Below are 57,671 nucleotides of genomic sequence, written 5' to 3'. Positions count from 1 at the left end.
ACCGGCACGGCGCCACCGCCCCTGGCGAGGAGCGACGCCGGGCCGTCCGGGGCGCGCGCCGTCTCCATGGCCGGTTCGCGCTCCCTGGTCGCGGCCTTCGTGGGCATCGGCGCGTACCTCGGCTCGATCGAGATCCTCCTGGTCGCGCTCGCCGACGCCGACGGCGCGCCGCACTGGGCGGGTTACACACTGGCGGCATGGGCCCTCGGCAGTGCGTCGGCCGCCCTGTTCGCCGGGCCGCACCTCGGCCGGCTGACGCCCGAGCGGGTCTTCGTACCCGCCATGGCCTGGATGACCGGCAGCGGGCTGCTCCTCCCCCTGGCCGGTTCCCGGCTGCCGCTGGCGGGCGCCTGCTTCCTGGCCGGCATCGGGGCGGCTCCCGCGCTCAGCTCCGGCTTCTCCCTCATCGGCCGCCGGACCGCCGGAGCCGCCGAAGGCATGAGCTGGGCCTCCTCCGGCATGGGTGCGGGCACGACGATCGGAGCGTTCAGCGGTGGCTGGCTGGCGGACCGGACCGGCAGCGGTACGGCGTTCTGGCTGTGCGTGGGCTTCGGCGTGGCCGCCCTGGCGCTCGCCTGGCGGGCCACGTCGGGTGGTGAGACCGGCAGCACGGCCCGCTCGTCGGCCTGACGCGCGGACGCCCGTTCCGGCCGCCCGGTCGGCGGCCTGGTGCGCCGCCGCGGAACCGGCAGGGCGGCCTGGTGCGCCGCCGCGGAACCGGCGGGACGGCCTGGTGCGCCGCCGCGGAACGGGCGGGTCAGCCGCCCTGACCGGCGCTGCCGATCGGACCGACCTTCACCGGGGTGCCGCCGTCCTCGGTGACGGGCAGCGTGCCGGCACCCGGCCAAGCGAGGGTGACCGACTTCGTCTCGTTCGGCGGGGTCACCACGAGTCCGGTGACGCGGACGCCGGAACCACCCGAATCGTTGACCGGGTAGCTGATGCCGAAGGCCACCGACTTCCCGTTCCTGAGGACCATGGAACCGGCCTGCTCACCGGTGCGCTTCGCGGACAGCGGCCCCGCGTTGGTCTTCAGGTCGACACCCGCGTACCCGGAGAGCACGCAGTCCCGGCCGCCGCCGTTCTTCAGCTGGACGGCGACGGTGCCGTCGGGGTCGCCGTCGATGGTGCTGTCCAGTGCGGTGATCTCCAGCTCGTCGGTACGGCACTTGCCGGCCGTGCCCGCACCGCTGCCGGAGCCGGAACCGGAGCCGGAGCCGGAGCCGCTGCCGGAACCGGAGTCGGAGCCGGTGGTGGTGCCCCGTCCGCCGGGGCTCTCCCCCGCGGACTCCTTCCCGCCACCCTGGTCCGAGCCGCCGCCCGAACTCGAACCGCCCGAGCCCGAACCGCCGCCCGTGGAAGCCGCGGTGGACACGGACGACGGTTCGCTCCGTCCCGTGTCGTCACCGTCGTCCTGGCAGGCCGTGAGCGAGAGACCGGCGACGACGGCGAGAGCCGCGAAGGTGAGCCTGTGAACGCGCATCGATTCTTCCTCGGTGTCGGTGGGGATGCCGGCCCGTCGGTACGAGTCGGTGTGGGCGAGCGTTTCCGAACCCCAAGAGCCATCCGACCCGACCGGCCGTTCCGGCCAACCCCCGCCTGGTACACGCCTGTTACACGCACGCGCCGACCCTTCCGCCGTAGGGTGCCGGGCTGTGACGGTTTCTTCGACGGGTGTGCCGTTGTGGCACGAACGGCAGTTCGTCCTGCTGCTCGGCGCGAGGGTCGTCTCCGTGCTGGGCAACGGCTTCGCGCGGGTGGCACTGGCGTTCGCGGTGCTCGCCCTGCCGGGGGCCAGCGCGGGACGGCTGTCGCTGGTGCTGGCCTGCCAGGCGTTTCCGCAGTTGGTGTTCGTCCTGGCGGGCGGGGTGATCGCGGACCGTGTGTCACGGTCCGGATTGATGGTGCTGGCCGACGTACTGGGCGCCGGGGCGTACACGGGGCTGGCCGCCATGGTGCTGACCGGCCATGCCCCCCTGGCGGCGATGTGCCTCCTGGCGGTGGCCGCGGGAACGGCGACGGCCCTGTTCGCCCCGGCGATGGACGGCCTCGTACCGCTGGTCGTACCCGCGGATCGCTTGCAGCAGGCCAACGGGCTGTTGCGGGTGGGCACCAACAGTGCGCTGCTGCTGGGCCTGGCGCTGTCCGGGCTGACCGTGGCGCTGACGGGAGCGGGCTGGGCGCTCGTACTCGACGCGGCGTCCTTCGTCGTCAGTGCGGCACTGACCGCCCGGCTGCGGGTGGCCCCGCGCGTGCGCGTGAAGACCTCGGGCTGGGCCGATCTGAGGGAGGGGTGGCGCGAGTTCGTTTCCCGGCAGTGGCTGTGGGTCGTCGTGACCCAGTACGCGGTCGTCGTCGCCGCGCTCAACGCCAACGTGGGGGTGCTCGGCCCCCTGACGGCCGAGCAGCACCTGGGCGGGGCGCGGGCGTGGTCGGTCATCGTGGCGGCGCAGGCGGCCGGCACCATCGCCGGGGCGGGGCTCGCCGCCCGGGTGCGGGTGGACCGGCCCGTGCTGGTGGCCGTGCTGTGCACGTTCCCGGCCGCCGTACCGCTCGTCCTGCTCAGCGCCGAGGCCCCCGTATGGCTGACCGCCACGGCCATGTTCGGCGCCGGGGTCGCGAGTGATGTCTTCGGCGTGCTGTGGGCCACCACCATCCATCGGGAGATCCCGGAGCAGGCCCTGTCCCGCGTGAGCTCCTACGACTGGTTCGGCTCCCTGGCCTTCGCCCCGCTCGGTCTGCTCAGCGCCGGACCCGTCGCCGCCGCCGTGGGCACCGGCCGGGCCCTGGCCGGCTGTGCGGTCCTGGTCGTGCTGGCCACCTCGGCGGCCCTGCTCTCGCCCCAGGTGCGCACGCTGCGCACGGCGGACGGGGCGGCTTCCCCGGAGGGTGCGGGGCGGCAGGCGGGCGAGGAAGCGGCGGGCTGAGTCACCGCACCCGTACGACGACACGGTCTGGCTTTCCCCTCGCGGACGATCACGCTCGACCCCGGTGACCGCGCCTACCCCAAGGCCGCCGTCCGCCACAAGTTCCGCTCCCTGGGGACCCGGCGCGCCGCCGACCTCCTCCTGGTCTCCGGCGGCCACGACACCCAGGACCACGCCCGCGCCGCGCACTCGCCGCCGCACTGAGGCAGACGGGCGGCCGACGCCCGTAGGCCGGTCAGTCGACGCAGAACTCGTTGCCCTCGACGTCCTGCATCACGATGCACGAATCGTGGCCGTCGTACAGGAGACGCACGCGGACCGCGCCGAGCGGGATCAGCCGTGCGCACTCGGCCTCGAGCGCGGCGAGGCGCTCCTCACCCACGAGCCCGGTGCCGACCCGCACGTCGAGGTGCACCCGGTTCTTGACGACCTTGCCCTCGGGCACCCGCTGGAAGAACAGGCGCGGGCCCACCCCGGTGGGATCGACGCAGGCGAACGCCGAACCCTGGCGTTCGGGCGGCAGCGAGCGATCGAAGTCGTCCCACGTGGCGAACCCCTCCGGCGGCGGCGGTACGACGTACCCCAGCACCTCGCACCAGAACCGGGCGACGCGCTCGGGTTCCGCGCAGTCGAAGGTGACCTGGAACTGCTTGACCGATGTCATCGGCGCACCATAGCAGGAGCGTTCGGGACCCATCGGGCGTAGCCGCTCTGCGGCAGGTACCGGAGGGTGAACGTTCCGGTGGGCGGAGGCACGCAGACACCTTGTCACCGGGAGACGGGCATCTCTACTCTGCGGTAGGTGACCGGCGAGTAACCACCCCCCTCCCGCCGACCCGAATTGGCATGCGCATGCCATACCACATCGACACGTAGAACTCGACACGTCAACGGCCCCACCTCCCCGTCAAGGAACCGCTCACGCCCTCTCGGCCGGCGTGCCCCGCCCAGCGGCACCCCGACGCCGTACGCGGGACTCCTCGAACCGGTGGACGCCGTCATCGACCAGGACGTCGACACGACCGGCCGGCCTGACCGACCCCGGCCCCGGCCCCGGCCCCGGCCCCCGACGAACGAGGAGCACGCCTTGAGCCGCAGAACCTTCCCCTCCCGCACCGTCTCCGCCACCGCCGCGCCTTCGGCGAAGCCGCCCGCGCGGCGCACCGTCCCGGCCGGTCCGCGCCTGCTCGCGGGCGCGGTCGCGACCGCCGTGTGCGTGTGCCTGTCGGCGGTCCCGGCCGCCGCGGCCGACCCGGAGCCCGTCGTCTCCCGGGGGGTCACCATCCCCGCGTTCTACGACCCGCCGACCGAACTGCCTGCCACGAACGGCGCGTTGATCCGTACCGAGCCGATGTCCCTCGGGCTGGGCATCCCGGGCCTCGACGGCCGTCCGATGCCAGGCACGGCGACCCGCCTGATGTACAAGTCCACCGACTCCGCGGGGCAGCCCGTCGCCGTGACCGGCACCTACATCGAGCCGTGGGCCGCCTGGCGGGAGCCCGGACCGCGCCCGCTGGTGGCGGTGGCGTCGGGCACCATGGGCCAGGGCGACCAGTGCGCGCCCTCGTTCGCGCTGGAACACCCGCTGACCCTCACCGGTGACACCGTCTCCGTGGGCTACGAGGACCTGTCGGTCTACCGCATCCTGGCCACCGGGGCGGCGGTCGTCGTCACCGACTACGTCGGCCTCGGCACCACCGACCGCCTGCACACCTACGTCAACCGGCTCGACCAGGGGCACGCCCTGCTGGACGCGGCCCGCGCCGCCCGCGCCGTGCCCGGAGCCTCCGTCACCTCCGCCTCTCCCACCGGCCTGTACGGCTACAGCCAGGGCGGCGGTGCCAGCGCGGCGGCCGCCGAACTCCAGTCCTCCTACGCCCCCGACGTCCCGCTCGCCGGCACCTACTCCGGCGCACCGCCCGCCGACCTCACCTCGACCATGAAGGGCATCGACGGCAGTGCCCTCGCCGGTGCGCTGGCCTGGTCGATCAACGGCTTCACCCAGTCCGACCCCGCTCTGCGCGCGGTCGTCGAGGCGAACATCGACGACACCGGCAAGGCGGCGCTCAAGGACGCGTCGACCATGTGCGTCGGCGACGCGCTCTTCGCCTACGGCTTCATCAAGAGCACCAAATGGACCAGGAACGGCAAGTCCATCGCGGACGTCATCGCCGGCGACCCCCGCGCACAGGCCGCCCTGGACACCCAGCGCATCGGCACGCTCAAGCCCACCGGCCCGGTCCGGGTGGCCACCGGGGTGCACGACGACATCGTCCCCCACGGCCAGGCCCGGCAACTCGCCGTGGACTGGTGCCGCAAGAACGGCGACGTCACCTACGCGGCCCTGAGACTGCCGAACCTCGGTGACAAGATCCTCACCAACCACCTCGTGCCGCTCCTCACCGACCAGGGCGACGCCATCTCCTGGCTGACCGATCGCCTCGCCGGCAAGCCCGCCACCTCCAACTGCCGGACCCTGCCGTTCCAGCCCTGACCCGCGCCGGCCGCTCCCCGCCGGGTCCTGGAGAAAAGTCGTGGGCCGCTGTCGATCCGGCCGTGTCCCGTTCGACGTCCTGATGTGCGGCGTCTCCCGCCACACGGTGACGCGACAGGACTGACGAGGAAACACGTGGGTCAACTGCTGAGAGTCCAGAACTTCAACGTCTCGAGTGACGGGATCGGCGCCGGTGAGCACCAGAGCTTCGACAATCCGTTCGGCCACGTCGATCCCGGGAGGCTGTTCGCCTGGGCCGGGGCCACGGCGAGCTGGCCCATGCGCACCGATCCCGGAGGGAGCCGCGGCCTCGACGACCACTTCACACGGGACTACGCCCGCAACATCGGTGCCGAGATCATGGGCCGCAACAAGTTCGGGCCCCAGCGCGGCCCCTGGCAGGACCACGAGTGGCAGGGCTGGTGGGGGGACGAACCGCCGTTCCGTACCCCGGTGTTCGTCATGACGCACCACAAGCGTCCTTCGTTCACGCTCTCCGACACCACGTTCCACTTCGTCGACGGCGACCCGGCCGGCGTCCTGGAGCAGGCCCGCGAGGCGGCACGCGGCAAGGACGTCCGGCTCGGCGGCGGGGTCACCACCATCCGGCGGTTCCTCGAAGCCGACCTCGTCGACACCCTGCACGTGGCGGTCTCGCCGGTGGAGCTGGGCTCCGGACTGCGGCTGTGGGAGTCACCCGACGAGTTGCTCGACCGGTTCCACCTGGATGTCGTACCGAGCCCGAGCGGTGTGACGCACCACCTGTTCTGGCGGAAGTGACCGGTCCCCGAGGCCGGTCCCGGCCGACTGTCCCGCCGTCCGGGGCCGGTCCGAGCCGGGCCGTGGAAGCGCGCCCCGGGCGGTCGACCGGCCCTCGCGAATGCCCCGGCGCCCGCTTGGCACCGGCCCGGCTCGCGCGTACCGTCCCGTGCGGGGAATGACAGGCATGACAGTCATGACGGGCCGTGACGGGGCATGACGCCGACAGCACCGGCGGCAGAGTCGTCCGCCGGCCGGTGAGGGGGGCGACATGGTGCGACGGGGTGACGTCCTGGACGGACGGTACCGGCTCGACGAGGAGCTGGGGCGTGGCGGGTTCGGCACGGCGTGGCGAGCCCACGATCTGCGCATCGGGCGACCCGTCGCCGTCAAGATCGGTGCGGCCGAGACGCGCGAGGCCGCCCGACGCCTCTTCCAGGAAGCGGAGTTGGCGGGGAACCTGGCGCACCCGAACATCGCCGTGATCCACGACGTGGGCACCTTGGAGCGGGACGGCGGGCCGGCCGTCTACATCGTCATGGAACTCGTCCCGGGCGAGGACCTGAGCACGGTGCTGGCCCGCGGCCTGCCGCCCTTCGACCGGGCCGTCGACTGGGCCCGGCAGATCTGCGCCGCCCTGGCCGCCGCGCACGACGCCGGCATCGTCCACCGGGACATCAAGCCGGCCAACCTCATCCTGACCGGCACCGGGACCGTGAAGGTCCTCGACTTCGGCATCGCCAGACGGCACAACGCCCACGCCAGGCTGACCGCCGACGGGCTCGTCATCGGCACGGTCGCCTACACGGCGCCGGAACGGCTGCTCGGCGGACCGGTCGACGGGCGCTCCGACCTGTACGCCCTGGGCTGCGTCCTCAGCGAACTCTGGACGGGTCACGGCCCGTTCTCCGCCGTCACCCCTGATGAGCTGATCGACCAGCACAGGTTCGCACCACCGCGGCGGCCGAGCGCGCTGCGCCCGGGTCTGCCGCCGGGCGCGGACCGGCTCGTCCTGGGCCTGCTGGCCAAGGACCCCGCCCAGCGCCCGCCCGACGCCCGCGAGGTCGGCCGCCAACTCCGGCTGCTCACCGCCGGGACCACGACACCGGCCGCCACGGTCACCGCGCCGCTCCCCGCACCGCCGTACGAACCGACGGCGACCGCCGCACCGCCCCCCGCACCGCCGTACGAACCGGTGGCCGGCGCCGTGACCGACCCGGTTCGCGGCACCCTGCGTCGCCGGCTCGGCCAGATCGTGGCGCTGCCGCCGGATGCGGACCGGGAGGAGTACCTCGGCCTGCTGGACGCGCTGATTCCCGAGGCGCAGCGCGAGCTGGGCCCGGACGGCCCGCTGACCACCGAGGCGATGCTGGCCCGGGCCCTCCGCGCGGACGGCCCCGCGCTGTCCCGGATCGTGCCGAAGCTGATCCGGGTCTTCGGGCCGGAGGACCGCCGCACGATCCTGGCCCGGGCGAGGGACGTCGGCAGGTCCGTGTACGACGGGGAGCGGCAGCTCTTCGCCGAGCTGGAGGAGATCATCGCACTGGCGACCCGTGTCCTCGGCCCCCACGACCCGGTGACCCTGCTCGCCCGCCTCGACCTGGCCGAGGGCAGCCTGGTCACCCGTGCCCCGGCGGGCCCCGTACACCTCCCCCTCATGCCGTACAGCCGCGGGCACGCGATGCGCAGGCGCGCCGCGTACGAGCCGCTGCTGCCGGATCTCGCCCGGGGGCTGCCCGCCGACAGCATGCGCTACGAGGCGTTGCTGCGCGTGGCGATCGACGCCCACGTCATGGAGGATCACGAGGTCTCCGCACGCCACTACGACGAGTTGGCCGCCTTGGCGCGGACCCTGCGGCTTCCCCCGCTCGGGACGAGGTGGGGACTTCAGCACGCCCGGAGCGTCGGCGAGGCGGGTGATCCGGAACGTGCCATGACCATGCTGGACGAACTCCTCACCCGGCACCCGGACCCCGACTTCCAGTACCGGGTCAGACGCCTGCGCTCGCGGTTCCGGCGCCGGGCGCGCAGACAGGCGAACGGCGCGGGAGGCGGGCGCGGCTGGTTCGGCTTGTTCGGCTGACGAGTCGTGCACGCGCTCCGCCGGGCCGCCGGGCACGACAGGACGGTGGACGCGTCACCCTTCTCCTGGAGTGGACGCATGAGCGAAGCACCCCGCTGGCTGAACCCCGTCGAGGAACGGGCATGGCGCGGCATGCTGCGGATGCACGACCTGCTGGTCAACCAGGTCGGCCGGCCCCCTCCGGAGCGAGTTCGGCCTCTCCGCGACCGACTACGCCGTGCCGGCCGAGCCGACCCGCGCCCGCTGCGACCGACTGCGCATCGCCGGCCGCAGCGCCATGGAGGCCGCCGCGCAGCAGCACGTCGAGGACGTCCGGCGCCTCTTCCTCGACCACCTCTCCCCCGGCCGGATCACGCTGCTGGCGGAGGTCACCGACACGGTCCTGGCGAAGATCGGCACCGACCGGTGAGGCGACGGCCGCCCTCGCCCCGGGGCGCCCCGGAATGAATACGGCCCCCGATTGTTGAAAGCGGTATGAAGAAGATCGGGTTCCTGTCCTTCGGGCACTGGACGCCGTCACCGCACTCGCGGACGCGTTCCGCGTCGGACTCGCTGCTCCAGGCGATCGACCTCGCGGTCGCCGCGGAGGAACTGGGGGCGGACGGCGCCTACTTCCGGGTCCACCACTTCGCCCAACAGCACGCCTCCCCCTTCCCGCTGCTCGCCGCCATCGGCGCGCGTACCAGCCGGATCGAGATCGGCACGGGCGTGATCGACATGCGCTACGAGAACCCGCTGTACATGGCCGAGGACGCGGGCGCGGCCGACCTGATCTCGGGCGGCCGGCTCCAGCTCGGCCTCAGCCGGGGCTCACCGGAGCAGGTGATCGACGGCTGGCGGCACTTCGGGCACCGGCCGCCGGAGGGCGGGACCGACGCAGACATGGCACGCGCGCACACAGAGAGGCTGCTGGAGGTGCTCGGCGGCGAGGGTTTCGCGGAGCCCGAGCCCAACCCGATGTTCGCCAACCCGCCGGGGCTGCTACGGATCGAGCCGCACTCCGAGGGGCTGCGGGACCGGATCTGGTGGGGGTCCGGCTCGAACGCCACCGGCGTCTGGGCCGCCCGGCTCGGGATGAACCTCCAGAGTTCGACGCTCAAGGACGACGAGAGCGGCGAGCCGCTCCACGTCCAGCAGCGCAAGCAGATCGAGGCCTACCACGAGGCATGGCGTGCCGCGGGCCACACACGCCGGCCGCGGGTGTCGGTCAGCCGCAGCGTCTTCCCGCTCGTCGACGACCGGGACTGCGCCTACTTCGGCCGTGACCAGGACTCGAAGGACCAGATCGGTTACATCGACGCCAACACCCGCAGCATCTTCGGCCGGTCCTACGCCGCCGAGCCGGACGTGCTCGTCAAGCAGCTGGCCGAGGACGAGGCCGTCGCCGCCGCCGACACCGTGCTGCTCACCGTGCCCAACCAGCTCGGTGTCGAGTACAACGCCCATGTACTCGAGAGCGTCCTGACCCACGTCGCCCCGGCGCTGGGCTGGCGCTGACCGACCGCCACACCGCAGGACGCGCCCGGAGGCCCCCGGCGCGTCCTTCAGGTCGTTGACATGTCATCTCCTTGAGGGGCCCTCCGTGTCGCGGCATTCTTCCGTTCTGCCGGGCGACTTCCGGGACTTGGTGCGCACCGTCCGCCCGGGCGCGGGCACAGCGCCGTAGCGGGCGCCGGGGAGCTGACAGGCTTGTGCCGTCTGCCCCGTCCTCCATACCTTGGCCCTCATGGGTCTCTTCGACAAGCTGACCGGCACCCGGCACCCGGCACAGGGGGCGTCGCCGGTCCCCGGGGAGGAGCTGCGGGCGGCGCTGCTCGGTCTCGACCGGCCGGAAGTTCCGTACACGATTCGTTACGGCGGCGGTGAGCAGTGCGACCTGCTGGCGGAGTGGCGGCTCACAGAGCCCGCCTGGCAGCAGGTCTTCATGCGGTCCCGGATCAGTCACGCGGTGCGGATCCGGATGCGGCTGGACCACAAGGCTCACGAGGTCCGCGCCATCGAGGAGCAGTGGGAGCTAAGCCGGGTCGGAACCCCGACGAGGCTCGAGGCGACCTGGGAGTACTCGCGCGGGCCGAGTCGGACCGTCAGCCGCCAGTGGACCTTCGGACGCGGGGCAGGCGGTGGCCTCGAGGCGACGGAGACCTTCCGTTTCGACAGCGCGCAGATGCGCGAGCCGCTGCGCGACACCGTCCTCAGGTCCGGCTGGACGTGGCGGGGAGTCGTCTTCGGCCAACTGTGAGGTATTCGGTGCCCTCCCTGGAGGTCAGCGAGAAGGTCCGGAAGAAGCGGCCCGGACGTCCCGTGGCCGCACCGCCATCCGGGTCCCGTCCCGTTCCCACAGCACGAACCGCTCCACGGGTGTGACCTCGTGTCCCGGCGCGGGCCGGAAGCGCGGGCGTCTGAGGAGGGCGGCGAGGACGAGTTGGGCCTCGACCGCGGCCAGGGCGGCGCCCTCGCAGCCCGGCGCCCCCTGTCGTCGGGTGGCTCGGTCAGTCGAACAGGCGGGAGCCGAGCGGGTGTCGCCGGTCGAAGCCGGGGAGGATCAGGAACGTCGCGCTGGCGGTCGTGGTGGTGAACCGCAGCAGCGCGTCGGAGGTGTCCATGTGGGTGAGGGTCGCGGTGAAGGTCCGCAGGTCGTTCTGGAAGCTGATGAAGAGCAGGCCGGGGGCGGGCTCGTCGATGCTGTAGGAGCGGCGGAGCATGAGGCCGGTGCCGACCACGGTGGGGTTCGCCCGGCGGGCGTGGGCGTCCACGGGGACGAGGTAGCGTCCGTCGGGTGTCTTGGCGCCGAGGTCCGGGACGGAGCCGACGGTGCCGCCGGAGAGGGGGGCGCCGCCGGCCCGGCGCCGCCCGAAGACCGCTTCCTGCTCGGCGACGGACAGGGCGGCGAACCGGGGCAGGTCGAGTTCCATGCGCCGGAGTACGGCGAGGGTGCCGCCGGCCACCGAGGGGGGTCCGGACAGCCACAGGTCGCGTCGTTGTTCGGCGGCCGTGTGCGGTCCCACGATGCCGTCGATGAAGCCGAGCGGGTTCCGTGGCGCGGTGAGGCCGTTGCCGATGGGCACGTTCGCACCGCGGCGCGCGGACTGCCGCCAGCGTTCGCGGACGCGGACCCCGGCCTGGTCCAGGAGCGCGGCGGCGACGACCGGGGGGAGCAGCGCGTCGCCGGCGCAGATCTGCAGCAGCAGGTCACCGCCGCGGGCCCGCGGGGCGATCCGTTCGCGGGAGAAGCGCGGGAGGTCGGTCGCGCCGGGCAGCGAGGCACCGGCCGCGCGCACCAGCCGGGGGCCCACGCCGACGGTCACGGTGAGGTCGCCCGGCGGCAGGCCCAGCAGCCGCCGGTCGTCGCCCGCGACGAGTGCGCCGATGGTCCGGCCGAGTTCGGCCAGGAGCGGGCCGGCGGCCACGGTGGCACCGAGGTCGGCCACCACGGCCAGCAGGTTGCGCTGGGCCGGCTGGGGAACCGTGATGCCCGCCTGGTGCCGGCCGGTCACCGGCACCGGCATCGGGGTGGCCGCAGCGGAAGGGCCGGCCTGGCCCGGCCGGGCGGAGTCCGAGGCGCAGCCGGTGATCAGACCGGCGGCCACCATGGCGCCGGTGACTTCGAGGAACGCGCGGCGCGACGGGTGGCGAACGGCTCGGTGCATGGTGTGCAGGGTGCCACACCGGGTTCCCGCGTGCCGGTCAACCTGTCGATTCTGGCGTGGAATTGGGCGTCGTGCCAGACTGGGGATCATGCCTCGATTAGCTCTTCGCGTGATGGCGGCGGTAGTGACCACGCTGACCCTGGTGGCCGGCTGCGGCGGCGGCGACGGCGGATCGGGCGAAGGCCGGCGGCCGAGCGGCGCGCGGGTGACGATCCGCGTGCCCGGCGACGCCCCGACGATCTCGGCCGCGGTGTCCCTGGCCCGGCCCGGTGACCTCGTGCTGGTCGCTCCCGGCGTGTACCACGAATCGGTGCGGATCAGGACGGCCCGCATCACCCTCCGCGGCGAGTCCCGGGACAAGGTCGTCATCGACGGGCGGTTGCGGCAGCCGAACGGTGTCGTCGTCGCGGCGCCCGGGGTGGCCGTGCAGAACCTGACGGTGCGGAACAACACGCAGAACGGGGTGCTGGTCACGGGTTCGGCGGCGGCCGCCGCCGGGCTGCCGGGGCAGAGCGGCGGCTACGACACCGGCGACGAGCCCGTGACCTTCCTGAAGTCGTTCCTGGTCTCGTACGTGACCGCGACCCGCAACGGGCTGTACGGCATCTACGCGTTCTCCGCGCAGAACGGTGTCATCGAGCACTCGTACGCGTCGGGCGGGGCCGACTCGGGGATCTACGTCGGGCAGTGCAAGCCGTGTCACATCGTGGTGCGGGACAACGTCGCCGAACTCAACGCGGTCGGTTACGAGGGCACCAACGCGAGCGGCGACATGTACGTGGTCGGCAACCGCCTCGTCGGCAACCGGGTCGGCCTGACCACCAACTCCGACCACCAGGAGAAGCTGCTCCCGCAGCGGGGGGCGGTCATCGCGGGCAACCTGATCGCCGCCAACCAGCAGACGGCCACCCCGGAGCAGGCCGACGGCGGGTGGGGCACCGGCATCGGTGTCGACGGCGGCAGCGCCAACCGGTTCCTCCGCAACCGGGTCGCCGACAACGGCAACGCCGGGCTGGTGATCACCGCGACCGCGGACCTGCCGCCGCTCGACAACCAGATCGTGGAGAACACGTTCACCGGCAACGGCGTCGACGTCGGCTGGACGTTCCCCACTGCCACACGCGGACGGGGCAACTGCCTGCGCGGCAACAAGCTGCGCAGCACCGTGCCCGCCCGGCTCGCGACCACCGCGTCCTGCCCGCTGCCGGCCGGGGCGGCTTCGCCGGGCGGCCGGTGGACGGCGCCGAAGGCGCCCGGTGGCATCCCGTTCACCGAGGTCGCGGCGCCCGCGCCGCAGCCTCAGTTCCCCCACGCCGGGACGACGGGCGCCACCGTCGTCCCGGCCGTTCCCGCCATGCCGGACACGGCGGACGTCCCGCTGCCGTCGGCGTCCCTGCTCGCCGCGGGCGCGCGGGTGCGGACGTCGTGAACGACGGTCACGGTGACGGCGTCGGGTTCGGGGTCGGGGTGACTCCGGGCACCGCCTTGACCGGGACGTAGGTCTGGGTGTCGAAGTCGATGAACACCGGCTGCGGCGCGGAACGCACGTCTACTCGGACCCGGTACATGGTGCCGTCCGAGCCGATCCAGTAGCGCACGCTGCCGGCCGTACCGGCGCGGTCACGGGAGGACGGCCCGGTCATGACGTCCACCCGGTGCCCGCGCACCCGGTCCGATCCCACCCAGGCGGCGCCGTTCTGCGGCAGCAGTTCGGCGTTGTCCGGCCGGTCGGCGCCGAGGTTGAGCGCGATGGCCAGCGAGCTGTCCAGTGAGCTGCCGGACGACCGCAGCGGACGGCCGTACCAGCCCGAGCGGGGCGGCGACGCCGGGGCGTGCGCCGGGGCGTGCGCCATCGGGTGGACCGACACCGAGGTGGCCGTCCACGCGATCAGCCCGTCGCTGGACGTGTCGCGCCCGGTGCCGCGCACCACGCCGTAGCCGAGCCTGCCCCGGTAGTCGACGGACGCGGTGACGGTCAGCCCGCCGGCGGTGCCGGGCACGGTGAGGGTGACCGCGCGACCCCGCGCCTCGTAGTTGCGGAACCGGGTGAGCGCCAGCCGGTTGGCCTCGTCGGACGTCAGTGCGCGCGGTCCGTCGGAGCCGGAGTCGGCGCCGCCGAGCAGGAACGCGGTCACCGCGACGGCGGCGACGGCCGCGACGCCGACGACGGCCGCCACCCAGCGTGGTCGCGGCCATCGGCGCCGGTCAGCCGGACGGTCCGGTGGAGCTTGCCGGATTCTCCTGCTCCGCACGCGGCTCGACGCTGCCACTTCCCCGCTTCACCCTCTCCGTCACCGCGACTCCCGGCCCGGACGTGATCTGCCTGCCCGCGCCGTACGGGCCGCGGGCAGGCAGATCACTGTCATCCGGTTCGTCGTGTTCGTACCGCTGGTTCGGTTCGTGCCGTTGTTCAGTGCTGCTGGACGCGGCGCTTACGGCTCAGGTACGCGAGGGCCAGGCCCACGCCCACCAGCAGCGCCACGAGGCCGATCATCCCTGGCAGCCCGGTCATACCGGTGTTCGCCATGGATCCGCCCCCACCACCCGGGGCCGGGCCCGCGGGCGGCGCGGGAGGCGGCGTGGCCCCCGGCGGCGAGGACGGCACCGGCGTCGGGCTCGAGGAAGGCGTCGAACTCGGTGTCGAACTCGGCGTCGAACTCGGAGTCGGCGTCGGTGTCGGCGACTCCTTCGGGATGTAGACCCCGGCGTCGATCGTGTGGTCGACCCCGCCCGGCTTGGCCGGCGCCGTGACGGGCGCGAAGCCGTTGCACAGCTCCCCGGTGGTCGGCGGCGTCACATTGGAGTCGTGCGCACGGTCGGCACCGGCGCGCGGGAGCGTGAACCGCAGCGCGCTCGCCGGGGGCTGCCCGGGTACCTGGCTGGTGTCCGCGGTGCACACGTCGAACTGCACCGTGTACTTCGCGCCCGGCGTGAGCTCGTACGCGGCGCCGACACCGCCGAAGTAGTACTCGCCGGCCTCGTTGGTCGTGGTCGTGGCGACCTGCTTGCCGTCCGCGTCCAGCAGGTTGATCGTCGCCCCCGGCAGCAGCACGTGCCCCGGGTCCTGGATGCCGTTGTGGTCGCCGTCGAACCACACGACGTTGCCGATCTGGATCGGCGCGTTCGCCGCCGCGTACGCGATGTCACCGAGTCCGCCGGCCTTACCGAACCCGCCCTGGGCCTGGCTGACGAACTGGAACCCGTTGGCGGTCGGGTTGTTGCCCGGGCCCTGACCGGTGGTGATGTCGTGGTAGCCGGTCCCCGAGGTCGCGACGTTCACGACCGGGTCGAACTCCGTGCTGACGACCCACTGCTGCTGCGGGATGTAGGCCACCGAGCCGAGCGCGGTCTCCTGGTGCGCGTTGGCGTAGAAGTCGCCGGGGAAGTACTCGACGACGTCGGCGGGCTCGCCGCCGTTGTTGGCGGGGGTGGCGTGGTTGGGGCAGCTCCCGGTGCCTTCCCACTGGTACTCACCGGAGGGAGTGGCGCAGACCATGGTGATGTCACCACCGGACATGCCGTTCTCCGCCGTGTCGTTGCCCGGGCGGGGGTCCAGCCCTCCCCAGCTGACCGCGTCCATGAACCGGTCGCGGAAACCGAGGATCATGGAGCCGTCGCGGCCGAAGGCGAGGGAGCTCAGCTCCGGCTGCGGGTCGATGAAGACCCCGCCCGCCCTCCGGTCGTCCCACGTGTCCAGGCCGGTGTTCCACGGGTTCCAGTGGGTGGCCTTGTCACCGGCGCCGAAGACGGTGCCGCGTTCGAAGTCGAGCCCGTGGCTCAGCACCGTGCTGAACCGCTTGCCGTCGTAGGTGGAGACGACAGCCTTCAGGTCCGCGCGCCGCTGGGTGCTCTCCGCGCTGCACACGCCGCCGACGTACAGCTTGTTGTCGTGGAACTGGAGGCCGAACGGCCGCCAGTCCTCAGGGCTCGCGCACCCCGGGTCCGGGATCGGGACCGTCGACTTGGGCGCCGAGGCGGTGGCGCCGGTCGCGTCGAAGCTCACCAGGCTGCGGGTCCGCAGGTTCACCGCGTACAGCGTGGAGCCGTCCTCGGACAGGGTCAGGCCGCCGATACTCTCCTTGCCCGGCGCGTCGGTGAACCCGGCGTCCTTGATCAGGTTGGCCGTGTCGTGCCGCGTCACCGTGGCGTCCGGCACCCGCGCGAACAGCTTGGGCGCACCCGAGCCGCTGACCGGCACCGTGTAGATCGCGCCCCCGCCCTGCGGCCCGTACGGGGCGTACCGGCGGGCGAACGCGCTCTGGAACAGGCGGGTCCGGTCCGTGTCGTACGCCAGTCCGAACGTCGTGCCCACCTGGTCCTGCGTGGCCAGCGTGGCCGGGCACGCCACATCGGTGGGACAGGTGCCCCGGGCCTTCGTCCCGAACGCCACCAGGGCCCGGGTGTCGGTCCCGTTGGCGCCGTTGTGGACCGGTACGAAGTACCGGGTGTCCGGCAGCGTGTACTCGGCCGGGTTCCACACCGCCGTCACCACGGAGGCGTCCTTGCCCTCCGACACGTCCACGAACGACGTGAAGCTGTCGAAGTGGTTCTCCGCCGTCGACGCGGGCGCCGCCCGCAGATAGCCGCTGTACGGTGCCGGGATGCTGACGTCGACGCGGTACCGGCCGCCGCTGAGCTGCGCCGACTGCGACACCACGACCTTGCCCGTGGTGTCCGTGACGCCGGTGACCTCGTGCCCGGCGGGGTCGGTGACCCGCACCTTCATGCCCCGCTGCGGCACGTCCATCGTCGTGTTGATCACGCCGGTGCCGAAGAAGTCGCGCAGCACCTCGACCGTCAGCGTGCCGTCGGCGGCCGAAGCGGCGGCCTGTCCGGCCGAGGCCCCCACGGCGCCGCCCGCCACTAAGAGGCCGGACACCCCTATGCGCGCCAGCGGCTCCACGAGCCTTCTGGCCGGCCGGCGCGAATCTCTGCCGACTCGATTCATGGCATCACACTCCACACTTCTCTGGTCATGAGAACGAAGCCCCCGATTCCCGCTGCACGTCTTCTTCGTGGCTCAGCCGCGAACACCGGCCGCGCACGCCACGGAAAAGAAAAAGGGCCCACTGCTGTCACACGGGCCGCTTTGCGATGATCCTTCGAAGGTGTCGTGGACGAGGTGTAAGCACAGCATGCCGGTGCAGGCGAACGCGCGTTCAGAACCTCGGGCAGGACCACCCTGTGCTGTGTTTTCCCGCAGCTCAATCACGGTATGCCCGCCCCCACCGCCGACCTCGCCGACCGCCATCGCGAGCAGCGCGCGACATCCTATCCGCTGGGGTATCGCCGTCACCACCGGAACCTGTGACATCCCTCGGAATTCGTGACGGTCTCCGAGCGCCCCGGAAATGGCGCCCGGAAGAACGTGCGAAAAAGCGTCGTGGCGGCCGGTCGTGCCGGGCTCAGACGCGTACGTCGGCCCAGGCCGGCGGGTACTCGATGCGGACCATGGCACAGGTGACGGAGACACCCGCCCCGTGGGCCACGAGGAGCACGTGGTCCCCGGCGCCCACCTCCCCGGTCTCGACGAGGTGGTTGAGGCCCACGATCTGGTCGTTGACCGTCATGTGCCCCAACCGCCGTCCGAAGTCCAGCAGTCCCTGCTCGGGGCTGAGGCCCATGGGGGCGAGGATGCTCTTGAGGTGGCTCTCCCGGCCGGTGAAGATGTGGGCCACGCGCGTGACGTCGCCGACGTCGAGGTCGGCCTCGGCGATCGTGCGCAGGGCCAGTTCGGTCCGCAACTCCCCTTGCCGGTCCACGACTTCCGCGTCCGGCTCCGCGAGGCGCGGCCGGACCGCCGGGCGCCGGTCGCCGGGGACCACGCCCTCGCCGTCGGTCACCGGGGGGAACTCCTCGGTGCGGAACCGCTCCTCGACCTCCGCGGTGGACCCGCTGTTGACCGACAGGAGACGGGCGAAACCCGGCCGTTTGCCGAGCAGGACCGCGCTCGCCCCGTCTGCGACGACACCGTTCTCCAGACGGGCCCAGCGGTTGAAGCGGGGCGTGCCCACGTTGTCGGCGCCGGTGATGAGCGCCGCCGTGCGCTCGGGCACGGCCATGAGGTGGCAGGCGGCGAGTTCGAGCGAGCCGATCAGCCCGTTGCAGCCCTGTCCGACGAGGTAGGAGGGGATGTCCCGGTCGGTGAGGTGGCGCAGGATGTAGTGCTGCGCCGACCAGGCGCCGGGCCCCTGCCGGTACAGGCAGGCGTGGAGGTGCAGGGCGAGGTCGTGCGGGTGGCTCCCGGCCCGCCGGGCGGCCTGGCGGGCCGCGCGCACGGCCATGTCCGGTGCCGACAGGTCACCGGCGACGGCCGCGCCGGTCCACCCCTGGTAGGCGTGGTCCTCGGCGTCGTACAGGCCGAGTTCGACGGCCCGCCCGGCGTCGAGGACGTCGGGGATGTGGACGCCGAGGCCGGTGATGTACAGGTCGGGGGTCTTCATTTCGAGGCTGCTCCTTCGGCCGCGGTGCCGGTCACCACGGTGGTTCTCACGGCGGCGATCGCCCGCGCGACGGACTGGACGGAGCTGTCCCGGAGGATCGTGACCATGGGCAGCCTGACCTGGAACCGCCGGTCGATGACGTTCCTCAGCTGGACCGCCGTCATCGAGTCCATGCCCATCCTGTTCAGCGGGCGGCTCACGTGCACACGCCCCGGTTCCAGCCCGAGGACCTCCGCGGCCGCCTTCCTCACTTCCTCGACGACCTCCGCGTCCTCCTCCAATCGCGGTGCGGTGGTGGGGAGTCGGGCTGCCGTCCGGCCGGGGAGGACCGGCCGGGAGGTACGGGGCTCCGGACCCGCCGGGTGCGCCACGGCGGTGTGCGGGGCGGAGGTGTCCGGGGTTGAAGTGTGCGGGGCGGGAGTGTGCGGGGTGTGCGGGGCGGAGGTGTGTGGGGTGGAGGGGCCGGGCGGGATCAGGCCGCTCAGCAGCGGGACGCGTGCGGCCTCCGTGTGCGCCCTCGCCCAGGACGCCCAGTCGGCGCGTACGACGACGGCGTGCGAGGTGCCCTCGGCGAGGACGTCGCCCAGGACGGCGAGCCCCTCGTCGGGCGAGAAGCCCGACATTCCGCGCGGTACCGGACTCCGGCCGTCTTCCGCCTCCTTGCGGGCGATCATGCCGGCGCCGCTCCAGTAGCCCCAGTTGACCGAGGTGGCCGGGCGGCCCTCGGCGAGACGGTGGTGGGCCAGCGCGTCGAGGAACGCGTTGCCCGCCGCGTACCCGCCCAGGAGGGGTGAGGCGAGGACGGAGGACGCGGAGGAGAACAGGACGAACGCGCCCAGGGGCATGTCGTACGTCAGCCGGTGGAGGTTCCAGGCTCCCGCGACCTTGGCCCTGAGCAGGGAGGCGAGGTGCGCGGCCGTCATGTCCTGCACCGGGACGGGGTCGAAGGTGCCGGCCGCGTGGAAGACGCCGCGCAGCGGTGGTTCGCCGTCCCGCAGCCGCTGTTCCAGGAGCGCGCGCATGGCCTGGTGGTCGGCCACGTCGACGGCCGCGTACCGGACGTCGACGCCTCGCCGGGCGAGATCGCGCAGCACGGCGAGCCGCGCGTCCGGCGGGTGGCCGGAAGGGGCGGTCGCCGGGTCGGGCAGCGGGGTGCGTCCGGTCAGCAGGAGGCTGCGGGCGCCCTGGTCCGCGAGCCAGGACGCCAGCCGCAGTCCGATGCCGCCGGTTCCACCGGTGACGAGGTAGGTGCCCACCGGGCTCACGGGCGCGGGGGCGGTCGTCCTCACGGGCGCGGTCGTCCTCACGGGCGCGGTCGTCCTCGCGGGCGCCGGGGCAGTCGTCCTCACGGGCGCCGGGGGAAGCAGGTCGTCGGTGAGGGCGAGGACCACCGCGCCGACGCGTTCCGGCAGGCTCCTCGCCGTCGGCAGCGGTCCGGCCGCCGTGGCCCGCAGCTCGTGGTGGGGCAGGGCCGCGAGCGCTCCGGTGGCGACGAGGCCGACGACGGCCCGCAGCACGGCGCCCGCCCGGGCCGGCTGGTGGCGGACCATGTGGGCTACGTCGATCGCGTGGTACGACAGGTTGGGTACGGGCGGGCACCGGTCGAAGGAGGCGTCACCGCCCGGGCGGGTCAGCTCCAGGTAGTGGCCGAACGGCGCCGTCGACGCGAGGGCGGCGCGGGCGGCGTCACCGGTGAGCGTGTTCACGACGGCGTCGAACCCCGCCTCGTCGGCGGCCTCCCGGAACACCGGGGAGCCGGCGGACGGACGAGGGTCCGCGATCTGCCGGACGCCCTGTCCGGCCGGCCACCGCCGCTCCGGGAGGCTGTCTGCCGTGGCGTGGACGTCGGCGCCCAGCCAGCGGGCCACGTGGACGGCGGCCGTCGCGGTGCCGCCGGTCGCCCCGTGGACGAGCACGCGGTCGTCCCGCCCGACGCGGGCGAGGTCGCGCAGGGCGTGGAAGGCGCCCAGGTAGGCCGCGGGCAGCGCGGCGGCCTCGGCGAACGTGGTTCCGGCGGGCTTCGGCGCCGTCAGGACGGCCTTGGTGACGACGTGTGTGGCCGTCGCGCCGCCCGCGGCCAGGGCGACGACCTCGTCGCCCACGGCCACATCGCGCACGTCGGACCCGACGGCGATCACGGTTCCGGAGCACCCGATGCCGAGCGGCCGGTCGCCGTCGGGCCGCTGCCCAGCGGCGGCGGGGCCGTCCGGCAGGTCGAGGGCGGCGTGCGAGACCCGGAGGGCGACCTCGTCCGCCGCGGGCGGGGCCAGCGTGACCGTCTCCCGGTCCGGGCCGTCCACGGCGCCCCCGGACGAAGGACACAGCCGCACGGCGGTCGTGGTCCCTTCGCGTGCGGAGGCCGTACGGCCGGGCACCAGGCGGGCGACGCGGCGTACGCCGTCCCGCAGCGCGAACTGGTCCTCGTCGTCGGGGGCGAGCAGGTGCGCGACCAGGGCGTCGACGCTCCGGGGACTGCGGTCCAGGTCCACGAGCCGGGTACGCGGCGCGGAGTGCTCGGCGGCGAGCGCGCGTCCCAGTCCCCAGAGCGGCGCCTGGAAGGGCGCGACGAGCCGGTCCGCCGGCGCCACGCGCTGGGCGTGCCGGCTGACCAGCCACAGCTGGGGAGGACCGGCGGCCTCCCGCGTCAGAAGCGCCTGTGCGAGGTGGACGACGCTGCCGCAGGACAGCAGTTGGGCCCGTTCGATCTCCTTGCCCGTCGCGTGGAGTCCCGCGTCCGCGTCCAGGGACCACAGGTGGACGATGCCGTGGAGGCGGCCCCGGCCCGCCAGGTCGTCCAGCACCGCCGTGTAGTGCGCGGGGTCGGCCGGGTCGATCCGGTACCGGTCGACGGCGGCCTGGTAGCTCGCGGCGGCGGTGACGACCACGGTGTCCTGGCCCTCGGCGGCGAGGCGTTCGACCACCGCTCGTCCGCAGGGCCCGCTGTCGGTGAGGACCAGCCAGGTGCCGCGCCCGGACGGCGTGCCCGGGGCGCCGGGGCGTGGCGGGGCCTGCCACTGGAGGGTGTGCAGCCAGCCGCCCCGGTCGCCCGCGGGCTGCGCGCCGGGGGCGGCGGGGCCTGCCTCCGGGGAGGGCGCGGCGGTCGCGGGGGCTGCCTCCGGGGCGGGGGCATGGCCGGCCAGGTATCGCAGGCGTGCCCCGCGCAGTTCGGCCAGGAGGCGGCCGTCGGCGTCGTGTACGCGGATGTCGGCGGCGAAGGAGTCCGGCCGCCCGGACGGTACCAGGCGGGCGTGGCTGAACACCTCGGTGCCGGGCCGGTGGTAGGAGCGGAACTCGTCGATGCCGCCGAAGACGAAGACGCCGTCCTCGCCCGCCACGGTGCGGGGGCGGGCCGCCGCCATCGCGTGGCAGCTCGCGTCCAGGAGCGCCGGGTGGAAGTGGTGGTCCGCGAGGGTGCCGTGGACGGGCTCGGGGCAGGCGACGCGGGCCAGTGCCTCACCGTCGCGCCGCCACAGTTCCACCAGGCCCCGGAAGGCACCGTGCCACTGGTTGCCGCGTGCGGCGTGGTAGGGGTAGAAGACGTCGCCGGTCCCGTGTTCGGGGAGGGTGTCCCGGACGGCGGCCGGGTCGAACGGCGCCGCGCTCCCGGGCCCGGGCAGGGCGTACCCGCTCGCTTCGGCGTGCAGCACCCACGGGTCGTCGTCACCGGATCTGCCGTGCACCTGGAACGCCGGCCGCCGCCCGGTGCGGACGGCGCTCACGCGCAGGGTGGGGGCCGGGCCGTCCTCGTCGAGGTACAGGGCCTGCCGGTAGTGGACGTCGGCCAGCGCCACCGGTCCGTCACCGAGGAGTTGCCGGGCCGCTTCCGTCAACAGCTCGAGGTAGACGGTGCCGGGTACGACGACGGTGCCCTGGACGCGGTGGTCGGCCAGGTAGGCGTGGCGCCGGAGATCGAGGGGGCCGGTCCACACCCGGGTGTCACCGGTGCCGGCAGTCGGCACACCCAGGAGGGGGTGCACGGGCCGGGCACCGGGCGCGGAGTCTCCCGCGTCCACCGGGGCCGTCCCTGTGCCCGGCGGCACGGTCGGGCCGCCGGGCGCGTACGCCCGAGACCCCATGTCCACCGCGGCCTCGTCCGCGCCCAGGGGCACGGGCCCGTTGCCGGGCACGGGCGCGGAGGCCCCCGTGTCCACCAGGGCTGTACCGGTGTCCGGGCACACGGGCCGGGCACCGGGCATGGGCGCGGAACCGTCCGGGGTCGCCGGAACCGTCCTCGCGTCCGGGGGCACGAGTGCGGGCGCGGGAGTCACCGGCACCGTCCCCGCGTCCGGGGATACGGGTACGGGCGCGGCGGTCGTCGTGACCGCCCGGGGGGTCCGGGCGCCGGCGGGGTGGTCGGGGAGCCAGTGCCGGGTGCGCTGCCAGGGGTAGTGGGGCAGCGGGACGTGGCGGCCGCCGTCCAGGATCGCGGCGAGGTCCAGTGGCACCCCGGCGGTGTGCAGGCGGGCCGCCGTGGCCAGCAAGGCGGCCCGCTCGGGTTCGTCGCGGCGCAGCGAGCCCAGGGCGGCGGTGCCGTCCCGGCCGGCCGCGCGGGCGGTCTCCCTGATGCCGCCCAGCAGGACCGGGTGGGGGCTCACCTCCAGGAAGACGGTGTCGCCGGTGCCGATCTGGTGCCGCACCGCGCCGACGAAGTCGACGGCTTCGCGGAGGTTGCGGACCCAGTATCCGGCGTCCATGCCGGGGCCCTCCACGACCTCGCCGAGGAGGGTGGAGTGGAGGGGGACGGCCGCCCGGCGGGGGGCCAGGTCCTTCAGCGCCCGGAGGAGGTCGTCGCGCACCGCGTCCATCTGCGGGGAGTGGGAGGCCAGGGAGACCTTGACGGGCCAGTTGGGTGTCCCCCGGGCGTCGAGTGCCGCGAGGACGCCGGCCAGCGCGTCCGTGTCGCCGGAGAGCAGGGTGGAGGCCGGGCCGTTGGCGGCCGCGACGGCGACGCTGTCCTCGTGTCCGGCGATCGCCCGGGCGGCCTCGGAGGCGGACAGCGCGACCAGGGCCATGCCGCCGCGGCCGGCCAGCCGCCCGGCGATCCGGGCGCGGCGGCAGATGACGGCCGCCGCGTCCTCCAGGCTGAGCACCCCGGCGATGTACGCCGCCGCGGCCTCGCCCATGCTGTGGCCGATGACGACGTCGGGCTCGACGCCCCACGACCGCCACAGCTCCGCCAGGGCGATCTCCACCGCCCACAGCACGGGCTGGATCACCTCGAACTCGGCGAAGCGCTCCTCGGTGCCCTCGCGCAGCAGCTCGATGACCGACCAGCCGTTCTCGGCCCGGACGGCCGCGTCGCACGCCCGCATCGCGCGCGCGAAGACGGGCTCGGCGTCGAGCAGTTCACGCCCCATGCCGACCCATTGGGAGCCCTGGCCGGGGAAGACGAACGCGACCCGGGGACGCCGGGAGGGGTCCGTGAACTCCGCGTAGGACAGCGTGGGTTCGGGGTCGTCCAGGGCGAATCCGGTCAGGGCGAGCGCCGCCTGCGCGTGGGAGACGACCGGCAGGGCCAGCCGGGTGTCGAGGTGGGAACGGCGCAGCGCCGCGCTGTGGCAGATGTCGCGCAGGCGGTGGGAGCGGCCGGGTCCGGCCGTCAGGAACCGTGCGTAGGACAGCGCGAGCGCGGTGAGCGCCTCGGGTGTCGCGGCGGAGAGGGTGAGCAGTTCCGGGCGCTCCGCCGGCTCCTCCGGCTCCCCCGGCTCCTCCGGCGCGGGCGGCGGCTCGGGGACGTACTCCTCCAGTACCACGTGGGCGTTGGTGCCGGAGAGGCTGAAGCTGCTGACCCCGGCCAGGGCCGGCCGGCCCCGGTCGGGCAGCGGTGTGTTCCGGGTCGCGACCGTCAGCGGGAGGGTGTCCCAGGGCACGGCCGGGTTGGGCTGGTCCAGATGCAGGCTCGCGGGGACGACACGCTGTTCCAGGCAGAGCACCGCCTTGATGAGGCCGGCCATCCCGGCGGCCGCCTCGGCGTGCCCGATGTTCGTCTTGACCGAGCCCACGAGGGCGGGGCGGTCGGCGGGCCGGCCCGGGCCCAGGACCCGGGCGAGCGCCTCCAGTTCGACGGGGTCGCCGACCGCGGTCCCCGAGCCGTGCGTCTCCACGTAGTCCACGTCCCCCGGGTCCACCCCGGCGTCCGCGCAGGCGCGGGCGATCACGGCGCGCTGGCCCTCGACACCGGGCGTGACCAGGTAGCCGCTGCTGCGCCCGTCGTTGCCCACGGCGGAGCCGCGCAGCACGGCCCGGACGCGGTCGCCGTCGGCGATCGCGCGGGAGAGGGGTTTGAGGATCACGGCGGCGACGCCCTCGGCGCGTACGAAGCCGTCCCCGGAGGCGTCGGCGAACTTGCAGCGGCCGTCCTCGGCGAGCAGGCCCGCACCGGCGTACGCGAGCCCCTCCTCCGGCCGGAGGACGAGGTTGACCGCACCGGCGACGGCCATCCGGCATTCGCCCAGGCGGAGCGCCTGCACGGCGTGGTGCACCGCGACCAGCGAGGAGGAGCAGGCCGTGTCGACGGTGCTGCTGGGGCCGCGCAGGTCGAAGGCGTAGGACAGCCGGCCGGAGGTGGTCGCGCGCAGGGCGGCGCCCGTCACGGCGTACAGGTCGAACCGGTCGGGCGCGGCCTGCTGGAGGTGCCAGTAGTCGCCGCCCGCCTGCCCGATGTAGACGCCGGTGTCGGATCCGGCGAGGGCGGGCAGCGGGACCCCCGCGTCCTCCAGGGCCTCGTGCGCGACCTCCAGCAGCAGGCGCTGCTGGGGGTCGATCTTGTCGGCCTCCCGGGGGGTGATGCCGAAGAAGCCGGCGTCGAAGTCGGTGACCTGTCCGACGAATCCGCCCAGGTGGCCGCCGGTGCGGCCCGGGGTGCGTGGGGCGGGGTCGGCGTCGGCGTCCGGGCCGGGACCGGGGAGCGGGCCGAGGCCGTGGCGGTCGGCGGGTGTCCGGGTGATCGCGTCGGTGCCGTCGCGCAGCAGCGTCCACATCTCGTCGACGGTGTCGGCGCCGGCGAACCGGCCGGCCATGCCGATGACGGCGACGGGTTCGGACCGCTGCGGCGCGGGGGTGCGGCTGGATCGGTCGTGCACGGGCACGGTGGGTTCCTCTGGGTGGGTCGGTGGCTTCGGACCGGCCGCTGAGTGGGCCGGTGGCGCCGGATGGGCCGGGGGGCCGGGGGGACGCGGCGGCCGTCATCCGGTGGAGAGGGCATGCGTACCGGGCGTCATCCGGTACGACGGGCACACGCATCGGGCGTCATCCGGTACGACGGGCGTACGTGCCCCACGTCATCCCTTGACGTCATCCCGTACCGCGCATGGCCGCGAACCGGCGGTCCGCGCGCTCCTGTACGGCGTCCAGGTCGTCTTCGGTCTCGGCGCCGGGCGTCGCGTCGGGCAGGTCGTCCTCCAGCCGGCGCAGTGGCCGCCTCAGGAGCCCGAAGGCGCCCCAGGCGATGATGCACACCCCGCACACGACCAGCAGCAGTGCCATGCCGCGGCCGGGGCCGGTGCCGATCACGGCGCCCAGTGCGGGGTGCTCGCGCAGCGCCGGGGCGAACACGCCGTCGGCGAGCGGGCCCGCCGTGAGGAAGCCCACGGGCTGGGTGGCGAGCGCGATCATGACGTTGGCGGACAGGACCCGGCCCTGCAACTCCTGCCCCACCTTGACCTGGATGATGGACAGCCAGTGGGCGTTCAGCACGGCCATGGCGCCCGTCCGCAGCGCGAGTCCGGCCGCCACGAAGGGCAGGGACGCGTGCAGGCCCATCAGGACGGTGCCCGCGCCCACCCCGAGGGTGGCGGCGATCATGCCGGTCGCGCGGCGCCGGGTGCCGCCCCACGGCACCATCAGCAGTCCGCCGGCCACGCCGCCCAGTCCGCCGAGGGTCGTCACCAGGCCGAGCCGGGTGACCCCGGCGAAGGACAGGACGAGCGGCTGCACCGCGACGAAGACGACGGAGGCGAACAGGTTCAGCACCGCGGCGAAGCCGGTCAGCAGCAGCAACGGCCTGCGCCGGGCGATGAAGCGCCAGCCTCCGGTGAGCGCCCGGCCGAAGGGCTCGCGCTGCCGGCGGAACAGCCGGTCGGGGAAGCGCACGGCCAGCAGGGAGGCGATGCCCGCGGCGAAGGCGCACACGCCGAGGCCGACGACGCCGGACACGCCCACGACGGCCACGAGCGCGCCGCCGAGGAGCGGTCCGACGACGCCCGCGAAGCCCAGTCCGAGGCCCGCCAGGGCGTTGGCCTGCGGCAGATAGGGCTTGGGCACCAGCTGGGCGGTGGCGGCCAGGTACGCGGGCCGGTGGAAGGCGGTGGCGATCGAGGTGACCGTCACGACGAGGCAGACGGCCGGCAGTGACGGCCCGCCGGTGGCCGACAGGACGGCCAGTGCCGCCATCGCGAGCGCGCTGCTCCCGTCCGCCGCGAGCATGACGCGGCGGCGGTCCACCCGGTCGGCGACCGTTCCGCCGAGCGGTGTCGCCAGCACCGCCGGGAGCATGCCGAGCGTCGTGACGAGGGCCAGGTCCAGGACGCGGCCGCTGCGCTGGTACGCCCACACGCCGAGGGCGAACATGCTCAGGCTGCCGCCCAGCATGGACAGGAACTGACCGGCGGCGACGGTGTAGAACGCGCGCAGGCCACGGGGCCGTACCGGGTCCGTGGCGACGGGCTCGGGCAGGCGCCCCGCGGTCCAGTCCGTGATCCGTTCGCCGAGCAGCGCGGCCAGGGCGGTCGCCTGGTGCCGCAGGAAGTAGTGGCCCGCCTTGGGCAGGGTGGCGAGTTCGACCCGGTCGGCGAAGGCGCCCCACTCGCGGTAGCGCTCCTGGTACAGCTCGGTGGAGTGGTCGGCCTCGCCCACCACGCACAGGATCGGCGCCGTCAGGCTCGCGCGCGGTGCGGCCAGTTCCCGGGCGTACCAGGCGCGGGCCTCGGCCGAGTCGTGGCGCATGGCGCGCAGCGCGGTCTCGGTGGCGGTGTCGTCCATGTCGTCGAGGATTCCGCCGGTCGTGCGCAGGATGTCCCGGTAGTGGCGGTTGGAGGCCCACCGCTCCAGCGGCAGGACGCGCTGGGCCCAGGCGGCCGCCCGTCCCGGCAGCCGCGCGGAGGGGAAGTTGCCCGCCACGACCACGCCGAGCACCGCGCGTCCGCCGGCCTCCAGCCGGCGGGCCAGGGCGACGGCGGCTGCCGATCCCACCGAGTGCCCGTAGACGAGGACGGGTCCGCTCACCGTCGCCTCGATCTCCTCGGCGAGCCGTTCGGTCAGTTCGTCGAGCGGCAGGAAGCGCTCCGCGGGGCGGGCCGGGTCGTGGCCGGGCAACTCGGCGGCGAGGACGGCCGTTCGGTCCGGGAGTGCCGCCGCGAGCGGCTGGTAGACGGCGGCCGATCCGCCGCCGTAGGGCAGGCACACCACGGTCGCCGTGGTCTTCGCCGATCCGCTCAGGCGGTGCAGCAGACGGCTCCGGCCGGTGTCGGACGCGTCGAGGTGCGCGGCGAGTTCGCGGATGGTGGGCCGGGTGAACATGTCGATCACGCGCAGGCCGGGGTCGCAGGCCCGGACGGCGCGGACCGCGGTGAACGAGTCCCCGCCGAGTGCGAAGAAGTCGTCGTCGATCCCGATGCCGGGCAGTTTGAGGAGGTCGGTCCAGACCCGGGCCAGGCGGTGCTCGGTGGGGGTGCGCGGCGCGACCGGCTCCCCGGCGGTGCCCGCCGCGGGGCGGGGCAGGGCGGCCCTGTCGACCTTGCCGTTCGGGGTCAGCGGGAACCGGTCGAGCACCGTGACGGTGGCGGGCACCATGTACTCGGGGAGCCGTTCGCGCAGTCCCGTCCGGGCGTCCCGGGCGGTGAGCCCGTCGCCGGGTTCCGGTACGAGCCAGGCCGCGAGTTCCCGGCGCCGTCCCTCGCCGACGGGCAGTACGACGGCCTCGGCGACGCCCGGCAGCCGCCGCAGGGCCGCCGCGACATCGCCCGGTTCCACCCGGTAGCCCCGCACCTTGACCTGGTCGTCGACGCGGCCGCGGAACTCCACCCAGCCGTCCCGGCGGACCCGCAGCACATCGCCCGACCGGTACAGGCGGTGCCCGTCGACGGTGACGAACCGCTGTGCGGTCGGTCCCGGTGCGCCGAGATACCCGCGGGCGACTCCGGGTCCGCCCACGAGGAACTCCCCCGGTATGCCCGCGGGCAGCGGGCGGCCGGCGCGGTCGGCGAGGAAGCCGGTGGTGTTGGCCACGGGGCGGCGGCCCAGCGGGACGATGCCGGTGCGCAGTCCCTCGGGCACGTCGTCGACGTCGCACACCATGCGGACCATGGTGGATTCGGTGTGCCCGTAGTGGTTCTGCACCCGCAGTCCGGGGCGGGCGGCGCGGGCCCGTTCGACGATGGACCAGGGCAGGGCCTCGCCGGCGAACAGCAGCAGTCTGCGCGGCAGGACGGCGCCGATGTCGCCGTGGGCCGCCAGCAGTTCGAAGTGGCTGGGGACGAACTTGATGACGTCCATGGGGTTCTCGGCGAGGTAGCCGGCCAGCGCCACCGGGTCCATGGCCGTCTCGCGGGCCACGAAGTGGACGGTGCCGCCGGTGGTGAGGGCGGCGTGGAAGCAGGTGTGCGCGAAGTCGGCGGCGATCGTCGACAGCACGGCGAACACACCGCCGTGGACCTCGGCGCCCAGGTGGTCCAGGACGCCGTCCAGGTAGTCGGTGACACTGGCGTGCTCCACGGCGACGCCCTTGGGCGTGCCGGTCGATCCGGAGGTGAAGACGACGTGCAGCAGGTGGTCGGGGCGGACCGGCACGCCGGGCCGGTGCGCGGGCTGGTCCCGCAGCACGGCGGGGTCGTCCAGGACGAGGACCTTCCTGCCGTCGCCCTCGACGGTCGCGGCGAACTCGCGGACGGTCAGGACGGTGCGCACCCCGGCGGTCCGGAGGATCGAGGCGGTGCGGCTCGCGGGGTTCATGGCGTCCAGGGGCAGGTAGCCCGCGCCCGCCTTGAGGACGCCGTGCAGGGCGGCCGGCAGGGCCACCGAGTGCTCCAGCAGCACCGCGACGGGCTCGTCCGGGGTGACCCCGGCGGCGAGCAGCGCGTGGGCGACGCGGTTGGCCATGCGGTCGAGTTCGCGGTAGGTGAGCCGGCCGTCGGGTGCGACGACGGCGAGCGCGCCGGGGCTGCGGTCCGCCCACCGTTCGACGAGCGGGTGCAGGGTGCGGGCGGGCGCCGTGCGCACCGGGCCGCGCAGCTGCGACGCGGAGGCCGGTGCCAGCGCGGCGGCGCCCACGGGGCTCTCGGGGTCGTCCAGCAGGTGGGTCAGCAGGTTCTGGTACCAGGAGGCGATGGCCCGTACGGTCTCCTCGTCGAAGAGGTCGGTGCGGTAGTTGAGGCTGCCGGTGCAGCCGTCCGGGCCTTCGGCGAGGGTCAGGTGGAGGTCGGACTTGGCCGACACCACGGGCCTGCCGACGATCTCCGCCTCGAGTCCCGGGAAGGCCGGCGGGGCGTCGTCCAGGACGAGGTAGTTGAAGAGTGTCTGGACGAGGGGGGCCGAGGTGGCGCTGCGGTCGGGTCGTACCCGGGCCACGACGCGTTCGAACGGCACGTCGGCGTGGGCGAACGCGTCCAGGGCCACCTCGCGGGTCCGCTCCAGCAGTCGCGTCCACGTCGGGTCGCCGGAGAGGTCGGTCCGCAGGACGACGGTGTTGACGAAGCAGCCGACCACGCCGTCCGTGCCGGGGTGGTGGCGACCGGACTCCACCACGCCCACCGGCACGTCGGTGGTGGCGCACATGCGGGACAGCAGCGCCTGCCAGACGGCGAGGAACACCATGAAGGGGGTGCAGCCGGTCCGCGCGGCGACGGCCCGGACCTGCCGGGCGCGGTCGGCGGTGACGGTCAGGGCGACCTCGCCGCCCCCGGGGTCCGCGACCGCGGGCCGGGGCCGGTCGGCCGGCAGGTCGAGCTGGGGCGCGAGACCGGCAAGCCGCTCCTCCCACCAGTCCAGGTCGTCCGGCGCCTCGGGCCGGGCGGCCGGGCCGGCGGCGTAGTCGGTGTGCTGGGCCGGCGGTGGCGGGGCCGCGCCGAGTCCGCGCCGGGCCGCGTACAGGACCGGCAGTTCCGCGTGGACGATGCCCAGGGACGTGCCGTCCACGGCGATGTGGTGGAACGTCAGGGCGAGCACGCAGGCGTCACCGCCGCGGAACAGCGCGGCCCGCATGGGCGGCCGCCGCGCCAGGTCGAAGGGCCGCTCGGTCTCCGCCGCCAGCGCCTCGTCCAGCTGCTCCGGCGGTACGTCCCGCACGAGCACCGGCACGTCCGCGGCGGCGCCGACGACGGTGACAGGCCCGCCGTCCCGTTCCTCGACGCGGCCGCGGAGCACCTCGTGGCGTTCGGCCAGGTCGCGGACGGCACCGAGCAGGGCCGGTTCGTCCAGGGTGCCGCGCAGCCGCAGGACGACCCGGGAGTGGAAGGCGGAACCGCTGGTCCCGAGCTGCTCCAGGAACCACAGCCTGGTCTGTGCGGGGGTCAGCGGGACCGGCGCGGACCGGTCGAGGCGCCGGGGCAGCGCGTCGGGGGTCTTGGCGAGCGCCGCGGCCAGGCGTCGTTCCAGCAGTGCGCGGGAGCGGCCCCGGGGGTCGGTCGGGTGCGGGCGGGTGTCGTTTCCGAGAGCCCCGGCTTCCATGGTGTTCATCCTTCGGGGAGCGTGGTCGTGGTGGGTGTGCGGTGCCGGGGGCTTCGGTCGGGGGAGCCGTACGGCCGTGTGGTGACGGTCAGCCGGGCGACGGCCTCCTCGGCGCGGCGCACCGCCTGGGCGGGTGTCGGCGCGCAGGCGAGGGCGAAGGCCGAGCGGTCCAGGGAGCTGCGCAGGGGGCCGACGCGGGAGCCGGGCCGGACCAGGACCTCGCAGCGGATCACGTCCGGTACGGCGTACGCCTCCCGGACCCCGCCGACGTGCTCCACCGTGCCGGGCGTGGCGTGCGCGTACCGGACCGCGGCGGAGCGCCGGGCACGGCGGGGCAGCGGCGGGGTGCGGGGATCGCCGGTGAGCAGGGTCCAGTAGGCGCGGACCAGTTCGATGTCGTAGGCCCACTCGATCAGGTCGACGATGTTGTCGCCGGGCAGGCGGCCGGCGCATTCGATCAGGTAGGGCGTGCCGTCCTCGACGATCCATTCGCAGTGGACCACACCGGTGCCGAAGCCGGTCATGGCGACGAGCCACTCGGTCTGCTCGCGCAGGCGCGCGTCGAGGGCGGGCGGGATGTCGGCGGGGACGAGCTGTCCGCGCTCGACCGGCCGGGGCCCGGGGAACATGACCTCCTCGGTCACGTTGCCGAAGAGCACGCGGCCGGAGGAGACCAGCAGTTCCACGCTGAAGGGCCGGCCGCTGACGCACCTCTCGGCCAGCATCCGCACCGGGACCTCGCGGTCCGGTACCCAGACGCCGTCCCGCTGGGCGGCGCACTCCGCGACGCTCGCCGCCCAGGCGTCGGCCGCCTCGTCGGGAGAGTCCAGGACCCGGGCGCCGATCGAGCCCTGGAGGTCGGCCGGTTTGAGCACCACGGGCCCGGGGTGGTCCGCCATGAAGGCCGCCAGTTCCGCCGGGCCGCCGACGGCCCGTGAGGCGGGGTTCGCGATGCCCGCGGCCCGGGCGGTCTCCCGCAGGAGTGACTTGTCCCGCAGCCGTCGTGCCACGTCCGAGCCGATGCCGGGCAGTCCGTAGTGCTCGGCGAGGCGCGCGGCGAAGTACGTCGCGTACTCCCCCGCGGGGCCGATCGCAGCGGGTGACAGCCCCGGGTGGGCGGCGTAGAACCGGTCGGCGGAACCGTCGAGCTGGTACGGCCACTCGATCAGCTCGCGGATCACGGGTACGGCCCGCGCCCGGTCGCGGAGCCCGCGCTTGCGCACCACGTCGGGCTCCTCGACGACGATCACCGAGTCGTCGGGCCGGAAGCCGCCGAGGGCGAGCAGGGCGGCGTAGCTGAAGCCGACCAGGACCAGCGGGGACGGCGGTGTGGTGCCGGACGTGGCGGGGGTGGTCATCGCGGCTCCCCGTCCGGCTCTGCCGCGAGGCGGTCGAGCAGCAGGCGTTCCACGTGGTCCGCGAAGCCCGCGAGGACGGGCCGGTCGAACAGCGTCCGGACCGGCAGGCGCGCGCCGAGCGCCTCGCGCAGCCGGCCCATCACCCGGGTCGCGGAGAACGAGTCGCCGCCGAGCCGGAAGAAGTCGTCCTCCCGGCCGATGCCGTCCGCGCCGAGCACGTCGGCCCACACCTTCGCCACCAGCCGCTCCATCATCGACTCCGGGGCCGTGACGGTCCGTTCCGCCTCGTCGGGCGGGGGCAGCGCGGCCCGGTCGGTCTTGCCGTTCGGTGTGGTGGGCAGGGCGTCCAGGACGACCCAGCGGCGCGGCACCATGTGGTCGGGCAGCCGCTCGGCGAGGTGGGTCTCGACCGACGGGCGGCGGGACGTCCGGGGCACGACGTAGCCGACCAGGTGCCGTTCGCCCGGGGGCCCGGCGACCGTGACGGCCGCGTCCGCGACGTCCGGGTGCTCCCGCAGCACGGACTCGATCTCGCCGGGTTCGACGCGGTGGCCCCGCACCTTCACCTGGAGGTCGGTCCGTCCGAGGTACCGCAGCTCCCGCCCGTGCCAGCGGACGAGGTCGCCGGTGCGGTAGCAGCGCTCGCCGTCCGGACCGGTGACGAACCGCTCGGCGGTCAGCGCGGGCCGGTCCAGGTAGTCGCGGGCCACGCCCGCGCCCGCGATCCACAGTTCGCCGGGGCATCCCGGCAGCGCCGGTCCGCCCCGGCGGTCCATCACGTGGAGGCGGGTGCCGGCGATCGGCCCGCCGATGGGCACGGCGCGGTCGTCCCGCGTCCCGTCCACCCGGCCGATCGTCGAGTAGACGGTGGTCTCGGTGGGCCCGTAGGCGTTCCACAGCGCGCCGGCCCGCCGCGCGAGGCCGGCCGCGAGGGCGGGGTCGAGGGTCTCGCCGATGCTGATCAGCCGCATCCCGGGCCGGTCGGGCCAGTCGGCGGTGTGCAGCAGGCGCAGCGCGGTCGGTGTCGCCGTCGCGACGGTCACGCCGGTGCGCTCGATCCACTCCGCGAGGGCGTGGCCGTCCTTGGCCGTGTCGTGGTCCGCGAGCGCGAGCCGCGCGCCGTTGGCGAGGGTTACCCACAGTTCGTAGCCGAACACGTCGAAGGTGAAGGGCACCGCACCGAGCGTGACGTCGTCCGCGGTCATCCCTAGCGTGATCCCGGACGCCGCCCCGGACGCCGCCCCGGGGTTCCCCCCGCAGGCCGCCCCAGGCGTGGTCCCGGATGCCGCTCCGGGGTTCGCCCCGGATGCCGCCCCAGGCGTCGCCCCGGACATCGCCCCTGACGCCACCCCAGGCGTCGCCACGGCGTACACCCCAGACGCCGTCCCGGACATCGCCCCTGACACCGCCCCAGGCGTGGTCCCGGATACCGCCCCGGAGGCCGCCCCGGGCATCGCCCCGGAGGCCGCCCCGGGCATCGCCCCGGAGGCCGCCCCGGGCATCGCCCCGGACGGCGCCCCAAGCGTGGTCCCGGATGCCGTCCCGGACATCGCCCCTGACGCCACCCCAGGCGTCGCCACCGCGTACACCCCAGACGCCGTCCCGGGCATCGCCCCGGACGCCGTCCCGGGCATCGCCCCGGGGTTCGCCCCGAATGCTCTCCCAGGCGTGGTCCCCGACATCGCCCCTGACGCCACCTCAGGCGTCACCCCTGACGCCGCCCCAAGCATCGCCCCTGACGCAGTCCCAGGCATCGCCCCTGACGCCGCCTCAGGCGTCCCCCCGGACGCCGTCCCAGGCATCGCCCCGGACGCCGCCCCAGGCGTCACCCCTGATGCCACCCCAGGCGTCGCCGACAGGGCCGCGACGAAGGCGGCCAGGTTCGCGTGGGTTACCCGCACGCCCTTGGGGCGTCCGGTCGAGCCGGAGGTGAACAGGACGTACGCCACCTGCCGCGGATCCGGTTCCGGCAGGTCGGCCGGGCGGGTCCGGGAGGCGGCGGCCTCGTCCACGTCGATCACCGTCGCCCCCGGCAGGGCGCGGGCCGCGGCGAGCGCGGTGCCGCCGGAGAGGACCACCCGCACGCCCGCGTCCCCGGCCAGGCCGGCCAGCCGCCGGGTCGGGTGCCCGGGGTCCAGCGGCAGGTAGGCCGCGCCCGCCCGCAGCACGGCGAGCAGCGCCCCGGGCAGCCGCCGGTCCCGGGGCAGGCAGACGCCGACCGGCTCGCCGGGCCGCAGGCCCCGGCCGGCGAGGACGGCCGCCACCCGGCCGGACCATTCGGCCAGTTCGGCGTAGCTAACCGTGCCGTCGGCGGCGACCACCGCGACCGCGTCCGGCCTGCGGCGGGCCTGGTCCAGGACGGCGGCCACGACGGTGGCCGGCCGGTCCGGGGGCAGCGCCGCGCCGGTGCCCGCCGAACGGAGTTCCGCGCGTTCGCCGGCGGAGAGCGGGTCGATGCCGAGGATCGGCCGGTCCGGTTCGTCGAGCGCCGCCGTGAGCAGGCTGACGAACCAGCGCGCCCAGCGCCGCGCGGTGGCCGCGTCGAACAGGCCGGTCCGGTAGGTCAGCGTCCCGGTGAAGTCGGTGCCGTCGTCGGTGAGCGCGAGGGACAGGTCCGTCCGGGCCGCCGTCCGCGGGGTGCCGATCGACGTGGCGGTCAGGTCGGCGAACCGGTCGGTGGCGGCGGGCGCGGTGACGACGTTGAGCATCGCCTGGAACAGGGGCGTGGCGTCCGGGTCGCGGTCCGGGCGCAGGCGCCGTACGACCTCCTCGAACGGTGCTTCGGCGTGGTCGAGCGCGGCCAGCACCCGGGTCCGGGTGCGCAGCAGTGCCTCCCTGACCGTGGGGTCGCCGGACAGGTCGCCGCGCAGCACCAGCGTGTTGGCGAAGCAGCCCACCATGCGCTCGGTGCCGGGCTGCGTGCGCCCGGAGACCGGTACGCCGACCGCCACGTCCCCGGTGTCCGCGAGCCGGGCCAGCAGCGCCTGCCAGGCGGTGAGCAGCACCATGAACGGCGTGCAGTCCAGCTCCGCCGCCAGGTCCCGCAGCCGTGCGGCCGCACCGGCCGGGAGCGCGACCGGCTCGGCGGCGCCCGTCCAGCCGGTCGCGGGGCCGCGCGGCCGGTCCACCGGGAGCGTGAGCGGGGCGAGGTCCGCCAGGCACGCCGTCCACCAGTCCAGGTCCGCGTCGGCGGCTTCGCGGTCGTGCCGGGAGTGCCGCCATTCGGTCACATCGGCGTACTGGACGGCGAGCGGCCGCGGCACGGGGCCGGTGCCGCGGTGGGCCAGGTACAGCGCCGCGAGGTCGTCCAGCAGCGTCGTCCAGGACCAGGCGTCGACGGCGATGTGGTGCACGGTCAGTACGAGGACGTGTTCGGCCGCCGAGGTCCGCAGCAGCAGCGCCCGGAAGGGCGGTTCCCGGTCCAGGGCGAACGGGCGCGTGGTCTCGGCCCGCACGGCGGCGCCGACTTCGTCCGCCCCGGCGGCCACGACGGGCGGGGCGAGGGTCTCGGGGGCGAGCGGTGTGCCCAGCGGCCCCTCCCCGGTCTCGGTCACGACGGTCCGCAGCACGTCGTGGCGCGCGGCGAGACCGCACACCGCGGCCCGCAGCGCCTCGGTGTCCAGCGGTCCGTTCAGCCGCAGTGCCACGCTGGTGTGGTAGGCGTCGCTGTCCGGGCGGAGCCGCCACAGGAACCACAGCCGTTCCTGCGCGGGGGACAGCCGCACCGGCGCACCGGGCCGGGGGCGCCGGGGCACGCCGGCGGGCGCGGCGGCGCCCGCCGTGCGGCGTTCCAGTTCGGCCGCCAGATCGCGCAGCACCGGCCGTTCGAAGACCGCGCGGACGGGCAGTCGGCAGCCGGTGGCCTCGGCCAGCATGCCCACCATCCGGGTGGCCGCGAAGGAGTGGCCGCCGAGCGCGAAGAAGTCGCCGTCCGCGCCGATTTCGGGCAGGCCGAGGAGTGTCTTCCAGACCCGGGCCACCGCCCGCTCGGCGGGGGTGGCCAAGGCGGGCGGCGCGGCTGCCGGCCGTGCGGGCCGGGGCGCGTCCCGCAGGGCCGCCCGGTCGGGTTTGCCGTTCGCGGTGAGCGGGACGCGGGTCACCACGGCGATCGTCTCCGGCACCATGTACTCGGGCAGCGAGGCGCGCAGCCGGGAGCGGATCGCGTCCGCCCGTGGCAGCCGACCGGGCGCGGGCACCACCCAGCAGGCCAGCCGCCGCCGGTCGCTTTCCCCCTCGGGCAGCACGACGGCGTCGGCGATGTCGGGCAGCGCCCGCAGCGCGGCCGTCACCTCGCCGGGCTCCACCCGGTGGCCGCGCACCTTGACCTGGTCGTCGGTGCGGCCGAGGAACTCGGTCACGCCGTCGCGCAGCCGGACGAGATCTCCGGTGCGGTACCAGCGTCCGCCGTCGGCGTCCTCCGTGAACCGCTCGGCGGTCAGGTCCGGGCGCCCCACGTAGCCGCGGGCCACACCCGGTCCGCCGAGCAGCAGTTCGCCGGGGACACCGGCCGGCCGGGGGCGGCCGGCGCGGTCCACGACCAGGCCGGTCACGCCGGGCAGCGGGCGGCCGAGCGGCACCAGTCCGGTCCGGACCGGCTCGGGGACCTCGTCCACGTCGCAGACCAGCGACATCATCGTCGCCTCGGTGGGCCCGTAGTGGGTGTGCACGGCGAGGTCGGGCCGCAGCCGGCGGACCTCCTCCACCAGGGACCACGGACAGCCCTCGCCGCCGAGGATCAGCAGCTTGCCGGGCAGCACGGCGGCCGGGTCGCCATGGCGGGCGAGCATGCGGAGGTGGCTGGGGACGAGCTTCACCACGTCCACCCGGTGCCGCGCGAGGTAGGCGGCGAAGGCCCGCGGGTCGGTCGTGGTCTCCCGGTCCGGCAGGTGCAGGGTGCCGCCGGTGAGCCACGCGCCGTAGAGGCAGGCGAGACCCAGGTCGGCCGCGACCGTGGAGACGACCGCGAAGGACCCGCCGGCGACCTGCGGCATCCGGCCGGTCAGCCCGGTGACGCGGTGGGCCAGGCCGCCGTGCCGCACCGCGACGCCCTTGGGCGCCCCGGTCGAGCCGGAGGTGAAGACGACGTGCGCCAGGTGGTCCGGGCCGACCGCCACGGCCGGGCGATGGTCGGGGCCGTCGTCGGGTACGGCGACCGGTGCGACGACATCGGCGAGGCCGCGGACCCGGTCCGCGCCCTCGCCCGCCGTCACCACGACGCGGGCGCCGGAGGTGCGGAGCATGTCGTGGACGCGGGAGGCGGGGTGGGCGGTGTCCATCGGCAGGTACGCGCCGCCCGCCTTGAGGATGCCGAACACGGCCGTGGCGAAGTCGCATCCGGGATCGAGGAGGATGCCGACCGGCTGGTCGGGGACGACTCCGGACGCGATCAGCCGGTGCGCCAGCCGGCCCGCGCGGCGGTCCAGTTCGCGGTAGGTGAGGGAGCCGTCGGCGCCGGTGACGGCCGTCCGGCCGGGGTGCTCGTCCACCACCCGTTCGATCAGCGTGTGCACGAGGGCGGCGGGCGGACGGATGGCCGGGCCCGCGAACGCGGGACCCGCCGCCGGCTCCAGGGGTATCCCGTCGACCGGCCGCCCGGGCTCGGCGGTCATCGCGTCCAGCAGCGTGAGGTACCAGCGCACCAGGTTCGCCGCGGTCGCCGGGTCGAACAGGTCGCTCCGGTATTCCAGTACGCCGCCGAACCCGGCGTCGGGGCCGCCGTCCGCCAGTTCCATGCCGAGGTCGAACTTCGCCGTGCGGGGCGGCACCCGGCGCCACTCGGCCCGCACCCCGGGCAGCACCGGCTCCGCCACCTCGTCGTAGAGGTTGAACAGCACCTGGAAGACCGGGGTGGCCGACAGGGTCCGTTCCGGGCGGAGCCGTTCCACGACGCGTTCGAACGGCACCCGGGAGTGGGCGAAGGCGTCCAGCACACCGGCCCGCACCCGGGCGGTCAGGTCCCGTCCGGACGGCTCGCCGGCGAGGTCGGTACGGACCACGACCGTGTCGAGGAAGCAGCCGACGACCGCCTCGCTCGCCTCGGTGTGCCGTCCCGCGTGCGGGACGCCCACGGCGACGTCGTCGGTTCCGGCGAGCCGCCCGAGCAGGGCCTGCCAGGCGGCCAGCAGCACCATGAACGGGGAGGCGCCCGCCCCGGCGGCGAGCGCGCGCACCCGGGCCGCCGTCGCGTGCGGCACCACGGCCGGGACGGACGCGCCCGGCCAGGCCGCCTCCAGGGTCCGGGGCCGGTCGGTGGGCAGGTCGAGCACGGGGGGCAGGCCGGCCAGGTGTCCGGCCCACCAGTCGAGCCCGGCGGTGTCCTCGGGCTCCTCGCGCACCACGTCCGCGTACTGCGGCGCCGGGGCCGGCGGGCGGCCGGTACCGCACCGGGCGGCGTAGAGGGTGCCCAGGTCGGCGAGGAGGAGGCGCAGCGACCAGCCGTCGACGGCGATGTGGTGCACCGTCAGGGCGAGGGTCCAGGAGTCCGGCGTACGGAACAGCACGGCCCGCAGGGGCGGTTCCGCGGTCAGCCGGAACGGACGCCCGGTCTCCTCCGCGAGCGCCGCCTCCAACTGCTCCGCCTCCACGGCGCGGACGGACACCGGGACGTCGGCGGCCGGGCGGGTGCGCAGCACGGGTTCGGGTCCGTCCGGGTCCACGACGCCGCGCAGCACCCGGTGCCGCTCCGCCAGGTCGCGGACGGCGCCGAGCAGGGCGTCCTCGTCCAGCCGTCCGTCGAGCCGCAGCACCGCGGGCACGTTGTACGCGGTGCCGTGCGGCTCCAGTTGCGCCAGGAACCACAGTCTGCGCTGCGCGGGCGAGAGCGGGACGGGGCCTGGCGCGGCGGTGGGCGCGGGCCGCGGGGGGTCCGCGGACACGGCCTCGCGGCCGGCCGCGAAACGTGCTGCCAATTGGGCGCGCGGGCCGTCGCCGGTGTTGCTCATCTTGCCCTTCTTCGGGGTTGTCGACTCCGCGCCGTCCGGGGGTCCGGAACGATCACGGTGGCGGGGATCATCTTGAAAGGGCCGCGGGTCCACGCCTTGCGGAATTGACGCTTCCATGACGCCGGCGGCCTCTGTTTTGACGGGATCCACACGCCGCGCCCCCGTAGCATCGCTGCGACGGATCGGCTCCTTGTCCACAGCGGGACCGCCGACCGGACGAGCCGGAACACCTTTACCGGCCGACGGCGACCGGAGCACCGGGAAACGCCGATTCCGGCGATTCAGCCGATGCCCCGTCACCACTTCAGCGAGAAAGCCGAGACACCGTCATGATGAGCCTCGAGCCCGTGGAAGAGGTGGTCTCCGCCACCGACTCCCGATATGCGTGGTCCTATCCGGTCGACGGCCCCATTGCGGGACCGCGCACGACATCGCGGACGAATTCCCGGCCGAAGAAGGTGAGTACGGTCTGGTACGTGGGCCTTCCCCTCACCTCCGCGCACCGCGGCAGCCATTCGGGCGGTGGGGCCCTGATCGCGGAGGCCGGGGACCAGTCCCGCTACGCGAACGAGGGCACGGTCTATCCGCACGCGTCCCTGATCGAGATGATCACCTACCAGAACGCCTGCTTCCCCCATCTGGCCTGGCGGTACCTGGACATGAGCCACGTCGACTGGGCGGAGGTGCGCGCGAGGATCCAGGCGGACCCGCCCGACGTGGCGGCGTTCACCGTTTATTCGTCGACGGCGATGTGGGCGTACATCGTCGCGGCCGAGATCCGGCGCGTGAACCCGGACGCCGTGATCGTCTTCGGGAACGACCACGCGGGAATCCTCCACCGCGAAGTGCTCACGGGCGCCTACGGATCGAAGATCGTGGACTTCGTGTGCACGGGGAACAACGGCCCCTTCACCATGATGGGACTGCTGTCGTGGCTGGAGGGGCGGCTGGACCTCGCCCGCGTGCCCTCACTGGCGTACCGGGACGGCACCGGGACGGTCCGCAACCAGGCGGCGCCCACCTACCCGCTGTCCGGGCGCATGCTCCCCGACTACCGCCTCGTGGAAGACCAGTTGGTGGAGCACTACGACGACGCGTTCCGGGTCTGGTACGCCTCGCACTACGAGTTGCAGCGCATGGTCACCCTGCCGCTGGACGGCGGCTGCAACTGGGGACGGCGCCCCACGCGGCGGTGCCTGCACTGCTCCATCCAGGGACTGACGCCGAAGACCACGGACGTCGGTGCCGCCGTGGCCACCCTGGAGGTACTCGTCGGCGAGTTGAAGTCGAACGTCTACGCGGCCGGGGATTCCACCCTGGGCATGTCGAAGGCCCAGTGGGGCGGTACGACCTCGTTCCTCGACGAACTCGCCGCGGCCTGCGACGCGTCGGACGTCCTGCGCGGGCGGCGCTTCATGCTCGCCTACGGGCTGGTGTACGAGTTCCTCCAGTCCGCGGAGCTGTGCAAGGGCTTCGTCCAGACCTGGAACGTGGGAATCGAGGCCTTCGACCCCAAACTGCTGAAGGACAACTCGAAGGGCATCAACAAGGGGCCGGACCGGGTGTTCGAGGCCCTCCAGCTCGCGCGGGACCTCGACTACAAGATGTACCTCTCCGGCATTCTCGGCCTCCCCGGGACCACGCTGCGCCAGCTCAAGGAGGAGGTCGACAACTGGCTCTCCATAGCGGAGACCTACGCCGGCTCGATCACGACGGTGTCGGTCGCGGCGCCCGCCATCATCCCCGGGTCCCGTATGTACCGTGACGCCTTCCGGCGGCACGCGGCGGTACGGGAGTGGCACGGCGAGTTGCTCCCGATCAGGAAACTCTCCGAACTGTACGTCCGGGAGAACACCGAGGTGGAGCTGGCGGACGTCGAGGCGGCGCTGACCGACCTCGGGCGCGGTGTCATCGCCCTGGACAACGCCGGCGCCGGCATCAAGTTCGGCGGCTACATGCTGGGCGGGGTGGACCAGGAGGAGACGTACGAACGCCGGCTGCTGGACGAGATCTTCGCCCAACTCGGCTGAGTGGCCGTTCCCACGCCGAAGGCCCGCCGGCTGCCGGCGGGCCTTCGGCGTGCGCGGCGGGCGGTCAGCCGCCGGCCGCCCGGGACGGGCCGCTCAGGTCGTCGAGCACCAGCGCCTCGACGGCCGCCGCGAAGTCGGCGAGTACCGGGTGGTCGAACAGCAGGGCCACCGGCACCGGGACGCGCAGGGCCGTGCGCAGCCGCCCGGCGACGCGGGTGGCGGCGAGGGACTGACCGCCCAGGGCGAAGAAGTGATCGTCCGCCCAGACCCGGGCGACCCCCAGCACGGCGGCCCACACGTCGGCGACGAACTCCTCCGCGTCCCCGGCCGGCGGCACGCGCGGCCGGCCGGCCTCCTCCGCGTCCGCCGCGGGCCGCGGGAGCGCCGCGCGGTCGACCTTGCCGCTGGCCAGGGTGGGCAGGGCCGGCATCCGCACCCAGCGGTCGGGGACCAGGTGCCGCGGGAGCCGGGCACCGAGCCCCGCGCGGACGGCCGCGGTGTCGACGTCCTCCGGCACCAGGTACCCGACCAGGTGGGCGTCGGGCCCCGAGCCGGCCACCGCCACCGCCGCGTCCGCCACCCGCGCGTCGGCGCGCAGCGCGGCCTCCACCTCGCCCGGCTCGACGCGGTATCCGCGCACCTTGACCTGGTCGTCGCGCCGGCCGTGGTACTCCAGGGTGCCGTCATCGCGCCAGCGGGCCAGGTCACCGGTCCGGTAGCAGCGCTCGCCGGGCACGAAGGGATCGTCCGTGAACGCGGTCGACGGCAGGTTCCGGTAACCGCGCGCCACCCCGCCGCCGGCCACCCACAGCTCGCCGGTCACGCCCGGCGGCAGCAGCCGGCCCAGCGGGTCGACGACGTAGCAGCGCGCGCCGGCGACGGGACGGCCGATCGGGACCGGGTCGTCGTCCGCGGTGACCCGGTGCACGGTGGCGGTGACGGTCGTCTCGGTCGGCCCGTAGGAGTTCCACACCTGCCCGACCCGGTCCAGCAGGTCCCGGGCGAGCCGCGGGTCCAGCGCCTCCCCGCCGGTGAGGACCGGCAGCCGCGGGTCGCCGGGCCAGTCCGCCGCGAGGAGCATGCGCATCGACGTGGGGGTCAGGTGCAGCAGGGTGACGCCGCTGGTGGTGATCCGCTCGGCCAGGGCGTGGCCGTCCGTGGCGCAGGCGCGTTCGACGATGACGCAGCGGCCCCCGGCCGCCAGCGGCGCCCAGATCTCCTCGGCCGATACGTCGAAGGAGAGGGGGGCCGCCGCCGCCATCGAGTCGCCGGGGCCGATGCCCGGCACGGCCCGGAACCCCTCGATGAAGGCGGCGAGCTGGGCGTGGGCGACCTCGACGCCCTTGGGCCGTCCGCTCGACCCGGAGGTGTACAGGACGTAGGCGAGGTCGTCGGGGCGGATCGCGGGCAGGGCGCGTCCGGTGCCGTACGCGAACAACCCCCCGACGTCCAGCGGCCGGGGCGCCCCGGCCGGGGCCGTTCCCCGGGTCAGGACGGCCCCGGCACCGCCGTCGGCGGCGAGTCGCGCCGACCGCTCGGGCGGGTCACCGGGGTCCAGCGGCAGGTACGCCGCCCCGGCCCGCCACACCGCCAGCAGGGCCGCGGGCAGGAACCGGTCCCGGGGCAGGCTCACCGCGACGACGTCACCGGGGCCCGTCCCGGCGTCGAGCAGCGCCGCGGCGGCCCGGCCGGACAGGTCCGCCAGTTCGGCGTAGGTGAGGGAGCCGTCGGGTCCGGTGACCGCCACCGCGTCCGGCCGGGAGCGGGCCGAGGCGAGGACGGCGTCCACCACCGTCCTCGGCATGGACTCCGGCAGCGCGGGGCCCCGGCCCAGGGCGAGTACGGCCGCCCGCTCGTCCGGTCCGGCCAGGTCGAGGGCGGCCAGCGGGAGACCGGGGTCGGCGAGCCCGGTCCGCAGGGTGTCCAGCACGCGATCGGCGAAGGCCGCCATGTCGGGCCGCGTGAAACGTGCGGTGGCGTACTCGACCTGGAGTTCGACGGCGGTGGCCGTCCGTGCGACGAGGACCGAGCATTCGTTGGCCGAGGCGCCGCTGCCGTGGTCCGAGCGCAGGTCCAGCCGGACGGGTCCGCGGCTCAGCGTGGCCGGTTCGTCGAGCGGCAGCATGGTGACGACGACCGGGGTGCGCGACCCGCCCGCCGCCCGGTGGGCCGGCAGCAGGCCGAGGAGGTCACCGGCGGCGATCTCCTGGTGGGCGAGGGCGGCGACGGTGGTCGCGGCGCACTGCCGGACGAGGTCGTGGAAGGTCAGGTCGGCGGTCATGCGCAGCCGCAGCGGCAGCGTGTCCACCAGGGGGCCCAGGAGGTGTTCGGTCCCGGTCAGGTGACGGCGGGCGGCGGCGGCGCCGATCACGAGGTCGTCGTGGCCGGCGAGCCCGCCGCACACCAGTCCCAGCGCCGCCAGGCAGGCGGCGAACGGGGTCGTCCCGGTCTCGGCCGCGAAGCGGATCAATCGGGTCACCAGGGAGGGGTCCAGGGTGCGGGTCACCCGCTCCGTCTCCCATCCCGGTGCCGCCTGGGCGCCGGGGAGGTCGTCCGGGATGGCGGCGCCGTCCAGCGCGGTCCGCCAGAACGCGTCCAGCCGGTCCCGGCGCGACGGCTCCCCGGCGAGTTCCCGCTCGCGCAGCGCCAGGTCACCCACCTGCAACGGCGGGTCCGCCACGGGTTCGCCCGCGAGTTCCGCCGCGAGTTCGCGCAGGAACACGGCGACGGAGGCGCCGTCGAAGGCCAGGTGGTCGGTGGCCACGAAGAGTTCGCCCGCGTCCTCGGCCGTCCGGGCGAACGCGGCCCGCAGCAGCGGGGTTCCGGCGCCGTAGTCGAAGGTGTGCCGCGCCGTCCGCCGGCGCAGCGCCCGGAGCCGGCGCCGCCGCTCGTCGGCCGGCCGGGCGCGCAGGTCTGCCTCCGAGACCGGGACGGGCGCCGGCGGGCCCACCACCAGATACGGTTCCGTGTCGCCCAGGACGGTGCCGCGCAGCACCTCGTGGCGTCGCACGATGGCGTCCAGCGCCGCGCGCACGGCGGGTCCGTCGACCGGCCCCCGCACGCCGATGTGCAGGGTCAGGGTGGTGACGGGTGTGTCGGGGGCGAGCCGGCGCAGCAGCCAGAACTCCCGTTGCATGGCGGTCAGCGGGTAGCGGGGCAGCCCCGGGGTGCGGCGCGGGGGCGGTTCGGCGACGAGGGTGTCCAGGGCCCGCGCGAGCGACGCCGCGGTGGGGTGGTCGAGGAACGTCGCGAGCGGTACCGGGGCGCCGCGGCGCCGCCCGAGTTCGCCGACGACCCGGGCGGCGGCCAGCGAGTGGCCGCCCAGGTCGGCGAAGCGGTCGTCGGCCCCCACCCGGTCGATGCCCAGGACCTCGCCGACGACCTCCGCGACGAGCTTCTCGGTCTCGTCGCGCGGTGCCGTGTACGGCGTCCCGGGCCGGCGGCCCGTGGTGATCGCGGGCAGCGCCGCGCGGTCGGCCTTGCCGGTGGGGTGGACGGGGAGGCGGGGCAGTACGGCGATCCGCCACGGTACGGCGTGCGGCGGGAGCCGGGCGGTGAGCCAGGCGCGCAGCTCCGTCTCGGTCGCCGAGTCCGACTCGGCGTAGCCGACGAGCCGGTCCCCGGTGGCCAGGACGACGGCGTGCCGGACGGCGGGGTGGGCGGCGAGCGCGGCCTCGACCTCGCCCGGTTCCAGCCGGACGCCGCCCACCTTCACCTGCTCGTCGGCGCGGCCGACGAAGTGGTAGGAGTCCCCCGTCCGGCGCACCAGGTCGCCCGTCCGGTAGCCGAGGGGGCCGAACCGCTCGGCGGTCAGTTCCGGCCGGCCGAGGTAGCCGCGGGAGACGCCCGGACCGGCGATCCACAGCTCGCCGGTCTCCCCGTCCGGCAGGACGTCGCCGTCCGGGGACCGCACGGACAGCTCGGCTCCGGCGATCGGTCTGCCGATCGGGGGGTTGCCGGTGCCGTGCCGCTCCACCTCGGCCATGGTGCAGCAGACGGTGCACTCCGTGGGGCCGTAGAAGTTGAGCACCCTGCGGACCTGCGGATGCGCGTAGACCCGGTCGCACAGGGCGCGGGTGACGGGTTCGCCGCCGGTGATGACGGTGCGCACGTGGGGCGGCAGCGTGTCGCGCAGCAGCGCCGACAGGGCGGAGGCCGCGGCGACGAGCAGCGTCGCCTCGGACCGGGCCGGGAGCGTCGGTACGGCGAGGACGTTCTCGGCGAGCAGCACCGTGCCGCCGGTCACCAGCGGGGCGAAGATCTCGACGGTCGACGGGTCGAAGCACACCGACGACGTCGCGAGCACGCCGCGCAGCTCCGCCGGGGAGAGGTGGTCGGCGAACCAGCGGATCAGGTTGTGCAGGCTGCGGTGTTCGACGACGACGCCCTTCGGCGTGCCGGTGGAGCCGGAGGTGTACATGACGTAGGCGACGTCGTGCGGCTCGGCCAGCGGACCGGGTCCGTCCGCGGGCCGGGTGTCCTCGACGGGCAGGGGTGTGGCGCCGTCGGGTACCACGTGTTCCGTGCCCGCCGAGGTCAGGACCACCGACAGCGAGGCGTCCTCGGCGATGAACCTGATGCGTTCCCCGGGGTAGGCGGGGTCCAGGGGCACGTAGGCGGCGCCGGCCTTCAGCACGCCGAGGATGCCGGGTACCAGCCATGCGTCGCGCCGGACGCAGAGGCCGACCCGGTCGCCGACGCGCACTCCGGCGGCGGTCAGCCGTCGGGCGATCCCATTGGCCATGCGGTCGATCTCCGCATAACTGATTCTCGTTTCCCCGGCCACCACCGCGGTGCGGTCCGGGCTCCTTTTCGCCTGCCGCTCGAATTCCTCGTGGACGCATGACGCCGTCCCGCGACTTTCCGTTCCCATTGAATTCTCCGCCTGCCGTACGCGATACGCGAGGAAACCGAATTCCGTCACTGCTTCGGACGTCCGTGTGCGTTCGCGACCGCGCGGAAAGGCCGGCGACGGATGGTTTGTTGCTCAAGTACGAGGACGATAACACCGGATGTGACCCCGAAATCGGGTGTGGCGATCAGAGGGACGTCAGGAATGCGTATGGATGCGCCCACTGCCGCCGGGCGCCGGCGGACGGCTCCTCCGGGGGCTCGCCGGACGTCTGACACCCCCGGCGAGTGGGAAGGCATGGGGCATGCGACCGGAGGACTGGTACCTCACCGAGGACGTCGACGAGTTCCTGGTCCGGGCCGGCGACTTCCTGCGCTCGCGGCCCGGCCCGCACGTCATGCAGTCGACCTGGGCCGAGCGGGTGCGGGTGCGCGGGGCGGGGGCGTCGTCCGGCACCGGGGCCCCGGTCTTCGGCGTGCTGGAGCGGGCGGGCGAGGTCCACGCCACCTTCTACCGCCTCCGGCCCCACGGCTTCGGCGTCTCCCCGCTCACGCCCGAGTGGGCCGACTGCCTCGCCGCCCGGCTGGCCGCCCTCGGGCACTCCCTCGCCCGCGTCAGCGCGGACCACGGCACCGCGACCGCCTTCGCCGCGGCCTGGCGGCGGCACACCGGCGCGACGCCGAGGCTCCGGGACACGCGGCTCCGTCTGTACCGCCTCGGCACGCTCACCCCGCCGGAGCCCATGCCGGCGGGCCGGGGCCGGGTCCTGGGCGAGGACGACCTCGAGGAAGTCATGTTCTGGTGCGGTGAGTTCGCCGCGGCCGTCGGCGAGAGCGTCGCCCTCGACGCCGCCACCTGGGCCGGCACCCGCTTCGCCGACAAGCGCTTCACGCTCTGGGAGACCCCGGACGGCGTCCCCGTCTCCATCGCGGGCATGAACCCGCTGATCGGCGGCCAGATCCAGGTGGACGTCGTCTACACCCCGGCCCGCCTGCGCGGCCACGGGTACGCGGGCGCCGTGACGGCCGAGGTGAGCCGGGCCGCGCTGGCCGCGGGCGCGACGGACGTCGTGCTGTTCGCGGATCTGTCCAACCCCACCAGCAACGCCCTGTACCAGCGCCTCGGCTACCGCACGCTCACCGACTGGGCGGTGTACGACTTCCCGCGCGCCGCCCGGGAGGCCGGCTGAGGACCGCGAACGCGGGGCACCGGGCCGTACGGTCGCGGGGGCGTGTTCCGGTTCCTCGTCACGCCGCGATGTCGGGCCACAGACGCGCGGCGACCTCCGGCGGGGACCAGTGGACGACGGCGGTCGCGATCGACGCGTCCTCGGTGAAGGAGAACTCCTCGCGCCCGGAGTACGTCACGGGGGCGCCCTGGTAGCCGACGGCGCGCACGGTCCAGTGGGCGGTGGCCCGGTCACCGTCGACGGTGAGGCCGGTCACCTCCGTGCTGAGCTCGTGGAAGGTGTCGAACATCGCGGATATGAAGACCTTCAGGTGGTCGCGCCCGACGAAGGGCCGGGCGGTGGGCTGGTCGTACAGGCGACCGTGCTCCGCGTCGAAGAGGGCGAGCCAGGTGTCCGGGGCGCGCTCTTCGATGGCCCTGAAGTAGGTGCGCACCCGGGCCTTGAGCGCGTCCTCGTCCGCCGTGCCCGTGCCCGGGGCCGTCGTCGGCCGTGGCGCGTGGGAGACGCCGGCTTCGGCCTCGCGGCGGGTGATCAGCGACCCGGCATCGGCCGCGTACTGGAGGTTGGTGTACTGCACCAGGTCGTGGTGGGCCTCGTTGACCTCCGGGAGCAGGGGCTGCGCGGCCCGCTTGGCCAGCGCGGCCACCTCGTACCCCAGGGTTCCCGTGCTGCGCGAGCCGAGGACGCCGAGCGCCAGGAGGTAGTGCTCGAAGAGGAAGTTCTGGCAGCCGGCGGAGAGCAGTTTGAGAGCCGTCAGGTAGTTGCGCCGCGCGGTGTCGCCCGCCCGGTGGGCGATCAGGCCGGCGAGGGTGGCCCCGGTCTCGGTGAGGCTCTTCGTGAGCGGACGGAGGGCCGCTTGGAGCTTGCGGGGCAGTTCGCGTGCCGCGCGCGACTGCGCGCCACTGCCGTCTCGCAGATGTACCCGCAGCCGGTGATAGTCCGCCAGATCCATCAGTTCGAGCACCTGGCCGGAAACACTGGCCCGGTCGACGGCCGAGGCCGCCGCGCGGAGTTCACCGGCGGCGTTCTCCCACCGCTGTTCCTCCGCCGCTTCGACGGCCGCGTCGACATAGGCGTGGGCGATGTGGAGCCAGCATTCCGTTATCTGGTGGGCGGAGGCGAAGAGGTGGTCCTCCGGGCCGTCCGCCACGGGGGAGACCAGGCGCAGCACGTCCTCGGGAGCGACCAGGTGCCGGTAGTCCAGCGTGACGGCCTTCGGCGGGTGGGCGGGCAGGCCCAGACGCGTCCGTGCCGCCTCCACCTGGTGCTCCACGCCAAGTCCGTAGCCGAGCCGGTCCGCCGCCTGGGTGAAGGCGTCGAGCACGGGCCGGACCTGCTCGTCGGGCAGCCGGTCCAGCACCGCCAGCCCCGGTGACGGCCGGTCCTCGGCGGTGCGCGCGACGGCCATGCCCGGCGGAGGCGTCAGACCCGGCAGCCGGCCGAGGGCCCTGAGATGGTCTTCCGCCATGTCCAGGAGCCGTTGCACGCGCGGCTCGGTGAAGCTGGACGGCCGTGGATCGTCATACGCCTCGGCGGCACAGTGCAACGTCAGTTCCACGCTCTGCAAGGCCGCGCGGAGGAGGCTTCCCTCGCGCCAGCCGTCAGGGTGGGTGAAGCCGGAGACGAGGTCGTGCAGGCGAATGTAGTACTCGTAAGGGTTCGTCGGCTGCTGACGCGATGGCATATCACTGTCCCGTATGCACTGAGGGCCCGAGGATCCGGCATTATGCGAGTCTCGAAAAGCCTAACCACGCTGTCCGGAAGCCATCGAGAAGGCCGACACGTCTTCTGCCCCTTGTGACATTCGGCGTGTCCGAAAGGGCGAAGTGAGGGTTATGAAACGGGACAAGAAGGGGCATTCAAGAGATCGTTGGAGGATACAGCAACCATCTGTTCACGCCATGGTCGGGCGCGGTCCGTCCCCTCGACGCACGAGGGGGGCGGCACCGCTACGCGTGCGCGTGGAGGACGTCGTCGGGGCCGGCACGTCCACTACAGCCTCGGCGACGGGCACCTGCGGCGCCTGGTCATGGAGGCCCTCAGCCACGCCGATCACCGGGTCAGCGGGCAGGCCCCGCACGACTGAGCCGCCGCGGCCGTACTGCCCGTCTCCGGGGAGCGGCCGTAGTGGCGCGGGACTTCGCCGGGCGGAGACCGTGCCGGGTCACCACCTCGGCCACCTCGGTGCCCGGGCACAGGTCCGCGCCGTGATCGCGGTGCGGACCTGTGCCGGGTCGGGGTCTCCGTGCTCGTGCCGGTGCGGTTCCGCCCGCCCCGCCGCACGCGCGTCACTTGCCGGCGGCGCCCTTCTCACCGATGCGGTAGATCTTGTGGCTGCCTCGGGCCATGTCGACGACCAGCTTGGTGGTGCTGGACTTGCTCCAGGTGAGGGTGATCACCGCCTCCGTGTGGCCGGCGGTGGTGCCGGCGTCCGTCACCTTCCAGGCGAGCGGCACGTTCTGGGCGCGCAGGACGCCGTTGGCGTGGTTCTTCTTCTCCCAGGCGTTCAGTTCCTTCTGGAAACCGGCGGTGAGGTAGTGGCCGCGCAGGGCGTTGGCGAGGGTGCCGCCGTCCTCGTCGGTCACCGCGTCGATGTAGGCGCCGTAGAAGTCGGCGATGCGGGTGATGTCGTCGGACGGCTTGCCGCTGACGCTGCGCGGGGTCCCGGCGGCGGCCTGGACGGTGGCGCCGAGTCCGAGGGCGGCGGCGAGGACGCCGGCGGTGAGGGCGGTACGGGCCTTGCTGTTCATGTCTGTTCCCCTTTTCCGGGTGATCGAGTGGTCCGGCCGTGCTGCGGGGGTTCGGTGTCGGGCCGCCCTCCCGACCCCCGTGGCGGGAGGGCGGCCCCGGGCGGCACCGTCAGTGCAGCTTCCGCACGGAACTGGTGGCCGTCTTCTTGAAGGCCGTCACCGGGACGCCCTCGAAGCCGCCGAGTTGGGCCCAGTTCACGACGGTGACGGTGCGTCCGTCCCGCCCGACCGACAGCAGGCGGACGTCGGCGGCGCCCCAGGAGGTCTCGGTGTGCACGCCGTAGACGTGTGCGCCCTCCTCGACGGGCAGTTCGCCGTAGTCCCTGCCCGTGGCCTCGGTGTCCGGGAACTGCCGCTCGATGCGGGCCGCGCAGGACTTGACGTCCTTGTTCAGCGACGAGGCCAGCCGCTTCGCCGAACGGGTGTCGCGCAGCACCACGGTGATCTGCCGGGCGTTCGTGTCGAGGTCGGTGCGGAAGTCCCGGTGCCAGGCGGGCCGGTGGCCCGACAGCGCCCGCAGACAGGTGTCCCGGTCCGTCCCCTCCGGGATGCCGGCCGTGACCTCGCCGGCCGTCCAGGACGAGGTGCGGTCCGGCGGCAGGTCCGTGACCGAGAGGAAGCCGGGCGCCTGCGGGGCGGCGGTGGCCGGCCCGGCGAGCGCCACGGCCGACCCCGCGACGGCGACGGCGACTGTGAGGAGCGTGCCTGCTCGGGTGCGCTTGGGCATGGGTGTCCCCCCGTGGATGAGTGCGGTGGATGACTGCGGTGGATGAAAGCGGTGGACGAGCGCGGTCGATGGGCTCGGTGGACGCGATGCGTGAGTGCGGTGCATGCGTGTCGGACGCCACTCGACGCCGGTTGTCCGGCCCCGCCCTGGTTGGTGCGACACCAAGAGCATCGGCGGTCAGCGGAGTCCGGCGCAACGACTGCCGCCCTTTCGGCGACGGTGGAACCATCCCAGCCCCGCTGACGTGCAGGTATATGAGTGCCTGGGATACGGGATCGCGGGCGGACGGCGTGCGGACGACGGGGGAACGGTGTCGACTCGGGACGATGTCGAGGAGTTCGCGGCGCTGCTGCTCCTGCTGAAGGACCGCACGAACCGGAGCTACGGCTCGCTGGCCCGCCGCCTCGGCATGAACACCTCCACACTGCACCGGTACTGCGCGGGCGAGGCGGTGCCACAGGACTTCGCGCCCGTGGAGCGGCTCGCCGCCTTCTGCGGGGCGACACCGGAGGAGCGGCTCGAACTGCACCGGCTGTGGCTGTCGGCAGCGGCGGCCCGGCAACGGGTGCGTACGGCCGGGGCGGAGGAGGCGCCCCGTACGACGGGGGCGGCAGGTACGGCGGAGGCGCCCGGTACCCCGGAGGTAGCCGTTCCGGCAGCGGACGCGGCACCGGACGCGGCCGAGGCACTCGTCACGGCCGAGACGCTCGTCACGGGTGGCGACTCCGCGGAACAGCCCGGAGACGGTCCCGGCCCGGCCCATTCCGGCCCCGGCCCTGGCCCCGGCCCTGACTCCGGCCCTGGCTCCGGCCCCGACGGTCCCGGCCCCGGCGAGCCGGTCCCCTCCCCCGCTCCCCGCCCCTGGTACCGCCGCCGGCGGCCCCTGGCGCTCAGCGCCGTCGCCTGCGCGCTGCTCGCCACCCTGGGCAGCACGTCCGTCCTGTCCGGCGACCGCACCACCGCGGCGGACACCTCCCGCTCCACGGGTTCCCGGACCACCGTCACCGGCACCGCCCAGCGCGCGGCGAAACCCTCGGCCATCGCCTCCCCGTCCCCGTCGTCCTCCCCGTCCTCCTCCCCGTCCCCCTTCCGCTCCCCGGCCCGGAGCCTGGCGTCACCCGGTGCCCGGCAGCGGACTCCCGGGGCCTCCGCCCCCTCCGGCACCTCTCCCACCTCGGCCGTGCCGAGGCCGCCCGCCGGTCCGCCCCTCACCTGGAGCGCCGACTCCCAGGTCTGGGAGATGGGCTGCGGCCACGACTACGTCATCGGCAAGCCGCCCGCGCAGGTGCCTCCCCCGCCGGTGCAGCAGGACGCCGGGGCGTGGGCGGCGACGCAAGGAGCGGTGCACGGACGGCAGACGATGGTGCGGATCTCGGTACAGGGGCGGACGTCCACGGCCGTCGTCCTGGAGGCGCTCCGCGTCCGCGTCGTCAGCCGCGGCGCCCCGGCGGCCGGGAACGCGTACGCCATGGACCAGGGCTGCGGCGGCGAGCTGACGCCCCGCCGCTTCACCGTGGACCTCGACGTGGACCGCCCCACCGCCCGTCCGAAGGACGGCGCCGACAGCGAACACACCATCCCCGCCGTGCACTTCCCCTACCGCGTCTCCGCCGAGGACCCGGAGTCGCTGCTGGTCGACGCGACGACACAGACCTACGACGCCCGCTGGTACCTGGAACTGGACTGGTCCTGCCAGGGCCGCACCGGCACCCTCCGTATCGACGACCACGGCCGCCCGTTCCACACCACCGGGATCAAGGGGCTCCCACGCTACTGGTACGGCACGAGCGAGACGGGCGAGCGTGCCTGGGTCCCGTACGGCGGTTAGCCGGGTACCGGGCGGGCCCGGGGAGGACTGCGGCTGCTGCTCCTGCCGGTACCGCCCGTGATCGCCACGGGCGGGCGCCGCGGCCCGCCCGCCCCTGCCGCCAGGTGATCCGTGGGCGCCGGTGCCGGGCGGCGGTCAGCCGGACAACGTCTTGTGCAGGGCGTCCAGGCCGTCGCGGTAGATCCCGGTGAACAGGTCGACGACCTCGTCCTCGGTGGCGCCCTCGGGGTTGAAGCGGCCGGACCACTGCACCTCGGCGGTGTGCTCCCGGCCGGGGACCGCGTGGACCCGGATGGTGGCGACATAGCCATTGACGGGGAAGGGGGCCTGGACGATGGAGTAGCTGTAGTGGCGCTCGGCCTCGCTGAAGTCGAGGAGGCGCTCGGTGATGACCTCGCCCTCAAGGTTCTTCAGCCGGCGCACCCGGCCACCTTCGAGTGCGGTGCTCTCGGGGATGGAGGGGAGCCAGTCGGGCAGGGCGTCGAAACCGCCGATGAGGCTCCAGACCTGGTCCGGCGAGGCGGGGACGACGCGGCTGACGGAAGTCGATGCCATGGTCGCTCTCCTGATTCTCGTGCTGGTACTCGTTGTGCCGGTGCTCGTGTGCCGGTACGCGTGTGCGGGGAGGCGGGGGTGCGGATCAGGCGCCGTCGGGGAGCGGGGCGGCGGGGCTGACCAGGCCGCTCTCGCGGAGTTCCGTCCAGAAGGCGGCGGGGACGCTCTCGTTCAGGGCGGCGGTGTCCTCGGCGATGCGGCTGGGACGGGTGGCGCCGGGGATGACGGCGGCGGCGACCGGGTGGGCGAGGGAGAACTGGAGGGCGGCGGCCTTGATGCTGATGCCGTGCTTGTCGGTGAGGGCCTTCAGGCGCTTGACGCGCTCGATGATCTCCGGCGGGGCCTGCTGGTACTCGAAGTTGGTGCCGCCGGCGAGGATGCCGGAGCTGTAGGGGCCGCCGACGACCATGTCGACGTGCCGCTCCTGGGCCATCGGCAGCAGGCGCTGGAGGGCGTGCTCGTGGTCGAGGAGGGTGTAGCGGCCGGCGAGCAGGAATCCGTCGGGCCTCGGCTCGTCGAGGGCGAGGGTCAGCTCGATCGGCTCGGTGCGGTTGACGCCCAGGCCCCACGCCTTGATGACGCCCTCGTCGCGCAGCCGGTCCAGCACCCGGAAGGCGCCGGTACGGGCCTCCTCGAACTTCTGCAACCACACGTCGCCGTGGAAGTCCTGGGCGATGTCGTGGACCCAGACGATGTCGAGGCGGTCGACGCCCATCCGCTTGAGGCTGCCCTCGATGGAGCGCTCGGTGGCGTCGGCGGTCCACTCGTGGAGGATCTTGTTGGGGTTGCCGTGCTCGAAGAGGCCGCCCTTCTCGCCGAAGTCGGGGGCGTCGGTCTCCGGCTCGTCGAGGATGACCCGGCCGACCTTGGTCGACAGCACGTAGGAGTCGCGGGGCTTGGCCGACAGGACCTTGCCCAGGCGCTCCTCGGCGAGACCGGCCCCGTAGAAGGGGGCCGTGTCGTAGTAGCGGATGCCCTGGTCCCAGGCCGCTTCCACGGTGGCGAGGGCGTCCTCCTCGGGGATCGCGCGGAACATGTTGCCGAGCGGGGCGGTGCCGAAGCCGAGCCGGCCGGGAAGGATGTTCTTGAGGGACATGGGGGGTGCCTTTTCGCTAGGGTCTGCGCGTCGGAGTGGGACCGGACGCAGGGGGTACGACTACTCGGACGGACGCCGCGCCACACGGGCGATGTGATTGCATGCGCCGCCTGCGCGCTTAAACAATATTTGCAGACGCGGGTTATTGCAAGCGATACCCCTCGCCGGGCAGTCGTATCGGCGGCGGCACGGCCGCGCGCGGCACCCTCGGGCTCACGGCCTCCCCGCCGCCAGCCTCACCGCCCGGCGCGCGGCTCGCAAGCGGGCGGCGCCCGGCACGGAGGCGCCCGCCCCGCTCGCCGGCAGTGCGCCGGGCGGCGTCCACGCGGTCATCCGGTGGCGCAGGCCGGGAGGTCGGTGAGGGTGTGGTCGGGGCGCGGGATCTCGCCGAAGTCGTCGTCGGGCGGTTCGACGGGGAGGCTGTGGATGACGGCCTGGAGGCGGGGCGGCAGACAGGGCCGGCGGCCCTGCCAGCACAGGCTGATCAGGTCGCGGCGGACGCTGTCGGGCAGCAGGGCGGCCGGCCTCGGCGGCGTGGTCGGCCGCCGGACCGGCTTGGGGGCGCGGGCGCCGAGCTGGGCGCGCCAGTACGCGGCGGTGCGGTGTTCGGAGCGCTGCTGGTGCAGGAGGACGAGGCAGAACGCGGCGGTGCGGCTGCCGGCGCCGGCGGCGAACTCGAACCAGAACTGGGAGGGGCCGGCGTATCCGGCGAGGTGGAGGAGGGCGGCGAAGACGAGGGCGCCCTCGGGCTCGGTGAGGTCGGAGTCGAGCAGTCGGCTGAGGCTCAGATGGGCCTGGGGAGCGTCCACGATGAGGCTGACGGCCAGGTCCAGGTCGTGGGCGGCCTGTTCATGGACGGTGGGGTAGGGGGAGGGGAGGCAGGACGCCGTGGGCGCGGTGGGCTGCTCGGCGAGGGTGGTGACGCGCCGGAGGGCGGCGTCGGTGTCGTAGTCCTGGTAGGTGCCGGTGAGGGCTTCGGCGGCCGCCAGGGCGGTGGCGATGTCGGCGGCGGGTTCGTGGTCGGTGCGGGCCACTACTTCTCCTGCTCCTTGTCGTCCTGGTAGGGGATGTGCAGTTGCCTGGCGAGCGAGCGTCGGGCGTGGCGGATGTGGGACCGGACGGTGGCGTCCTCGATGCCGAGGTACTCGGCGACCTCGGTCTCCTCCATGCCGAGCAGATAACGCAGCACGATGACGTCGTACTGCCGCTCGGGCAGGGTGGAGATGGCGGCGTAGAGGCCGATCTCCTGGGAGAGGACGCGCAGTTCGTCGCGCATCTCGTGCAGCAGCAGCTTCTGCACGGCGGTGAGGTAGGCGGCGTCGCCGACCTGTGGCTCCAGGCGGCGTTCGGCGAGCCAGCGGTGCACCTCGTCCTTCAGGATCTTCCAGGCGTACCGCGGGACGGACTCCTGGAGCAGGGCGTGGTGCCAGGTCCTCTTCAGCCGGACGCACGCGGCGTCGACGACGGTCTCCGCGGCCGCGTGGCCCCCGACCTGGGTGTGGGCGAAACGCATCCAGAGCTTGCGGTGATAGGCGTGGAAGGCGTCGAAGGTCAACGCCAGCCGTCCGGTCCGGGAAGGCGGCGGTGCGGCATGGCGCCCGCGGGGGCCGCCCGGGGAAGGGTGCTTCACGCCGCGCCCTCCCGAGTGGCGGCGCGGAGAGGGGAGGGAGCCGTGGAGGCGGGGGGAGCGCTCCACGGGTGAAGGTGGCGTATTCCGGTGCGCACGGCGGCGGCGAGGGGCCGGCGGCCCGCTCGGTGCGGGGCGGGTACGAAGATCCGGGCGGCGGTCACCCGTACCACCATGGTGACCAGATCGATGTCCACGGGAGTCCTTGTGCGGCTGTGCACCGCACCGCGCCGGGTCGAGGCGGTGTCGGTGTGGGAAATGTGCTTTCCCACTCATCAGACAACCGGAGCAACGGCCGTCTCGTGCAAGGCGCTACCCGAAATTCTTCACAGACGGCAACAACGTGGTTACCCACCCGTATTGTGCCGGGTGGAAATGGGCTGGATCATCCTTTTCCTCCCTGGTAAGCCCTTGCGCGGCCCTCGCCGGCGAGGTGCGGACGCTGGCCGATCCCCCGGTTGTCCCCACGGCGGCAGGGGGAGGAAGCTCGGGGTGGCGGTGGGGGTGGCGCACCCTGGCGAACCGCCGCGACAGGGCAACCACGCCGGACTCGGGGGGCGGGCATGGACGACGGCAACACCGTGCGGGACGACAGCGACGTGGTCGACCTGCAACTGGACCGGCCGCACTCGGCCCGCATGTACGACTACTTCCTCGGCGGGATCACCAACTTCCCGGCCGACCGGGAAGCCGTGGCCCAGGCGATCGCCGCCTTCCCCTCCGCCCTCATCGCCGCCCGCAGCAACCGCGCCTTCATGCGCCGCTCCACCCGCCACCTCGCCCAGCTGGGCATCGACCAGTTCTGGGACATCGGCACCGGCATCCCCACCTCACCCAACCTCCACGAGGTCGCCCAGAGCGTCATCCACCGGGCCCGCGTCGTCTACACCGACAACGACCCGATCGTCCTCACCCACGCCCGGGCCCTGCTGCACAGCCACCCCGAGGGCGCGACCGCCTACATGCAGGCCGACGTCACCGACCCCGAAGCGCTGCTCGCGCACCCCACCCTGCGCTCCACGCTCGACTTCGACAGGCCCGTCGCGCTCAGCCTCAACGCCCTGCTGCACTTCGTGACCGACGAGCACCATGACGTCCACGGCATAGTGAAGACCCTCAAGGACGCCCTGCCCTCGGGCAGCGTCCTGGTCGTCAGCCACGCCACACCCGACTTCGATCCCGAAGCCATCTCCCGGGTCACCGCCACCTACCGGCAGGCCGGCACTCCCGTACAGGCCCGTGCCCGCGACGAGATCGCCCGCTTCTTCGACGGCTGGACACTGCTCGAACCGGGCATCCAGCCCATCCTGCGCTGGCGCCCCCGGCTGAAGTGCGAGGCGCTGATGAAGCCCCAGCGGTGGGCGATCGCCGCGATCGTCAGCCCCGCCGCGTGCCGGCGGGCCAGGTCGCGCCGGCACTGCTCCAGCCGGCGCTGCTGTATCCACCGGCTGACGGTGATGTCCTCCAGCTCGAAGAGCTTGTGCAGGTAGCGGACGGAGATGTGGTGGGCCCGGGCGATGGCGTCCGGTGTCAGGTCCGGGTCGGTCAGGTGCTGGTCGATGTACGCCTGGACACGCAGCAGCGACATGCGGGCGGCCGTCGGGGTGTCCGGGGCGCTCCGGCCCAGACGCTCCTCGGCCAGGGTCTGCACCAGGTCCACCACGTTCCGGGCGATCGACTCGCCGGTGCGCTGCGGATACGTCGA

General features: G+C 74.2%; 31 protein-coding genes and 2 pseudogenes (1 of these 33 running past the window's edge). 14 read left to right on the top strand and 19 right to left on the bottom strand.

Annotation, left to right across the window (positions count from 1 at the left end):
• Positions 1–630, top strand: partial view of an MFS transporter gene (locus tag IF37_RS0111620; protein WP_030740211.1) — the 3' portion only. 600 nt of this gene lie to the left of the window's left edge; the window shows 630 of its 1,230 coding nt (coding positions 601–1,230); its start codon lies off the left edge, out of view; its stop codon occupies positions 628–630.
• A gap of 127 nt (positions 631–757) precedes the next feature.
• On the opposite strand, the gene IF37_RS0111615 is transcribed toward IF37_RS0111620, so the two are convergent.
• Positions 758–1,483: a DUF4232 domain-containing protein gene (locus tag IF37_RS0111615; RefSeq protein ID WP_030740208.1), complete on the bottom strand. Its 726-nt coding sequence runs from the start codon at positions 1,481–1,483 to the stop codon at positions 758–760.
• A gap of 172 nt (positions 1,484–1,655) precedes the next feature.
• Between IF37_RS0111615 and IF37_RS0111610 the strand changes: the two genes are divergently transcribed.
• Positions 1,656–2,927: an MFS transporter gene (locus IF37_RS0111610; protein WP_052845106.1), complete on the top strand. Its 1,272-nt coding sequence runs from the start codon at positions 1,656–1,658 to the stop codon at positions 2,925–2,927.
• A gap of 235 nt (positions 2,928–3,162) precedes the next feature.
• Here IF37_RS0111610 and IF37_RS0111605 read toward each other — a convergent pair whose 3' ends face one another.
• A complete protein-coding gene (locus tag IF37_RS0111605) occupies positions 3,163–3,591 on the bottom strand; it encodes a VOC family protein (RefSeq protein WP_030740202.1) in 429 nt (142 codons plus the stop codon).
• 519 nt (positions 3,592–4,110) lie between these two features.
• On the opposite strand from IF37_RS0111605, the gene IF37_RS0111600 reads away from it, so the two are divergent.
• From IF37_RS0111600 to IF37_RS0111575, 6 genes are all read left to right on the top strand, one after another.
• Positions 4,111–5,421, top strand: a complete 1,311-nt coding sequence (locus IF37_RS0111600; protein WP_106981759.1) for a lipase family protein — start codon at positions 4,111–4,113, stop codon at positions 5,419–5,421.
• 135 nt (positions 5,422–5,556) lie between these two features.
• Positions 5,557–6,201, top strand: coding sequence for a dihydrofolate reductase family protein (locus tag IF37_RS0111595; RefSeq protein WP_030740196.1), 645 nt, complete (start codon positions 5,557–5,559; stop codon positions 6,199–6,201).
• A gap of 250 nt (positions 6,202–6,451) precedes the next feature.
• Positions 6,452–8,263, top strand: coding sequence for a serine/threonine-protein kinase (locus IF37_RS40800; protein ID WP_052845105.1), 1,812 nt, complete (start codon positions 6,452–6,454; stop codon positions 8,261–8,263).
• Between the two features lie 217 nt (positions 8,264–8,480).
• Positions 8,481–8,672, top strand: coding sequence for a hypothetical protein (locus IF37_RS39255; RefSeq protein ID WP_052845104.1), 192 nt, complete (start codon positions 8,481–8,483; stop codon positions 8,670–8,672).
• Between the two features lie 65 nt (positions 8,673–8,737).
• Positions 8,738–9,760 (top strand): LLM class flavin-dependent oxidoreductase, encoded by a 1,023-nt coding sequence (locus tag IF37_RS0111580; RefSeq protein ID WP_030740191.1) that lies wholly within the window; start codon positions 8,738–8,740, stop codon positions 9,758–9,760.
• A gap of 229 nt (positions 9,761–9,989) precedes the next feature.
• Positions 9,990–10,502, top strand: a complete 513-nt coding sequence (locus IF37_RS0111575; RefSeq protein WP_030740188.1) for a hypothetical protein — start codon at positions 9,990–9,992, stop codon at positions 10,500–10,502.
• A 250-nt stretch (positions 10,503–10,752) separates the two neighbouring features.
• Here IF37_RS0111575 and IF37_RS0111570 read toward each other — a convergent pair whose 3' ends face one another.
• Positions 10,753–11,910, bottom strand: coding sequence for a Dyp-type peroxidase (locus IF37_RS0111570; protein ID WP_030740185.1), 1,158 nt, complete (start codon positions 11,908–11,910; stop codon positions 10,753–10,755).
• Between the two features lie 88 nt (positions 11,911–11,998).
• Between IF37_RS0111570 and IF37_RS0111565 the strand changes: the two genes are divergently transcribed.
• Positions 11,999–13,339: a right-handed parallel beta-helix repeat-containing protein gene (locus IF37_RS0111565; RefSeq protein ID WP_030740182.1), complete on the top strand. Its 1,341-nt coding sequence runs from the start codon at positions 11,999–12,001 to the stop codon at positions 13,337–13,339.
• Between the two features lie 7 nt (positions 13,340–13,346).
• On the opposite strand, the gene IF37_RS0111560 is transcribed toward IF37_RS0111565, so the two are convergent.
• The 7 genes from IF37_RS0111560 to IF37_RS0111525 form a co-directional block, all read right to left on the bottom strand.
• Complete coding sequence (locus IF37_RS0111560; protein WP_030740178.1) at positions 13,347–14,045, bottom strand: hypothetical protein; 699 nt, start codon at positions 14,043–14,045, stop codon at positions 13,347–13,349.
• Between the two features lie 275 nt (positions 14,046–14,320).
• On the bottom strand, positions 14,321–16,759 hold the full coding sequence (locus IF37_RS0111555; protein ID WP_030740175.1) for an SdrD B-like domain-containing protein: 2,439 nt from the start codon (positions 16,757–16,759) through the stop codon (positions 14,321–14,323).
• Between the two features lie 556 nt (positions 16,760–17,315).
• On the bottom strand, positions 17,316–18,353 hold the full coding sequence (locus tag IF37_RS0111550) for a ketoacyl-ACP synthase III family protein (RefSeq protein WP_030740172.1): 1,038 nt from the start codon (positions 18,351–18,353) through the stop codon (positions 17,316–17,318).
• Positions 18,350–25,441 carry a type I polyketide synthase gene (locus tag IF37_RS40795; RefSeq protein WP_052845103.1) on the bottom strand — a complete coding sequence of 2,364 codons (7,092 nt, stop codon included), beginning with the start codon at positions 25,439–25,441 and terminating at the stop codon, positions 18,350–18,352. The genes IF37_RS0111550 and IF37_RS40795 overlap by 4 nt, the downstream gene beginning before the upstream one ends.
• A gap of 205 nt (positions 25,442–25,646) precedes the next feature.
• Positions 25,647–31,013 carry a non-ribosomal peptide synthetase/MFS transporter gene (locus IF37_RS0111535; RefSeq protein WP_052845102.1) on the bottom strand — a complete coding sequence of 1,789 codons (5,367 nt, stop codon included), beginning with the start codon at positions 31,011–31,013 and terminating at the stop codon, positions 25,647–25,649.
• A 5-nt stretch (positions 31,014–31,018) separates the two neighbouring features.
• Positions 31,019–32,371 carry an ATP-grasp domain-containing protein gene (locus tag IF37_RS0111530; RefSeq protein WP_052845101.1) on the bottom strand — a complete coding sequence of 451 codons (1,353 nt, stop codon included), beginning with the start codon at positions 32,369–32,371 and terminating at the stop codon, positions 31,019–31,021.
• Complete coding sequence (locus IF37_RS0111525; RefSeq protein ID WP_052845100.1) at positions 32,368–39,312, bottom strand: non-ribosomal peptide synthetase; 6,945 nt, start codon at positions 39,310–39,312, stop codon at positions 32,368–32,370. Before IF37_RS0111525 ends, IF37_RS0111530 begins: the two co-directional genes overlap by 4 nt.
• Positions 39,313–39,788: 476 nt before the next feature.
• Between IF37_RS0111525 and IF37_RS0111520 the strand changes: the two genes are divergently transcribed.
• The gene (locus tag IF37_RS0111520; RefSeq protein WP_030740162.1) at positions 39,789–41,342 is read left to right on the top strand and encodes a radical SAM protein; all 1,554 of its coding nucleotides are present in this window, start codon (positions 39,789–39,791) and stop codon (positions 41,340–41,342) included.
• 64 nt (positions 41,343–41,406) lie between these two features.
• Here IF37_RS0111520 and IF37_RS0111515 read toward each other — a convergent pair whose 3' ends face one another.
• Positions 41,407–46,215, bottom strand: coding sequence for a non-ribosomal peptide synthetase (locus IF37_RS0111515; protein WP_079165674.1), 4,809 nt, complete (start codon positions 46,213–46,215; stop codon positions 41,407–41,409).
• A 283-nt stretch (positions 46,216–46,498) separates the two neighbouring features.
• Between IF37_RS0111515 and IF37_RS0111510 the strand changes: the two genes are divergently transcribed.
• Positions 46,499–47,383, top strand: coding sequence for a GNAT family N-acetyltransferase (locus tag IF37_RS0111510; protein ID WP_030740158.1), 885 nt, complete (start codon positions 46,499–46,501; stop codon positions 47,381–47,383).
• Positions 47,384–47,441: 58 nt separating this feature from the next.
• Here the strand turns inward: IF37_RS0111510 and IF37_RS0111505 are convergent, their stop codons facing one another.
• Complete coding sequence (locus IF37_RS0111505) at positions 47,442–49,067, bottom strand: nuclear transport factor 2 family protein (RefSeq protein ID WP_030740156.1); 1,626 nt, start codon at positions 49,065–49,067, stop codon at positions 47,442–47,444.
• A 285-nt stretch (positions 49,068–49,352) separates the two neighbouring features.
• Here IF37_RS0111505 and IF37_RS45670 point away from each other — a divergent pair.
• Positions 49,353–49,469, top strand: a pseudogene (locus IF37_RS45670) (transcriptional regulator); the annotation flags it as partial.
• Between the two features lie 202 nt (positions 49,470–49,671).
• Here IF37_RS45670 and IF37_RS0111500 read toward each other — a convergent pair.
• Positions 49,672–50,133, bottom strand: a complete 462-nt coding sequence (locus IF37_RS0111500; protein ID WP_030740154.1) for a hypothetical protein — start codon at positions 50,131–50,133, stop codon at positions 49,672–49,674.
• Between the two features lie 109 nt (positions 50,134–50,242).
• Entirely contained in the window at positions 50,243–50,860 is a 618-nt protein-coding gene (locus tag IF37_RS0111495; protein ID WP_030740150.1) for a hypothetical protein, read from the bottom strand.
• A 310-nt stretch (positions 50,861–51,170) separates the two neighbouring features.
• Between IF37_RS0111495 and IF37_RS0111490 the strand changes: the two genes are divergently transcribed.
• A complete protein-coding gene (locus tag IF37_RS0111490; protein WP_030740147.1) occupies positions 51,171–52,688 on the top strand; it encodes a helix-turn-helix domain-containing protein in 1,518 nt (505 codons plus the stop codon).
• 135 nt (positions 52,689–52,823) lie between these two features.
• On the opposite strand, the gene IF37_RS0111485 is transcribed toward IF37_RS0111490, so the two are convergent.
• From IF37_RS0111485 to IF37_RS0111470, 4 genes are all read right to left on the bottom strand, one after another.
• The gene (locus IF37_RS0111485) at positions 52,824–53,243 is read right to left on the bottom strand and encodes an SRPBCC family protein (RefSeq protein ID WP_030740144.1); all 420 of its coding nucleotides are present in this window, start codon (positions 53,241–53,243) and stop codon (positions 52,824–52,826) included.
• Between the two features lie 85 nt (positions 53,244–53,328).
• Positions 53,329–54,339: an aldo/keto reductase gene (locus IF37_RS0111480; RefSeq protein WP_030740141.1), complete on the bottom strand. Its 1,011-nt coding sequence runs from the start codon at positions 54,337–54,339 to the stop codon at positions 53,329–53,331.
• A gap of 329 nt (positions 54,340–54,668) precedes the next feature.
• A complete protein-coding gene (locus IF37_RS0111475) occupies positions 54,669–55,373 on the bottom strand; it encodes a hypothetical protein (protein ID WP_030740138.1) in 705 nt (234 codons plus the stop codon).
• Positions 55,373–55,894 (bottom strand): RNA polymerase sigma factor, encoded by a 522-nt coding sequence (locus IF37_RS0111470; protein ID WP_253915733.1) that lies wholly within the window; start codon positions 55,892–55,894, stop codon positions 55,373–55,375. The genes IF37_RS0111475 and IF37_RS0111470 overlap by 1 nt, the downstream gene beginning before the upstream one ends.
• Positions 55,895–56,529: 635 nt before the next feature.
• Here IF37_RS0111470 and IF37_RS0111460 point away from each other — a divergent pair.
• A pseudogene (locus IF37_RS0111460) lies at positions 56,530–57,288 on the top strand (SAM-dependent methyltransferase); the annotation flags it as partial.
• Here IF37_RS0111460 and IF37_RS45665 read toward each other — a convergent pair.
• On the bottom strand, positions 57,174–57,554 hold the full coding sequence (locus IF37_RS45665; protein ID WP_253915738.1) for a helix-turn-helix domain-containing protein: 381 nt from the start codon (positions 57,552–57,554) through the stop codon (positions 57,174–57,176). The pseudogene IF37_RS0111460 and the gene IF37_RS45665 sit on opposite strands and share 115 nt — an antisense overlap.
• Between the last annotated feature and the right edge of the window lie 117 nt (positions 57,555–57,671).

Source organism: Streptomyces sp. NRRL S-31 (assembly GCF_000718775.1).
Taxonomy (GTDB): Bacteria; Actinomycetota; Actinomycetes; order Streptomycetales; family Streptomycetaceae; genus Streptomyces.
This window is presented reverse-complemented; position numbering and strand designations above follow the sequence as displayed.

Bases quoted from the DNA above. Each gene is read 5' to 3' on its own strand.
- IF37_RS0111565 (WP_030740182.1), top strand. From the start codon at position 11,999: ATGCCTCGATTAGCTCTTCGCGTGATGGCGGCGGTAGTGACCACGCTG.
- IF37_RS0111485 (WP_030740144.1), bottom strand. From the start codon at position 53,243: ATGGCATCGACTTCCGTCAGCCGCGTCGTCCCCGCCTCGCCGGACCAG.
- IF37_RS0111505 (WP_030740156.1), bottom strand. From the start codon at position 49,067: ATGCCATCGCGTCAGCAGCCGACGAACCCTTACGAGTACTACATTCGC.
- IF37_RS0111510 (WP_030740158.1), top strand. From the start codon at position 46,499: ATGCGACCGGAGGACTGGTACCTCACCGAGGACGTCGACGAGTTCCTG.
- IF37_RS0111515 (WP_079165674.1), bottom strand. From the start codon at position 46,215: ATGGGAACGGAAAGTCGCGGGACGGCGTCATGCGTCCACGAGGAATTC.
- IF37_RS0111500 (WP_030740154.1), bottom strand. From the start codon at position 50,133: ATGAACAGCAAGGCCCGTACCGCCCTCACCGCCGGCGTCCTCGCCGCC.
- IF37_RS0111495 (WP_030740150.1), bottom strand. From the start codon at position 50,860: ATGCCCAAGCGCACCCGAGCAGGCACGCTCCTCACAGTCGCCGTCGCC.
- IF37_RS0111550 (WP_030740172.1), bottom strand. From the start codon at position 18,353: ATGAAGACCCCCGACCTGTACATCACCGGCCTCGGCGTCCACATCCCC.
- IF37_RS0111570 (WP_030740185.1), bottom strand. From the start codon at position 11,910: ATGCACCGAGCCGTTCGCCACCCGTCGCGCCGCGCGTTCCTCGAAGTC.
- IF37_RS0111615 (WP_030740208.1), bottom strand. From the start codon at position 1,483: ATGCGCGTTCACAGGCTCACCTTCGCGGCTCTCGCCGTCGTCGCCGGT.
- IF37_RS40800 (WP_052845105.1), top strand. From the start codon at position 6,452: ATGGTGCGACGGGGTGACGTCCTGGACGGACGGTACCGGCTCGACGAG.
- IF37_RS0111605 (WP_030740202.1), bottom strand. From the start codon at position 3,591: ATGACATCGGTCAAGCAGTTCCAGGTCACCTTCGACTGCGCGGAACCC.
- IF37_RS0111580 (WP_030740191.1), top strand. From the start codon at position 8,738: ATGAAGAAGATCGGGTTCCTGTCCTTCGGGCACTGGACGCCGTCACCG.
- IF37_RS0111525 (WP_052845100.1), bottom strand. From the start codon at position 39,312: ATGAGCAACACCGGCGACGGCCCGCGCGCCCAATTGGCAGCACGTTTC.
- IF37_RS0111535 (WP_052845102.1), bottom strand. From the start codon at position 31,013: ATGGAAGCCGGGGCTCTCGGAAACGACACCCGCCCGCACCCGACCGAC.
- IF37_RS0111575 (WP_030740188.1), top strand. From the start codon at position 9,990: ATGGGTCTCTTCGACAAGCTGACCGGCACCCGGCACCCGGCACAGGGG.
- IF37_RS45665 (WP_253915738.1), bottom strand. From the start codon at position 57,554: ATGTCGCTGCTGCGTGTCCAGGCGTACATCGACCAGCACCTGACCGAC.
- IF37_RS0111530 (WP_052845101.1), bottom strand. From the start codon at position 32,371: ATGACCACCCCCGCCACGTCCGGCACCACACCGCCGTCCCCGCTGGTC.
- IF37_RS0111480 (WP_030740141.1), bottom strand. From the start codon at position 54,339: ATGTCCCTCAAGAACATCCTTCCCGGCCGGCTCGGCTTCGGCACCGCC.